The organism is Litorivivens lipolytica, from assembly GCF_014191715.1.
Taxonomy (GTDB): domain Bacteria; phylum Pseudomonadota; class Gammaproteobacteria; order Pseudomonadales; family Spongiibacteraceae; genus Litorivivens; species Litorivivens lipolytica.
Genome location: NZ_JACHWY010000003.1, coordinates 628,864 through 686,534, shown reverse-complemented (window position 1 = coordinate 686,534; position 57,671 = coordinate 628,864). Strand labels below are relative to the sequence as shown.

Here is a 57,671-nt window from a genome sequence, read left to right as displayed (position 1 = left end):
TGGCAGATGGGGTTTTGCGCCATGCGCTCATCCCAGGCTTTCAGCTCAGCATGGCCTTCAAACAGATCCCACTTCAGCACGGAGCCCGCACCAAGCTTGGCTACACCCAACGAATAGCGCAGCACAATGTCGGCCAGAGTCTGCTGCTCGCCCAACAAAAACGGTGAGTAGCTCGCCAGCGTATCGACGGCACGTAAGCCTTTGGTCATCACCTCGCGCACCTCTTTCTGCACGCCTTCACTGACTGGCGCTCCCGCCAATAGGGCCGGCAATAAACGGCGACCGGAGAGTTCGATATAGAGCTCGGAAACCTTCACCAGTTCGCGCACCTTGGCCTGCTCCCAAGCGCCTTCAGGCAACAGCGGTTTTTGCGGGAAGGTCGATTCAAGGTAATCGAGAATAACCGTGGTTTCGCAGAGAAAGCCCTGCTCGGTTTCGATGCAAGGCACCTTGCCCATGGGACTCTTGGCGAGATACTCGGCGCTCTGATCGGGGAACACGGTGATCTCTTCAAATTCCACGCCCTTTTCCAGCAGCGCGTGTTTGACCATATTGAAGTAATTGCTGACAGCAAAACCGTAGAGCTTGAGCATGGTAGTTCCCCCAGTGTGAGAAATGATTGAGCTTACGTCAGTCGCCAGAACATGGCGAGGCAGCGGAATGCAGATCGGGCTGGCATGGATGCACAAACCGCCGACTCCAGCGGCGCATCCCGTCATTGCGCACCCAAAGCGCTTCACCGGGCATGCCAAGAGCTTCTGTCACTGCGAGTCGCAAAATCGACGCGGCAATCGCTGGATGCAGGGCGCCACTTTCAGGAGATTGCTTCGTGCCTCGCAATGACGAAGTTCGCACGCGCAATGACGAAAAACGGCTACGCGATGACGACAAGTTACAGCCCCAGTATGACCTCAATCTCCACCTTCGCACCCTTCGGCAAGGCCGCCACCTGCACACAAGCACGGGCGGGGTAGGGCTCGGCAAAGTAACGCGTCATCACTTCATTCACCGACACAAAATCATTCAGATCGGTCAGGGAGATATTCACCTTCAGGGCATTATCGAGGGTGCCGCCGGCTTCAGCCGCCACGGCACTTAGATTTTTAAAAACCTGCTCTGCCTGTTCGGCGGCGGATTCGCCCACCATAGTCATGGTTTTCGGGTCGAGAGGGATTTGGCCGGACAGAAAAACGATATCACCGTATTTCACGGCTTGAGAATAGGGGCCGATAACTTGTGGCGCCTGATCGGTGGAAACAATAGATTTCTTGGACATGGAAACTCCGATAAATCAGCAAACTGAAAACGCGCATGGTATAGCAAAGTGCGACGGCTGGCTCGGCTTGACCTTTGCAGGCGGCTTCTCCGCACTCGCCTCACAATAATGACAGTCTAAAAACTAAAAACCTATCTGCCTTACTCGTCATTGCGCGTGCGAACTTCGTCATTGCGAGGCACGAAGCAATCTCCTGAAAGTGGCACCCTGCATCCAGCGATTGCCGCGTCGCGCTGAATGGTGAGGATATTTCTGATCAGTTCAATCCGGTCGACAACAGTTTTGGCGAGGCCTTGAGCCTGCCGTTGGCGGAAGGGGAAAATACGCTGGAATTGCAGGGCCAATTGGTCAGCGAGGACTGTGCGTCCGAAGGCGCGCTGACCCAACGCATCCGACTGCTGACTGCCAGCCGCTGATCAGTGACGCACCCGGGTCACTCTCAGGGTGGCCGGGATATGGCGGATCCGGCGCATGATATTGGCCAGATGAACCCGCGATTTCACCCCGATCAACAAGTGCACGGTCGTAATCTTTGAGGTGTCGTCCTCAACACTGATTTTCTCAATGCTGGCATCGGCGCCGTTCACCCGAGTCGCCAGTACCGCAATAATGCCGCGCTGCTTGCTCAACTCGACTTTAATCTCAACGGTAAAGTCATTTTCCGTGTCATCGGCCCAGGACAGGGGCACCACCTTCTCGGGCTTGCTGCGCAGCTCAATACTGTTGTGGCAGGTATCCGTGTGCACCACCACGCCCTTCTCTGAACTGAGCAGGCCAATAATCGGGTCGCCCGGAATCGGATAACAGCACTTGGCAAAGTTGACCAGAAAACCTTCGGTGCCGTTGATTACCATGGAGTGCTGCACCAGCGGTGCTTCCTGCTCCGGCTCGGCCGCCTTAGCACCACTCAGTAGTTGTCGGGCCGTCAGATAGGCTACCCGGTTGCCAAGACCTATCTCTTCAAGAATATTTTCAAACTTCTCACTGTCCGTCTGCTCCACCAGCTCATCGCGCTGGGCTTCCGGAATATCCTTGAGATGGCTGCCAAGCCCGGCGAGCGCCTTTTCCAACATGCGCTGCCCCAGCTCCACGGCCTCGGCCCGGCGCTGGTGCTTGAGAAAGTGACGAATGGTAGAACGCGCCTTGGCGGTCACCACAAAGTTGAGCCAGTTCGGATTGGGCTGGGCGCCCTGCGCGGTGATGACCTCAACGGTCTGACCGCTCTGCAGCACTTCAGACAAGGGGGCGAGACGCCGGTTAATACGGCAGGCCACACAGCTGTTGCCTACGTCCGAATGCACCGAATAGGCGAAATCCACCGCCGTGGCGCCGGCGGGCAATTCCAGAATCTCACCCTTGGGGGTAAACACGTAGATCTCGTCGGGAAAGAGATCGATTTTGACGTTCTCGATAAACTCCAGCGAGTTCCCCGCGCGCTGCTGCATTTCCAACAGGCCCTGTACCCACTGCCGGGCTCGAGCGTGACTGCTGCCCGACGTAGTCTCGCTGTCGGTTTTATACAGCCAGTGGGCGGCAATGCCGTTGTTGGCCATCTCTTCCATTTCTTCGGTGCGAATCTGTACCTCGATGGGTACACCGTTCAGACCGAACAGGCCGGTATGCAAGGACTGATAACCATTGGCCTTGGGAATGGCGATGTAATCCTTGAACTGCCCCGGCACCGGTTTGAACAGGCTGTGCACGCAGCCGAGCACCCGGTAGCAGTTGTCCACCGAGTCCACCACGATGCGGAAGGCGTAGAGATCCATGATCTCGTTGAAGGATTTTTTCTTGCTGCGCATCTTCTGATAGATGCTGTAGAGGTGCTTCTCGCGCCCCATCACACGGGCGCTGATGCCCTCTTCGGCGAGATAGTTTTCGATGCTTTCGCGAATATTCTCAACGATCTCCCGGCGATCCCCCCGCACCTGTTTTACCGCGCGTTTGATCCGCTCAGCGCGCATCGGGTGCATGGCGGTGAAACCGAGATCTTCAAATTCCAGGCGAATATTGTGCATACCCAGCCGCTGGGCGATGGGGGCGTAGATTTCCAGTGTCTCGCGGGCGATGCGGCGGCGTTTCTCCGGCTGCAGCACACCCAAGGTACGCATGTTGTGCAGGCGGTCCGCCAGCTTGACCAGGATCACGCGGATATCCTTGGCCATGGCCAGCGCCATTTTCTGGAAGTTCTCGGCCTGCTGCTCGGCCCGCGACTGAAACTCAATCCGGGTCAGCTTGGAAACGCCGTCAACCAATTCGGCCACGGTGGAGCCAAACTGGTTACCGAGGGTTTTCTTGGAGATCGCGGTGTCTTCAATCACGTCATGCAGCATGGCTGCCATCAGGCTCTGATGGTCCATATGCATTTCGGCAAGAATGGTGGCTACAGCAAGGGGGTGGGTAACGTAGGGCTCGCCGCTGCGGCGGCGCTGCCCTTCGTGGGCCTGTTCGGCGTAATAGTAGGCGCGCTGAACAAGGTTCACCTGCTCAGGCGACAGGTAATCCGCAAGAATAGTGGCTAGCGCGCCAATGGATCGTTCCGGTGGCTGACCGTTTTGGGCATGGAATATAGAGTACTGAAGCATTCCTCCCCTCAACAATCCACTCAGCCGATAGGATGGCTGTCCATTTCGCTGAGATCCAGCTCCGGCTCTTCACGCTCGATCTCGGCCGCCATCACCTCTTCTTTAGTGATCTTCTGCTCGGCCAGTTCACGCAGCGCCAATACGGTGGGCTTGTCGCCGTCTTCACTTACCAGCGGGTCTTTGCCGCCGGTGGCGATTGCGCGGGCGCGCTTGCTGGCAATCATCACCAGTTCAAAGCGGTTATCAACGTGCTCGAGGCAATCTTCAACAGTAATACGGGCCATGCGTAAATTCCTGAAAAACGGTTTTCTGAGAGTGCGTTGCGCCCTGCACTTCTACCAGACTCTAGTAAAAGCCAAGACCCCCGCCGAGCGCAAGTGTCAGCGGGCGGGCGAGTGTATCAAAATTGATCAGAGCGCGACAGTAGATCGGCCAACAAAGCCTGGTATTTCAATTGCTGGGAGGGCAGGCTGAGGCGCTGGCTGCGGATAATCGCCTGCAGATCGGCCAGCGCCACCTCAAAGTCATCGTTGATGACCAGATATTCTGCCTCGGCAAAGTGCGACATCTCATCCACCGCCGCCTGCATGCGGCGGGCAATCGTGTCTTCGTCGTCCTGACCACGACCGCGCAGGCGCTGCTGCAGAGTCTCGCTCGAGGGCGGCAGGATAAAAATGGAGCGCGTCGCGGGCATAATCCGGCGCACCTGCGCCGCGCCTTGCCAATCAATCTCCAGAATCACGTCAATGCCTTGCGCCAGCTGCTGGTTTACCCAAGCCTGGGAGGTGCCGTAGTAATTGTCGAACACCTGCGCGTGCTCAAGAAAGGACGCCTCCCCCAGCATCGACTGAAACTCTTCGACGCTGACAAAGTGATAGTCCACACCATCCACCTCGCCGGGGCGCTGTTTGCGGGTGGTGTGCGACACCGACACACAGATATTATCGGTGCGCTCCAGCAGGGCGTGAACCAGACTGGTTTTGCCGGCGCCGGAGGGCGCGGAGATGGTATAGAGGATGCCTTGGGATGCCATGTTCTTTTATGAATTCCGATTGAGCAGATAATGATAGCAGTTTCAGCGACGTACTTTTGATAGTGGTTTGCCGCTATCTTCGGTGAAAGTAGCGACGGTTTGTCGAGCCTCATTGTCCGATGCCTGCGCTGAGGATTCACTCAGAAAGGCACTGACTAGCTGGGGATGGGCAAGCACTAGCCCCGGCTTCAAACTGAAAGGTTTGAATACTCGCGTCAGTACCGCTTGCGTCGGGCTACCCGAATCACGCTCTATGTCAGACAAGGTTCGGCGACTGACGCCAACCAGCTCTGCATACTCCGTCTGATTAAAGCCCAGAACCTGCTTGCGCAGGGTGCGCAGCAGTTCCCCCTGCGTGCGCTCGCCTACAAGATGCTCGCGATACAGTGTAAGCAGGAGCGACTGTCGCTCCTGTGCGCTCAGTTTCAAATCAACGCCCAATTTATAGCAACTCCCAACGCTGCAGTTTCTGCTCTAGATAGCCAAAGCCAATCGACGGGAATTCCAGAATCCGCTCCGGTACGCCCCGCTCTTGAAGCCGCCCCTTCAAGCCGCGCAGTTTCTTGGCCATGTCGCGCAGTTCATTCATGAGCTTATCTGCGGGGCATAATGCGTCCAACTGTTGGGCAATCAAATCCCAGCGAAATTCGCCGCCTTCTTCGTAGGGAGCTCCCCAGCGCGTGCTTCGAATCACACCGTCCGGATCGGCCTTCATTGGCGCAAAATCGTAGATTGGCGCCAAGCGAATACCTTGCGCGGATTTCAGGAAAGCCGTATTGCGACCATGGTTGTCGGAATTACCGAACACGATATTCAAAAGATCACGCCGTACCCACTCACAAACAAAAGCCTGCTGATCAAACGATTCATCCAGTGCCGCAAGCCGCTCGCAGAGGTGCTCGAGCGCGTAAAAATGATTGAGGCTACTACTTGCCGGTTTTTCAAGAACCGAATAAACAGACTCCAGACCGAAACGCCGCCAGTGATCACCGCACCATTGCACGTCGAAGCGTGGTAACCAAAGCGATGGGTAGCGCTCGCCTTCTTCCAAGCGCATGCCTGCCGTATCAATCGTATTGACTCCGAGCGCTTCCAGCTCGGCGTAAAAATGAAACTCGGCTCGGAGAATATCGCAGTCATCCGCGCTGCGGCGGCCCCGCGGAAACTTCACCAGATAAAAGGTATCAGGGAGGTGGTGTTGATCCTGGAAGGTATCAATCCAGATCTCCCCCTCAGAGGAGCATCGCAGCAAGAGTTTGGGCGCCTCACCACCCGCGCCGGTTGCCCCGCCGCTGATGGCGCCCATCTGCTGGGCGTACTCGAGAAAATCCGTGTTGCGCTCAACCACATCTTCAACCGTGAATCGAAGCGTCGCCAAGGTTGAGCTTGGCACCGGTTCAGGGACAGACTCTTTAATACGCAGGTTGCCAACGGGCGCAATGGTTCCTTTTTCCAAGAGCAGCAATTCCTGCTCGGCGCGTCCGGCACCTTCAAGCCCGAGATGCGACAACCAAAATCGCCGAGCAGCCCCCATCGGCACAATGTCATCAAGAAATCGAAAGCCCGCTGCCGCTTCGTGCTCAACCATGAGTTGCACCGGAAGGTTGAGGCTACAGGCATGCTCGTCCCAGCTATCCAGCCAACTCAGAGCGTAATCAAGGTCGTAGCCCAAGCGCGACAGCCCCTGCAAACCCTGCGAGGGCTCAAGAATGGAAAAGGTGGCAGCATCCTGCCACTGGCCATCGACGAAGATCTGAAGGGTTAGTGGTCTCATAGAAACCAAGAGTGAGCGGTATTTCGCTCAAAAACAAGAGACAGAAAGCTTTATGAGCGTATTTTTGCTCAAAAATAAAGAAAATACGACAATCTGAGCAAAATATCATTCAATATTCTGGATCTGCTCGCGCATCTGCTCGATCAGCACTTTCAACTCCACCGCTGCCTGGGTGCTATCGGCCACCACCGCTTTTGAGGAGAGGGTATTGGCCTCGCGATTCAGCTCCTGCATCAGAAAATCGAGCTTGCGGCCGCAAGCGCCACCCTTGCTCAGAATGCGCTGGACCTCTTGCACGTGGGTATCGAGGCGATCCAGCTCTTCGGCCACATCGATTTTCTGCGCGAGCAGCGCGACTTCAGCTTCCAGGCGTTCCTCATTGAGCTGAACATTAAGACTTTCAAGACGCTGGGTCAGCTTGTCGCGCTGGGCCTGCACCAGTTGCGGCATTTCGCCTCTCAAAGTAGCAGTGATTTCGCTGATCTGGGCCAGGCGCTGCTCAATCATGACTTTCAGCTCGGCGCCCTCGCGTTCGCGACCCGCCTGCAGTTCTTTAAGCGCCTTGCCGAACAGTTGCTGCAGCGCTTGTTGTACCTCGTCGGCATCGGGCTGGGATTCACCCACCACACCGGGCCACTGCAGCACCCGCAGCGGATCGATAGGGGCACTCGAGGGCATCTTCGCCTGAATGGCTGCGGCTGCGGCAATCACCTGTTCTGCCAATGCCTGATTCACCTTCAGGCTTTCATTCGCTTGAGTCTGCATCTGCAGCCGCAGAGTCACTTCCACCTTGCCGCGCGAGAGCGCATTGCGCAGGCTGTCGCGAAGCGCCGGCTCCAAATGGCGCCACAATTCCGGCAATTTAAAGGTGAGATCGAGGTAGCGCTGGTTTACCGAACGGATTTCCCAAGAGGCGGTGCCCCAGGGCATTTCAGCGCGCTGATGGGCGAAGGCGGTCATGCTGCGAACAGGCAAGAGATGTCTCCGGCTGTGGTCAATGGGCCAACATTGTAACCCGTCCTTTCTCGGTGGAAAGTGGGGGATTACCATCACGGCCGGCAAAAATGCCGAAGCCGAGCTGGTATACTCCCCGGCCTCAATTGTGAATCAACTGCCAGGAGCAATTCATGTCTCGACCGAGCGGCCGCCAACCCGATCAATTGCGTGAAGTTATTATCACCCGCCGATTTACCTGCCACGCCGAAGGCTCGGTGCTGATAGAAATGGGCAACACCAAAGTGATCTGCACCGCCAGCGTAGACAATTCCGTACCGCCCTTTTTGCGCGGAAAGGGTCAGGGCTGGGTCACCGCCGAATACGGCATGCTGCCCCGCTCTACTGGCTCACGCATGAGCCGCGAAGCCGCTCGCGGCAAACAGAGCGGCCGAACTCAGGAAATTCAACGCCTGATTGGCCGCTCCCTGCGCGCCGCCGTGGATATGAACAAACTCGGCGAGAACACCATTCAAATAGACTGCGATGTCATTCAGGCCGATGGTGGCACTCGCACCGCATCGATCACCGGCGCCTATATCGCATTGGCCGACGCGATCGCCAGCATGCTCAAAGCCGGCACCATTAAAGAAAACCCCATCGTTCAGCAAATCGCCGCGATCAGTGTGGGCGTGTTTGAAGGCACCCCGGTGCTGGATCTGGATTACCCGGAAGACTCCAAAGCCGAAACCGACATGAATGTGGTGATGGGTTCGAACGGCGGCTTTATTGAGGTTCAGGGCACCGCTGAAGCGGCGCCGTTTGCGCGAACCGAGCTAAATGCCATGCTGGATCTGGCGGAAAAAGGGATTGGGGAATTGTTTGAGGAGCAGAGTAAGGCGTTGACGGTGGAGGTTTAAAACCTCTCCGTCATTGTGTTGCCCCCCCACTTGTCATTGCGAGGAGCAAAGCGACGCGGCAATCTCGTAATGCAAGGTGCCATGCTAAGGAGATTGCTTCGTACCTCGCAATGACAAGGGACGGGAAGCGTCATTGCGCACCCAAAGCGCTTCGCGGAGCTCTGTCATTGCGAGGAGCAACGCGACGCGGCAACCTCGTGATGCAGCGTACCACTATCGGGAGATTGCTTCACTACGTTCGCAATGACGAACAGTCCTCGCAATGACAAGAGTGCAACACTCAAGCCAGCATCGAGGCCTTAAGCTTCTTCATCGCATTTTGCTCAAGCTGACGAATCCGCTCTGCCGAAACACCATAACGCGCGGCCAGTTCATGCAGGGTTTCCTTGGAATCTTCATTTAACCAGCGGGCCTGCAGAATATCGCGACTGCGCTCATCCAGCTCACCCATGGCCACAGCCAGTCTTTCGTGGGTATCGCTTTCCCAGTCGGCAGATTCCAGCAACTGGGCCGGGTTGGCGCTGTGGTCTTCCAGGTACTGCACCGGCGCGGGCGAGGGGGAGTCGTCATCCACATCCACGTCAAAGCCCACATCCACTGCGGCCAAACGGCTTTCCATCTGGCGCACGTCTTTCACTTCGACGCCAAGATCTTTGGCAACGGCGGTGGCTTCATCATTGTTCAGCCAGGCCAGCTTTTTCTTGGCACCGCGCAGATTGAAGAACAGCTTACGTTGAGCTTTGGTGGTGGCGACTTTGACAATGCGCCAATTGCGCAGAATAAATTCGTGAATTTCGGCTTTGATCCAGTGCACCGCAAAGGACACCAGACGAACGCCTTTAGAGGGGTCGAAACGCTTAACGGCCTTCATCAGGCCCACATTGCCTTCCTGAATCAGGTCAGCCTGGGGCAGGCCATAACCGCTGTAGCTGCGGGCGATGTGCACCACAAAACGCAGGTGCGACATAACCAGCTCGCGAGCGGCTTCAAGATTTTGGTTGTAAAACAGGTCTTCCGCCAGCGCGCGCTCGCGCTCGGCGCTCAGCACCGGGATACTGCCAACCGACTGAATATACGCAGAAAGATCGCTACCCGGCACCAATTGGTGAATTGGCTGCAGTTGGGTTGCCATGTGCGCAGGTCCTCCAAAAAAGCGGTTAAAGCCCGAAACGGCCCTGAAGTTTAGCACTCGCGGAGTTAGAGTGCCAATAGCTAGAAAAGTTCAAAATGCGAGCTGTGGATAAACCGAAATTATCCTTAACTTTCAGTTAGCTAGCGCCACTTAGCGCGGCTCAATCCCGCTTAAATGCCGCCCCACCACCAGAAAGGCGCCCATCCAGCCCAATAAACCACTGGTGATCCAGAGCATCACCGTATTGCCAAAGCCCAACCCAATGAGCGAGTACTCACTTTCATAGAGCCCGGCCAGCGTGGAAACCGGCCCAGCCAAAATCAGCAGGCTGGCCTGCAGAATCACCCAGGCGGTAAGGCCGCCGCCAAGGCCGTACCAGAAACCGGTATAGAGAAAGGGGCGCCGCACAAAGGCATTGGTTCCGCCCACTAGCTTGACTACCACAATCTCATCGCGACGGGCTTCGATAGCCAGTTTGATGGTATTCCCAATCACCAGCAGCACGCCGAGCATCAAGAGAAAAGCCAAGGCCAGCGTGATGCGCTTCCCAATCTCCATCATGGCGTGCAGGCGCTGCACCCATTCCAGATCCAGCTTGGCCTGTGCCACTTCAGGTTTGGCGACCAATAACTCCAGCAGTTGCCGACTGGTTTCCGCCATCTGCTCACTCGCTTTTGGGGTGACCAGCACCACCGCCGGCAGCGGATTGCGACTCAGGGAATTGAGCACATCCCCATAGCCAGACATAACCCGAAACTCGTCCAAGGCTTCGCGGGACGAGCGATACTCCACCGCCTCGACACCCGCCTGACTTTTCAGGCTATTGGCAAAGCGCTGGGCATCGGCATCACTCAGCTTTTGATCCAGAAAAAGAGAAATTTTCGCAGTGCCATCCCAACCCCGGCCCAGTTGTTCAATATTGGCCAGCGCCACCAGCATCACCACAGGAAGCGCCAGCGCAATGCCGATCACCAGCACCGTCATGGCAGAGGATGCCGGCTCTTTTACCAACCGGCGCAGGGTCTGCCCTGCCACTAGCCGCTGATTGGCCCAATAACCCTGCCATTTCTCGCGCAGGCCAATAGGTTTAACGCTGGCACCCGTGCCGGGGGTTTTGGGTTCAGAAGGCTTGGATTTAACCGGTCGACGGGCGGCGTTGGCACTCATAAGGTAGACACCCCGCCATGCAAAATCTGACCTTCCTGCAGCGACATCACCCGGTAAGGCATGCGCGCAATCAATGATAGATCGTGGGTCGCTATCAATACCGTTACGCCCACCTGATTGAACTGTTCGAACAGATGCATAATCTCCGCAGAAAGTTGCGGATCAAGGTTACCGGTGGGCTCATCGGCCAGCAGGAGCTTGGGCTTATTAACCACCGCCCGGGCAATACCCACCCGCTGCTGCTCACCACCGGAGAGCGTCACCGGGCTCTTCTTTTCTTTATCCAGCAGGCCCACCTTATCCAGCGCCGCCCGCACCCGCCGCCCCACATCGCGCGGCTGAAAACCGGCGATAATCAGCGGCAGAGCCACGTTATCGAAGACAGTGCGATCAAATAGTAGCTGGTGATTTTGAAACACCACCCCGACTTCTCGGCGGTGCTGAGGGATCTTGCGCGACGACAGGCGATTTAGGTTTTTGCCATCCACAAACACCTGCCCGGAGGTAGGCCGCTCCATCATCATAATAAGCTTGAGTAGGGTGCTCTTACCCGCGCCGCTGTGGCCGGTGAGAAACACCATTTCGTTGTGATCCACCTGAAAACTCAGGTGATTCAGCGCCGAATGGCCGCCGGGGTAGCGCTTGCTGACATCGTCGAACTGGATCATGGAACAGCACAGTAATTATCGTTGGGGGCATTGTATAGCACCATCATCGCGAACGCAGCGCGTGGCACCGTCATTGCGAGCAACACGAAGCCATCTCGTTAAGCCCGCTGCCAACTCAAAGAGATCGCCACGTCGCTATGCTCCTCGCGATGACGACACTCTTCCGTCATTGCGAGCAACGCGAAGCAATCTCGTTAAGCCCCCTGCCAACTCAAAGAGATCGCCACGTCGCTGCGCGACTCGCGATGACGACACTCCCGTCATTCCATCCCCACCGCCCGTCATTGCGAGCAAAGCGAAGCAATCTCCCCCTGCCTACTCCGACCTCCGAGCAAACAACGCTTCCACAAATTCATCGGCCCGGAAGGGGCGCAGATCACCAATCCCCTCACCAATCCCGATAAAGCGAATGGGAATACCCAACTGCTGGCTAATGGCAAAGATAATGCCACCCTTGGCTGTACCGTCGAGCTTGGTGAGCGCAATACCACTCACACCCACCGCTTCCTGAAAATGCTTGGCCTGGGCCAGGGCGTTCTGCCCTGTGCCCGCATCCAGCACCAGCATCACCTCATGGGGCGCGGACTCGTCAATTTTCTTCATTACCCGAACAACCTTTTTGAGCTCTTCCATCAGGTTGTCTTTGTTGTGCAGGCGCCCGGCGGTATCGGCAATCAACACATCCACCTCACGGCTCTTGGCGGCCTGCAGGGCGTCATAAATCACCGAAGCCGAATCCGCCCCGGTATGCTGGGCCACCACAGGCACATTGTTACGCTCGCCCCACACCTGCAGCTGCTCCACCGCCGCCGCCCGGAAGGTATCCCCCGCCGCCAGCATCACGGATTTGCCCAGCACCTGCAGCTGCTTGGCCAGCTTGCCGATGGTGGTGGTTTTACCCACACCATTCACACCCACCATCAGAATCACATAAGGCTTATGCTCTTCGGCGATCACCAGCTCATTCTGTGAGGGTGCCAGCAGGTTGGTCAGCTCCGCCTGCAAGGCCTGATACAGGGCCTCGGAATCCGCCAACTGGTTGCGCTTAACCGCATCGGTGATGTTGTCGATAATGGTCTGGGTGGCCTCAATGCCGATATCCGCCATCAACAGCTGGGTTTCAATCTCTTCAAGCAGATCATCATCAATGGTCTTCTGACCCAGAATCAGATTACCCAGGCCCTGACCAATATTGCTGCCCGTTTGCTGCAAGCCCCGAGTAAGCCGCTCAAACAGACGCATTTTCTGCTCTTCAGTGAGCTCAACATGCTGCCACGGCGCCAGCTCGGCGTCTTCAATAAAGCCCTCAGCCGCCGCCAGATCTTCGCCGGCGCCGGTAAGGCCGTCTTTTAAACGGGAAAAGAAGGAGGGTTTCTGTTCGGAATCGCTCAAGGGGCTAAGATCCTGCCGGTTGAAAAGCGGGCATTCTATCACTTGCTGGCGGTGACAACCTATGCAATACCCTCAAGCCATCATCCACCCCGTCATGCGCCCACCCCACCCCGTCATTGCGAGCACAGCGAAGCAATCTCCCTGCCCACACTCCCAACTCCCTAGCCACGCACCACCCGCCGCAATGCCTTAATCCGCTCAAGCACCAAGGCTTTAGGCGCACTCACCGACAAAGCATTCATACACCTGTCCAGCCACCCGGAGCGATCAACCATTTTGTCGATCGCCTTATTCAGATCCTTCTCGATGGATTGCCCATAAGCCGCGCTCGCCTTCGTATAAGCCCTCGCCAATTCATGTCGAGAAGCGTTCAACATGGCAAGATCAATAATATCTCGGCTTAACACACCGTCATCCGCCCAGCGATCAGAGTTCGCAAGCAGCTTACTCGCAGCCAAATCACTCCCCGACAGAACTGGCACACCACAAATACCAGCATCCGCAGGATCAAAATCTATTCTCGCCTCGCGGACCAACTCCAGCTTTATGGCAACCTCGCCAGCTAATACACGGCAGCGCACCCCGTACTGATCCGCGCGCAGATCACGCTCCAACGCTATTGGCTGCACACCCTCTCGAGTAATCGGCGCCAGAGAACCTGCACTCCTGAGGCTACTGCGCAACTCCCCATAGCACCGTGCATCCGACACCAGAAAATCAATATCAACAGACTCACGAAACTCATCGCGCATTAAAACGATGGCGGTTCCGCCACCAAAGAAACATTGCATCTCGCGCAGCACATCACCGTCCAGCGAGAGCAAAATCTGGGCGATTCTCTGATGGTGCTCACGCCGAAACATTGAAATCACCAAATACGGCCTGCAGGGCATCTATGAGAGCCTGCTCCTCCGGAATAATCGACTCAGCATCCACATGCCGCCAATTGCGCTCATAAATAGAAAACACCTCAGCAGGGCTCAGCTGCTCCGTAGGCTGAATCTGCCAAGCCAGCTTCTGCAGCTGCGGATAGTTACTCACCAGAATAGTGAGCGGCAAAACAGGCTCCGCCTGAGATTCACGCTCACCCGCGCTCAACACCAGATCCAGCGCGTCACAGACCGCAAGGTAGGCCCCCAGAGTAACTGAAGGCTCCCCTTTCTCAACTCGAAAGACCGTCACCCGAGAAACTCCCGCCGCCTCAGCAAGCGTTGTAACCTTAACGCCGTGCAAAAGCCGCCGCTCACGCACAGCCTGACCTATCGACCGAGCGACAACAGCGGACCTGTCATTAATAGGCGGAGCCTTTGCGGGCATACAACCTCCATATTTGTTTCTCATTATAGACTTAAATTCCGCTTAATCAATAATGAGAAACATAAGCTTTCCGTCATTGCGAACGCAGTGAAGCAATCTCCACTCCCCGTCATTGCGCCCACCGCACCCCGTCATTGCGAGGCGCGCAGCAACGAAGCAATCTCCCCCCATCACACCCCCGTAACATTCCACCCCCATGCTCCCCACCTGCACAGGCCACCCAAACTTGGCCCAATACCTGCAGGAGTAGCTAATACAACTCGGTTAGGCACTCCAAGAGCGCTAGCACCGCACCAAATTAGACCAAATGGGGGAAATTCCGACTATTTTCAGGGCCGACAGCTTGGTTTTTGAGCAATTTTGGCTCAGAATCAATGGTCTTGCCGAACGCTCAAAACCAAAATTTAACTATTGACTCTCGCAGGTATTAAGCTAGCAAGTCACTCTCGGACAACCAAAGATAATGTGACGCAGCACACGGCCGCAGCCGTTGGGGTAATAAATTTGAACTCGCAACACTCACTTCTAATTTCGGGGGAACAAACCGCGACAGGTTTTATTCGCCAACACCACTCCATGTTAGTTGCCGCACACCAGCTGGCTGATGTATCACTGGTTTGGGGCCTGCTCGCCACCCTTATCTACGTTTCTCCTATCGACTGGACTGTTCCATATCAAATTGCAGCCTTTGCCAGCTCCGTACTGCTGCATATCGTCGCCAACAAGTACGGGCTATATCACTCATGGCGCGGGCAGTCGCTGTTCACTGAAGCCAAAACCGTTTTTACGGCATGGATTGTCGTACTCGGCACACTCTTGACTACCGCCTTTCTCTTCAGCGCTGGCGATCACTACGACAACATTGTGGTGGTCTCTTGGGCCATCGCTGTTCCTACTGCCATAAGCTTTTATCGTGTATCTGCGCGCATTTTATTACGGCAATTCCGCCTCATCGGCATCAACACTCGCACTATTGCCATTGTAGGCGCCAAAGAGCCTGGCGTAAGCCTTGCTCGAAGTGTACTTAACAGCCCATGGATGGGGCTCAATATTGAAGGATTTTATGACGACCGCGTAGACACAGGAACCCATCCTCTTCAATTCAAAGACGACAGCGAGGAAGCAAAGGCTTTAAAAGTGCTGGGCTCCACGAGAGAGCTGATCTCTCAAGCGCGCGCTGCCGCCTTTGACGACATCTACATCGCCTTGCCCATGAAGGAAGAAGAAACTATCAAAGCCTTAGTGGACGAACTCACGAACTCTCCCTGCTGCGTTCATATAGTGCCGGATATTTTTACATTTAACATGCTTAACGCCCGCAGCAGGGAAATTGGCGGACTGCCTGTCGTGAGTGTGTACAACTCACCTTTTGACTCTTTTGATGCTTTTATCAAGCGAGCAGAAGACCTGATTCTTGGCAGCACAATCTTGGTAGCAATCGTTATTCCAATGCTCTTTATAGCCGCGGCAGTAAAGCTCAGCTCGCCCGGCCCAGTCATATTCAAACAGCGCCGCTATGGCATTAACGGCGAAGAGATTGAAGTGTGGAAGTTTCGCTCAATGACCTGCTGTGACAATGGTGATGTAGTGGTTCAAGCCCAAAAGAACGACGAAAGAGTTACTAAGGTTGGAGCTTTCCTGCGAAAAACCTCGCTGGATGAACTACCCCAATTTATCAATGTACTGCAAGGCACCATGAGCATTGTTGGTCCAAGACCGCATGCCGTTGCTCATAATGAGCTGTATAGAGACCAAATCACGGGCTATATGCAACGCCACCTAGTAAAACCCGGAATAACAGGGTGGGCTCAGATTAATGGGTGGAGAGGAGAGACCGACAATCTTTACAAGATGGAAAAGCGCCTTGAGTTTGACATTTATTATATTACCAATTGGTCACTAGGCTTAGACTTAAAAGTAATAGTCCTCACCTTGGTTAAAGGATTTCATAACAAAGGAGCATACTAAAACAAAATTATGGAAGTAAACGCATAACGGGATATCAGCCTCCATGATCTAAATGTTTTATAGACCCAGCAGCGAAAGATAATTAGCTAGCGCTCAAACCCTCAGAACAAACCATATAAAAACACAGCAAACAAAGGCCGCACCATTGATCTCTGGTATTGCAATTTATCTTCTATTTTTTTTTGCTGCCGCGACAGTACTACTAACTGATTCTTTATATGCACACAGCTCAATTAGCAGCGTTGTTTTTTTTATAGCCTGCACGTTTATCGCTGGAACCGCAATCGCCCACAAAAACGCAAGGCAAGCATTTATCGTCCAACTTTTCGTCCTTTATTGGATGACATTTGCCTCGATGCCTCTGGCAAGCGCATCGCAAAGCTTTGTATTTGTTATAATTAGCAGCGGACTAGAAGATATATTCCTCGCGGCCACGCTTACTGCGGCGTCACTAAATAAGGGATTTTGGAAAGCTGCATCAGCTGAGTATTCTGCGATATTTCTAATTTTGGTGTTTTTGATTTATTTTGTTCGCGCTGGGGTTAGCATTGCTGCAATCGCGTCATTTAGAGAAATTTTTGTGCTAGTAGCCTTCTATCTCATAGGCAGAGCATTTTACTCATACAGCATCAACTCGGATTATGCGGCAAAAGTTATCACTGGCTTCATGTTAAGCCTAGCAATATTTGGAATTATAGAGAGGCTGTTTTGGAATTCACTATGGGGTTTATGGGGAGCAACAGACTACTTCCTAATTAAATTTCAAAATGCAAATTTTGCATTTTCGCTTAGAGATGAGCTGCCGCAGCATTGGTTTACCTACACCGGACAAGGGTTTACTCGAAGGTTAGTTTCAACTGTCGGCGACGCTACTGCTGCTGCCAGGGCAATGTCCGTTGGATTTATTTTGTCCATAATATATTTCGGGCCTAGAAAAAGTTGGAGCCTCCTATCATCTATTCTGCTTGCAATCGCAATCTTTCTAACTATTGGCCGCGGAGGCATGGTCTTAGCTGGCTTCGGGGTAGCTTTCTGGCTTATGCTAAAACATAAACTTCTTGGTTATATAGCCCTCTCTTTCTTAGCAATGGCGTTTATTCTCGCCAGTACGAGTGGGTCTCACTCTAGCAATTTTGAGCGTCACATGACCGGATTAACAAGAGGGCTTGAGTCCATACCTGCCAAGCCACTTGGCCACGGTCTAGGAACATCTGGCACTATGGCGATAATATACTCTTCAGGCCATAATGACGAAAGGGTTGAGGAAAGCTTAGTAGGCTCAATCGCCTTCCAAACTGGAGTCTTTGGACTATCAGCCTATTTTATTTTCTTTGGCTCGCTAATTAAACGTATTATACAAGTGGAACCTGTCGACACAAAAACAGCCAAGATGCGGATGGCATGCCTAGCTATGCTAAGCGGCATTCTATTCACTTCTTTTTTCGCGAGCTCAGCAATATCTCCCGTAGCCGCCGCCCCTGGATTGCTCCTAGCAGGCGTACTAATTTCTGAACACAACCTCCAAAAAACATACGCCACCTGAAAAAGAGTCGATACAGTCGACACCCCAATCCCTACTTATTTGAAGAAACCAGTCCACCTAAGATATATAGGCACCCCTAAATGGAAAAACTACAACAACGCTGCCAGAACTTTCTTAAATGGCTTTTTCAGCTTAACAAAATATGACTCCGGCAAGTTCTTAAAATAGACCTTCGAAGTATTAAGTGCGCACAAAGAACAAGCCTCCAGAGGAAGTAAAGCGGCATAAGGGTTTTCCCTCGAAAATGCTATAAAATAATAATTTTGAAGAACACGGGAAAATTATTTTGATGATCCGAGTATTACGAACTCAATTGAAAGACGGGAATACCATTGAGAAAATGTGACTTTTTCATAGTCGGCGCACCGAAATGCGGGACTACATCATTAGCAAAATATTTGGACTCACACCCCCAAATATGCATGAGTCGCCCAAAAGAGACTAACTACTTTAGCTATCAGTATATAGTCGCTCAAAACCTCTATTATGAGAAGCCATCGATAGTCACTGCCGAACAATACCAACAGGCTTTCTCTCATGCCACATGTAATTCTGTGCTTGGTGAAGGCAGCGTATCTTATTTATATTATGAAGGCGTAGCGCAACGCATTTATGCACACAACCCGAACGCAAAAATTATAATAAGTTTGCGAAACCCGGTTGACCGCGCTTTTTCTCACTACCTTATGGATAAACGCATTGGGCATATCTCTGCCACGATAGAGGAAGTATTCACAAAACCAGACATCTTTACAAAACACTACCAGCAGTACTTTCTTTTGGGCAGATATTATGAACAGATCAAGCGCTACATCGACACCTTCAGCGCAAATCAAGTAATGGTGATATGGGATCATCAGTTAAGAAATGACCACAAAAATACATTGGAGTTAATATGTGAATTTCTTGAGGTAGCCTCAAATGAAAATTTATACTCAGGAAAAGTGCATAACCAATATAAATCACCCAAAAATTCACTGATAGCCAAATTGTATGAATCTCAGTCCGCAAGAAATGCTGCTCGACTTCTTCCTGCCAAGACTCAAAGCTTCTTGAAGAAATCATTGTTCTCCTCGCAAGATAAGCCTTCCCTGTCAAATGATTTCCGAGCCAGGGTCGAGAACTACTATCAAAAAGACTTAGAAAAGCTTTCCCTACTTCTTTCGGATAAGCACCCTCTGACTTGGATTCACTCCCAGTGCGAATAGCTTTAATTGAGCCCGTTGGCGGGCACGGCGGCATGAACTACTACGACTGGTCACTTTCAAAGGGCCTTGAAAACGCTGGCGTTTCCGTGAGCTGGTTTACTTGTGATGCCACCTCGGAACTTAGCGAACGAAATATACTTGTATATAAAAATTTTAAGAATATCTACGGGTCCTCACCAAAGGCTCTACGAATTTATCGGTTTATTTCCGGCCTACTGGCGTCGCTATACCAAGCGAGAAAACAGAAAGTCTTTGCCGTACATTATCATTTTTTTGGCATTGGGCTTATGGAAGCGCTAATGGTTTCCCTAGCCAAACTGTTGCGCCATAAAATATGCATAACTCTTCATGATATAGAGAGTTTCTCCTATAAAGGAAGGCCTGCGTATTCAGCATTTTGCTTAAAAAAAATATCCAAAATTATTGTTCATAATAAATTCATGCACGATGAATTATTACGCTTTGCTTCGAAATTAAGAATAGCCATACCTGACATTCACGTAGTACAGCACGGCAACTACTTAGGCTCCGCCATATCTCTGTGTAAAACCGACGCCAAAGTCAAGCTTGGATTAGAACCAAACCAACCGGTCATTTTATTTTTTGGGCAAATAAAAGCTGTGAAAGGTTTAGACATATTGATAAAAGCATTCAAGGACGTTATCAACATCATTCCAAACGCAAAATTGGTTATTGCCGGAAAAGTCTGGAAAGATGATTTTTCTAAGTACGAAAATCTGATTCGAGATTACGGCATCATTGGAAATGTTTACCTAAACATCAACTATGTACCGGATGCTGAAGCTCATACTTATTACTCAGCAGCTGATGTTGTTGTATTGCCATACCGCAAGATCTATCAAAGCGGGGTTCTACTAATGTCGATGTCATATGGAGCCCCCCCCATTGCCTCTGATCTTGCGCCCATGGCAGAGATTATTACTGACGGTCAAAATGGATTTACCTTTAAGTCAGAAAGCCCTGACTCCCTTGCGGAAACCATAGTTAGATCACTTTCCGATCCAAACGCACTGAAATATATTTCCGCAAACGCCAAGAGCTTTGTGGCAGAGAATTTTGACTGGAACGTTATCGGAGAAAAAACTCGAAAAGTTTATCAGGAGATGACGTGAAAGAATTAATCATTCTTGGCATTAGAGGTCTACCCGCCCAACACGGCGGCTTTGAAACCTTCGCAGAACATCTTTGCAAGTATCTAATTGAACGAAACTGGGAAGTCATAGTTTATTGCCAAGAAGAAGGTGCCGGACCAATCTATGAAAGCGAATGGCAGAGAGCTCGCCGTATTCATATTCCGGTTAAAGGTAATAGGGCCTTTTCTACTATTGTTTTTGATCTTCGCTCTACCATTCATTCACTACGACATCGCGGCGTTTATCTAACGCTAGGCTACAACACAGCACTATTTAATGTACTGCACAGACTTTTCCGTAAGACCAACGTTATAAACATGGATGGCATAGAGTGGAAAAGACAAAAATGGGGCGCTGCAGCCAAAGTATGGTTTTGGATGAATGAGCGATTTGGCTGCTGGCTTGGCAACCAGTTAATAGCCGACCACCCAAAAATCGAGGATCACCTTGCGACCCGCGTCAGCCGGAAAAAAATTACTATGATTCCGTACGGCGGCGCTCAGGTCTCTACTGCTAGCGATGAAGCACTAACTAACTATTCGTTATCTCCTGAGGAGTATGCGATTGTCGTCGCACGCGCGGAACCTGAAAATTCCATTCTGGATATCGTACAAGGGTTCTCGACCAGTCGTCGCGGGAGAAAACTGGTTATTCTCGGCAACTACGACCGCTCCAACCCCTATCAGAATAAGGTAATGAAGGCTGCATCCAATGAGGTTATTTTTCTTGGCGCCATCTATGATACCGAAATTGTTAGTGCACTACGATTTCATGCGCGTGTTTATGTCCATGGCCATCAAGTTGGCGGCACAAACCCCTCGCTAGTTGAGGCACTTGGAGCGGGAAACGCAATAATAGCTCACGATAACCCTTTTAATCGCTGGGTAGCGAAAGATGGTGCGATCTACGCATCAGATGCGGCTGCGTTTTCCAAAGCATTCACTCAAATATTTGAAGATGACGAACTTTATCTGTCGCTAAAGCGCAATACTAGCTCAAACTTTCAGCATAATTTTAAATGGGGTGCTATTCTTGAAGATTACGAAAATCTGTTGGCAGAAATTTATCCTGACAATTAGTCATAGTTTTACGCGTTAGTCGCGGTACTGAGACCTATTGCAAGCCTCTATCCGTGCCACAGTATTTTAAAAATGGCCCCCGAACAACTTAAGCGGTTATACGTAGAAAAATTCGTTACGATAAAGGCAAATAGTAGACTGATCATACTCTGCCAAGCACTCGAGTTTTCCAGCCTGACAAACCACCGCAGAATGCCCCGAGGCAGTTTTTAAAGGCATCGTAAAAGCTTATACGAATAACTTCTGGTTGAAAATGCGGTAATTACAAGCACATGATCTCGATATATACAGAAGCTATAAGACTGTTTAAAGGCAGGCGGCTGCTACTTGATACGAAGCTTTTGTATTTGTACGAGCAAGCATCTTATTCACTTAGTAATTTTGTTTTTTTGTTTATGGTGGCAAGAAATCTTGGCGCAGAGGAGTTTGGTCGATTTTCTACGCTATATCTAATAATGATGCTTTTTGTAGCGCTTGAGACGTCGTTTATCCTCCAGTTTTATACAGTTAAAGCCGCAGTTAAAAAAAATATCATAGCTAGAACGCTGGTGCCGGGATTGCTCTTTTTTTTACCGTTGTGCTTGTTTACTGCATGTTATGTCTCTATTGATAGTGGGTATCTATTTTCAATATTATTTATTTTTCTTCTCATCTTTCGTTTTTTTAATGAATTTAATAGAAGAGTTTGCGTTATTTCCGGCGACATTGGAAAGCAGATCAGCATTAATTTTATCTCTTTGTTTGGATTAGTGTTATGCGTTTCTCTGACAGGAGTCACAAATTACTATTATGCGATTTATTTACTGGTGGCTGCGTATGGACTTACGACACTTTCTTATTTTCTAATTAATAACCAAAAATTTGAAGTCATATGGGACTGGAGTTATCAAATACACTCGCTTCGAATGATGTTTTCCGCAAACGGGTGGATGATTATAGTCGCGATTTTCGCTTATTTATCTGCTCAGTTTCTGCCTGTTATTTTGTCTGAGGTCGTATCACCAAAAGATGCTGGCTACTTAATGGCTCTATTGAGCTATTTGGGCCTTTCCCAAGTTATATTGCAGGCATTAAATATATATTACTTAAAAAAGTCAGCAGGGTTATTCGTCAAGATTAGCCGGCATGAAGGATGCTCCATAGCCAATAGCATAGGAAACAAAATGGCGATGACCATGATGGTAGCATTATTTCCGCTGGTGTTATTTTCAGAAAATTTCATCAGCCTACTATATGGCAGTGATTTTGAGATAAGCTTAAGTTCCGTCGTATTTGTTTATTTATATTTTGTTGTAATGTCAAAGTATCAGGGCTTCGCGAACTATCATAAGGTCTACATGAAAACGATATTGATTTTTTATTCAAGTTTATCTGCAATGATTGTTGTTTACTCTGCAGGCTTTAGTGTGTTTATGGATTTTGGGTATGAAGGAGCTTCTGCGCTTATTCTTATTGGCGCAATAACCAGCTACCTTGTATTGAAAGGATTAACCCTTATCGACTTGAAAAAGGTGAGAGCGTGAATAGCGTCAAAAGAATATATATAAGCGAGATCACAGCAGAATTGCCATATTACCCAATAAAATATGAAGGCAAATATATTAAAGACGAGGATCATTATTTTTCGATACACGCAAAAAGATATCTACATACTTATAACTTATTGTCAGACGTAATTAACAAGGGTGATTGTGTTCTTGATATCGGGGGTGAACCAGGACACATTACAAACATGATACGAAGAGACTTTTCTGAGTACGTCCATGTAGCAGGTCTTTGGCAGAACGCGTTAATCGATTCCAGATTTAAAGAATTGTCCATAAAAGCCTTCAACTGTGATATCGACAATGAATCTTTACCATTTAATGATGATTCATACGACGTTGTTACATTTTTCGAAGTAGTTGAACATATGGTAAATGTCCCACAGGTTCTCAGAGAAATACATAGGATTTTAAAACCTGGAGGCAGAGTGATACTGTCTACGCCTAACGCTGCAAAATTGAAAAACAGGATTAGAGCTGTATTTGGAAAAGGAATAGGCTGGCCGAATGTGAACCGGAATGAGAACGAAAGCGGACAAGGTTTTTTTGATCTGCCTTTTTATGCTAGACATTATAAGGAATACACGGCTAAAGAGCTTGACTATCTACTCGCTAACGCGGGCTTTCAGAGCGCTAAATTCATCTATAAAAATTCGTACGCAAAATCATATACACGAGCACTAAGTAAATTTAATTCAAGGTTTTCGGATACCATATTTTATCTTGGAACGAAAGCGTGACTTATCTGATTGAAGAAGTGAACTATAAATTGTAGTAATTCAGACTTGATCTGACAGCTACTGGTTTTTCGGAAGGTGCCTGTCAGGTCAGGTTCAATTTACGAACTTTTCCTTCCAGATTCTTTTGCCATCGTGACCTTTCCTCCAATTTTAGAACTGTAATCCCCCCAATTTAAACGGCAGTTATTCGTAGAAACTTTTACGCTGCTTTTGACCTTTTGACCTTTCCCCCAATTTTAGAACCATGACCACGATGAGATTTCCAGTTAACCTAACGGGATGGAGATCTCAGAATGAAGAAGCGATACAGCGACGAGCAAATCATCAAGGCCATCAAAGAGCATGAGGCCGGAGCCAAGGTTGAAGACATCTGTCGTAACCTGGGTATTTCAAACGGCACTTTCTATTACTGGCGCAGCAAGTTCGCCGGCATGGAAGTCAACGAAGCCAAGCGATTACGTGAACTGGAAAGCGAGAACAGCAAACTCAAGAAGCTATTGGCGGATAAGCTCCTTGAAGTTGAAGCAATGAAGGATGTGCTGTCAAAAAAGTGGTGAAGCCCGCTGGTCGCAAGCAGGCAGCCAAGCACATGATCGTAGAACATCGCATCAGTGAACGAGCCGCCTGTCGGTTAGCGGGCATCAGCCGAACGGCGTATCGCTATCAGGCCAGACCAAGCAACGACGGGGCTCTGAGAGCCAGGCTAAAGGAATTAGCTGTTGAGCAGTCTGCTTATGGCTATCTGTTGTTGCATGGCCTTCTTAAGGCGGAAGGACTGGTGGTTAATAGGAAGCGTACGTACCGGATTTACACCGAAGAAGGCCTTCAGGTACGCACCAAGAAGCGGAAGAAGCTACAGCGCCCAAGGCTGCCAATGGAGGTGCCTCTGGGTGTTGATCAGCGCTGGTCGATGGACTTTGTGTCAGACCAGTTGAGTAATGGACGACGCTTCCGAGTGCTCAATGTCGTTGATGACTATTCCCGCGAGATGGTTGGGCAGCTGGTTTCCGTGTCGATTAGTGGACGGCAAGTTGCTCGCTTTCTTGGCCAGTTAATCGAGGCTCGCGGTAAACCGAATACGATTATCTGCGACAACGGCACCGAATTTACCAGTAAGGCGATGTTCTTCTGGAGCCAGGAATCAGGCGTGAAACTTGGATTCATACAGCCTGGAAAACCTACGCAGAATGCTTTTGTAGAAAGCCTGAATGGAAAGTTCAGAAACGAGTGTTTAAACCGTCATTGGTTCCGGTCAATGGAGGAAGCCAGAGTCGAGATCGATCAGTGGCGGCACCACTACAACCACGTTCGAGCACACAGTTCTCTGGACTATCTGCCACCTGTTGCATTTGCAAACCAGGCAGCATAACTTTTGGAAAATCTCATCAGAGCTGTGGTACTAACTCTGGGGAAAGGTCATTTGGATATGTTGCCCAGTTCGTCCGCCAAATTGATCAGGCCTACCTTGTGTTTAACAATCTTGTCGTTAGTATGGAGCATGAGGGTTACCTCTGGTTTCGGTTGATTTCAGGTCTAGTCACCTTCAATCAAAACCGGTAACCCTCACTTTTTCAACGTGAAGTGTCAGATTGGGTCTGAACTAATACATATAAATCTGTAGAATTGATTTCCCCGAGAACACTAGACATCGACTTGACTTTTCCCCATAGCCTCAAAGGACTTGCGCAACAGCGCAGCTGCAAGGGCAAGAAATGCCCCTACCATTGTAGCTATAATGCATATCAGTAATCTCTGGGGTCGGCTTTCTTCCTCAGGTATCACGGGAGGATCTACCACTTTGAACGTATATTCATCTCTGACCTGAGCAAGCATCATAGTCTGCGTTTGCTGCTCGACCAAGGCGTACAAGACTTGTTGCATTTCTGCGACGACGGTTTTTCCGATTTGAGTATTTAGATAGTCAATACTCTTTTGCGCATCGTTGATATCATTTCTTCTCATATGGTTGTTGAGGTCTTCCACCAACCAAGTGGCCCATAATTTAGCGTCCTGTGGCGACATTAGCTCAACGCTGACAGTCACAATACCCGTGGAAGCGTCTTTGGTCACATTCATCACTTCTTCCATAAAGACTTCGTACAACTCCCAATCACTCGGCGAAGGCTGTTTCGGCGGGCGTACGTTTCTCACCCATTGCCTTGTGCTGGAGTTGTAAATTTCTTGATCAATAACCCATTCTCTGAGTTCGGCATTCCAACCCTTGGCAGCCAATAACGGAACTTCAAGCTCATGCCTGCGAATAAATCCCGTGATAAAAGCACGGGATTTAAGCACTTCCAAAGCCAGCGTGGTTTTGTCCGCCCCCCCCTCCCCCAAGTTAATGCCAGCCAAGCTCGCTAATCCACCGAATTGACCCGCCAACTTCGCTAAATCACTCCCTCCAGCGGCGTCGGCTGGAGCCAGCACAGCTTTTGAGGTGTAGTAATTGGGCAACATTAACGCGACCACAAGTGCGACAACAGCAAACGCCCCAGTGATAGCAGCAATCAGCCACCTGCTCTCCCACAGGGTTTTCGCCAATTCAGTTAGGTCAATTTCATCGTCACCGTAAAAGGGCGCAGGGTGGGCTCCGGGCGTATACCCACGCTGACTGGGGCGCAGCTCGGCGTCTTGCGGCGAATTCTCATGCATAGGAATTCCGTTTTTCAGCTTAGTCTCGGATAACATCGTAGGCGATACCAAGTTGATAGAGTATCTGGGTTACGGATCCAAATAAACTCAACTTGTCTGTGTATTGGGCATCGATCGGAACGACCACTGTGTCTCCCTCTCGAATTTCTGCACCAAACCAACTATTTTTTGGCACGGCCACTTCACCATTGGCTCGAATAACATAAACGCGATCATTATCTGCTCTTTCGCGCATACCGCCAGCTTTGGCAATATAATCCTTGTAGGAAAGGCCTTTTTCAAATACGTGACTGGAGGGGTACTGCACCTCACCCACGATCGTTACCGTATCGCTATGAACAGGAATATAAAGCTCATCTCCGTTCTCTAGGCGTACGTTATTTGCACTTTCCGAAGCAAGGGCTGATGGCAAGTCAATAACCAATCGTCCTAAAGCTTCCACTTCACTTAATTGGTCAACAGCTCGTATTGCTTCTACCGGAGACACACTTAAACCCGATGTTGGTGTGCTCTTTTGAAGAGCCATACTGGCGACTTCCTGTTTTAGGCTCTCTCGAAGCCTCTGAAGCTCTTTAGCCTCTTTTTCTTTTAGGCTCTTTCTGGAAAGCACAGCGCCTTCTGGAAAGGCGTACTCGGTCAGCCCGCCTGCGCGTTCTATAACATCCTTTATCGTCTCTCCACGCTGGACAGCATATGATCCAGGAAAAAGCACTTCGCCAGCTATCTTAACGGTTAGATCATTTCGCCAATCGGGGTGCTGAAAAACACTCACTCTATCGCGAGGCTGAAGCTTTGCCTCTATCAGCTCCTGATCCGTAAGCTTTAAATTGGTGTGAACCAACCTCAACCGACCTTGGTCTCGAGATAATCGCGTCAGTTCAACTTGCTGACGATAGGTGCTCTCCATTGTGCCACCCGCGATCGCGAGCAGCGTTTTGGCATCTAGCTTCTCACTGTAGGGGTAGATGCCCGGGTATTTAACTTCACCCCGGATCTCAACAATCTGCTGGAACTCATCGTATTTGGACTGGAGGCGTAGCTTTGTTAAGAGCGGAGCAAGCAATGACTTACGCTCTTCGTTAATTAGCATGAGCGCCTCATCTTCGAGATCTTCCAGGCGAGTTGAGGCTTCTTCCTCTAGTTCATCTGCGCTTCGGTTAAATACCAAACCCGGGTTATAACGTGCGCGCAGCCCACAATGCTCTCGCTTCAGCGCGAGCTTTTCTTTCTCTAGCTGAGAGTATTCCTGCTGACGTAAAAGCTCTTGAGCTACATCCAGATAATTCTCTTTTGCGCCTTCATCTGCGACTTGCGAAATTGTCAGCGACTCTTCATGTTGCGCCTTTATTTTTTGCAATACGTTTTCGATTGACTGCGCATCTACTTCCCGTTGCTCGCTTCCGTAAATTTCATCAGCGGAGCAACGTAAAAAGCCAATGCCCGGGAATACAATCAGCTCATCGTTTTCCTGTAACAGGTAATTGTCATTGTGGGCTGGGTTATCTAACACTACCTGCAATGGAAGGTAGCGAGCGGTGGTATATCCTGCTTTATCGGTACTGACTAAAAGCGCCAGGTTTTTATCTGCATCATCGCGCAGCACATTGGTTTGCAGGAGATCAGAAACTCGCATACCTGCAACAAAGCCATGCCGACCGGCATCTGTGAATGCACCTGACAGGGTAATAGCACTGGCGTAGGATTTTGCCTTTTGCTGCACAAACACGGCATCTCCGGCCAGCATCTTGAATGCTGCCTCAGAGCGATTACTTACGTTGCGACTAAATACTTTCAGGCCTTGGTCAGTTGCGCGCTTAATGGTGACGTTACTTTTCAGTGCGCTGGATTTTAGGCCTCCAGCGATGCGCAAAATATCGCCCAAGCTTGTGCCATTATTGATTTCATAAATCGCTTCACGAACCACTTCGCCTTCTACGCTTACGCGATTCCCTGCGGGGCGTATAAATACCGCATCACCCGACTGCAATCGAATGTCACTGCTCTTATCACCTCGCAGCAACAGGTCGTAGAGGTCAACGCGTTGAACCACCTCCGTTCCACGACGCACTTCAATCTGGCGCAGCGAGCCTGTTTCAGCAACGCCGCCAGCGGCAATCAGAGCCTGGGTTACGGTTGCGAGTGAAGACAAATTGTAGGCGCCGGGTTTATTGGCGTCGCCCAGCACATAAATTTGCATTAGCCGCAGCTCGCCCATTGCGATGGCGGATTCAGCACCAATAATCTGTCTTTTGATGCGCAGGCGCAGATCTTCTCGCACCTGCTGAAAACTCTTGCCCGCTACTGAAATGGGGCCGAGTTTTGGCATATTGATATAGCCATCGCGGCCTACGACGAGAAAATGCTGCTCGTTCTCTTTTCCGTAAAGCTGAATACTGATTTCGTCGCCCGGGCCAACCACATAGTCACTGGGTACTGGCAGATCGGCTATCGGCGTAAACGAGGTTGTTTGCCCCGCAAAGACGTTGTAGCCAAATAGCGGCAAGCCTTCTTCGGCGTCATCTTCCGGCTGATACTTTATGCGCTGACCTTGCTCAATACGCTGAATGGTTTGTGGCAGCTCTTCCGTTTTCTGTTCGCTGCCACCTACCTGAGTAAGGCTCACGCCATACTGTTTGGCCAAGCGCTGCTTTTCTGCGGCGCTCATGGAGCTGAAGCTGGCAATCTGCTCCGGGCTAATACCTTGAGCGAAGGTGCCTGCAGATACGCTTAGTGCAAGCAGAAACGGGATGAGTCGATTAGCTATTTTGAATATGGTCATCGGTTTTTAATTTTTGAAATTTAAGTGTAGCGATGCTTGGAGTATCGCACGGCTAAGTAAAAAGTGTTTGAGGCCTATCATCACCATGCGTATTCCATGGAGACGGACACAACATCGTCACCCGCATCCACACCTCTCAGCCTTAGGTCACCGCTGTAATGCTCGTATCCTAATGATGCGCGCCAGCTGGGAGCACGGTAGGTATAGTTCAATATTGCAGCGTAATCATGGCTCTCGCCAACAGCGACCGCATTGCCATTGGTGTAAACCTGACTGCCTGCCTGATCCGTATTGAGATCGAACTGCGACAGTCTAATTCGAACATCTTGCCGGGAATCAAGCAGCCAGTTGAGCGCAAGGTGCTGGGCTCGGGAATCGTTGTCTACGCCAGCCCCTAAAGGCCTGTTTCGGTAGCGATAGCCACTCTTATAGATACCGTGCTCATAGGCATAATTAAAGCGGGCAGTGCCGCTCATCCGATTGGCCGCCGTGTCGCTGCTCTCAAAGATAATACGTAGCGAAGAATCACCTACCGGGATAACGGTATCAATACCGGCGGTATAAATATATCGAGACGGCACACCGCCGGCCTCATCTTCACCGATAAACTCGCCATAGAACCCTATCGGAATTGCCGTATTAATCGATACCCGAAAGTCCAAGCCACCCAGCTGGTTACCCGGCTCGTTCTCCTCGCTGATTCCACTGCTGCCGCGATTGTCTTTACCCAACAAAAGATCTTTAAAACTGGAGAAATCCTGCGGCCGGTCGCCGCCGCCCCACTGCGCCGTGCGCGACAAGCCCAGTTCCAACCAGCGCAGCGGGCGAAAGCTGAATCGCGCGCCCAGTAGCTTGGCATCGGGTATAACGCGGTCGCTTTCCAGCTTTCCGGCAAAGGCTGTGAACTGCCAGGGCCCGATCCACCGCAACCAATCCCATTCAAAGGGCTCCGAGCTGTTGCGCTGGAGGCTGATACCCGGCACGGGGCGGGCACTGTTGGAGAGAATCAATCCGGACTCCCAGCCAGGGCCCCACCAGCGATCGATTGCACCCACGGTAAAAGCCCAATTGCCCAACAGCCCAGTGAGATAACTGCCGTCGTAGTGGGTGTGCTCGCCATCCAGCGGGTCGCCAATGTTATTCACCTGCAGTTTGCCCGCCCAGCGCTCGCCCATTACCTCACCGGCGAGATAGCCCTGCACCTCATCTCGGCGAGTGTCACCAAAACCACGGATTGGGTTCATCTGCTCAGCATAGGAGTAGCCAAGCGAAAGGTTAGAAACGCTTTCTTTATCAAAGACTTGCTGAATATATTCAACGGAGCGACGCTGCGATGGGCTAAGTGGCTTGCTTTTTACCCGGTTGACCTCGGAGATCACCCCACTCCACATCAGTGGCCATGTGTTTACCGGCACGCGAATCAGCGCGGCATCTGCCAGTACGTGTATATGGTGTCGTAGCCGAGCATCGTCGGGGGTGATCCAAGGAGCAGCATGCAGCGAGCCCGCTAGCAAGAACGCAGCTACGCCCGCTAGCCAGGAGGGTTGAAGTGTGATGTAACGCAACAAAACGGAGGCCCCAAAAACGCCCCCAATTGCTGGAACTGGAGGCAAATACTTTATTCTCTGGCCACCGATTATAGGGTTGCTATGGCTAAAATGCAGTGTTTTGGCGGAATTTCTTCTGCGGGCGGCACTACGTTACAGTTTGGGCGATGGTGTGGATGCGGGTGGGGTTCGGGAGATTGCTTCGCGTTGCTCGCAATGACGACACTTTTCGGCTCGGCCGTCATCGCGAGGAGCGCAGCGACGTGGCGATCTTTTGGCTTTGGCGGGGGCGGCATGAGATTGCTTCGTCGCTTCGCTCCTCGCAATGACAGTCAGCGCTTTGGGTGCGCAATGACGGAGGGAAGAGCTCCCTCAGTCCTCCGCATCCTTGTACTTAACCCGCGTACACCCCAAACACCGGATAAAGGTATTCGCTGCCGGCTGCACCATCAGGGTATCGGCGGCTTGCCCTACGTTGCCACCCAGCGTGGAAAACGGCAGGCTGACGACGAAGAAGGCGGTGCCGATTACGGTAAACGCCAGCATCACGGGGCGCACGATCACGGTATCTGCAACCATGGCCAGCGCGGTAGGTTCTTCTTTAACGGCATCGGCCAGTGATAGCTGCGGCATCACCAGCGCGATGGACAGGCAAAGTGCATTGAGCCAGCGGATGATTCCTTGGCGAGGCTTCATGGGCATTCCTCCCTTTTCTTATTCGCCGCGCGCTTTTTAAGGTGGGCAACGGCACTTGGGTAGACTTGAAGCCATGATAGCGCGATGATTTGAAGCTGTCTTCAGCTAAATCGAGAAATGGCTTGCATATCACAGCATTAGGGCGAATTGTTGGCGCAGACGCCAAAGCCGTTTTCCGCCGCCTGCAGCAGTTCAACCAGCAGCGGCTGGAACGTGCTCGCTCGCTGTTGGGCCCGCGCCAGCAACTGTTTCTCGACTTTCTGCCCCTACTGTTGCACAGCAATCACCCCTCCCTGCCCGGCTACCAAAGCCTGAACTGCCCCGCCGGCATCGTGCACTTCAAGCCCGGCAAGGAGATGGTGGAGCGGGTTAAACGCCATTTAAGCCCCAGTTTTAGGCTGCCCGGCTCCACCTCGCAGCCCGCCCTGGAGGCCATTTACCTGATGGGCTCGCTGGGCAGTATTGCCCATGCGCCAAGTTCGGATATTGATGTGTGGGTTTGCCACCGGCCCGAGCTGAACTCCAAGGAGCGGCTGGACCTGCGCGCCAAGTGCGACGCGCTGAGCGCCTATGTGGCCTCAGCCTTGGGGCTGGAAATGCATATTTTCCTGATGTGCGCCGAAGAGTTTCGGGCGGGTGAGCGCAAGGCCCTGACAGGAGAGGATTGCGGCAGCACCCAGCATTTTCTGTTACTGGATGAGTTTTACCGCAGCGCTATTCGGTTAGCGGGCAAATACCCCTTGTGGTGGCTGATTGATCCGGATGCCCATGATTATGGCGAGGCCGTTAGCCATCTCCAGCATCGCCAAAAGCGGCTTGCAGACCAGCTGTTAGACCTTGGCAACGTGCACGCTATTCCCGAAGGGGAATATGTGGGCGCCGGCATTTGGCAGCTGTTCAAGGCCATTCGCGCGCCCCACAAGAGCTTGATCAAGCTCTTATTGATTGAAGCCTATGCCCGCCAACACGACCGCTTGCGTCCACTCTCCGAAGATATTCGGCGGGGCATTCACAGCGGCGCCCTGCAGCAGTGCCTCGACCCCTATTTGCTGATTTATCAACGCCTTGAAAGCTACCTCACCGAGCGCCATGAGCCCGAGCGGCTCGATTTGCTGCGCCGTGCGCTCTATTTCAAGACCGAATTACGCCTCAGCCAGCAGCGCGATGAGCTGAGCTGGCGCGAGCAGGAAATGCGCCATCTGATCAAACAGTGGGGCTGGGGCCGGGAGCAACTGCAAAACCTCGATTTGCGCGATACCTGGCCGATTCACCGGGTGCGCTCTGAACACCAAGCTCTGGTGCGCGAACTCACCGGCAGCTACCGTTTTCTGCAGGGCTTTGCGGCTGAGTATAAGGCCGACCAGTTGATCAGCTCACGGGAAATGAGCGTTCTCGGGCGCAAGCTCTTTGCCGCCTTTGAGCGGCAGCCGGATAAAATTGATCGGGTCGATGGCGATCTGCAGCCGGCACTCGCGGAAAACACGCTGAGCTTTTGCTATTTCGGCAAAGCCGACCCGGACACACCTAATTGGGCCGTGATTGAGGGCCGCGTTTCCCTGTCGCACTGGCATCAAACCAAAGCGCTGCGCGAGGGCGAAAGTCTGTCTGCCTTAATCTGCTGGTGTCTATGCAATGGCTTGATTAACAGCGACACCCGCTTTCATCTGGCTTCCGATCACCCAGAACACCATCGCGGCAAGCTGGAGCCACTGATCAGCACCTTGAAGGCGCAATTACCCGACCACAATTACGCCGCCGAGGCCGAAGAACACCGCCGCTTTGAGCGCGCCCGGCGAGTAGAATCCATCACCTGCTTTGTAGGCAATGCCAGCCAGCAGGGCCACCTCGATCTGCCGATTGTGCGCCATATCGACGTAGTTAGTGTCACCAGTTGGGGGGAGGTATTCTGCAAGGCCCACACCGGTGACCATGCGGTTGCCGAGGCGCTGCATCAGATTGCCGACAGCGTTATCAGCCAGACCGAAGAACTGAAACTGAACGCACGCCCCTTTTCCACGTCGGCAGAGTACTGCACCCAGCGCTTTGTGAGCGATCTGAGCGCCTTGCTCGAGTTCTTCCAGCGAGATAGCGGCGATGGCGACCGCTATATTTACGAGTCTGGCCGCACCTACTACCACTTCCAACGCAAGGCCGAGTCACTACAGCTGAGTCGGTCGGGTAGTTTTACGGAACTGGCACTACTGCTGGGAAAAAGCACCCACAAGGCAAGCAGAATCGGAGTCTGTAATCGCAACCCTCGGCTGAGTGCCCTCTGCCAGGTCGCTAGTTTGCAGAAAGCAGGCGAATTGCAGGTGGTGTTTCAACGCCGGGAAGAGGCTGCCGATATTTACCTGCTCGACGGTCACGGCGCAATTCACTACCAACCCCTGCTCTGCCATGACCGCGACATTATGCTCACTCACCTCACCTATTTTTTGCGCCCCATCCGCCAGCATTATCTAGGCGCGGCACCGGTGCGCTGGCACAACCTGAGTGAGCAACGGGGTAAGTGGCAGCTTGAGCCCTTTAAACCAGAGAATAAATCAGACCGCCTGAGGATTAGCGTGAAGATGCTGGGTTATCAGGGCGAGGGGCAACGCTTTGATGTACAGATTAATCAGAAAACGCTGCACTTCGCCCAGTACGGGGAAGACATTCTGAAACACGCCGCGCGCTATATCCGCGAGCTACTGCCGCATGATGATGCACTGCGCTTCTGCTACCTCAGCCGAATCGAACACAGCAGCCCGCTCAATGGCACACCGGCCATAAGCGAGCATCTGGCCAACGAGCTGAGGCTGAAGGCGCAGATTGAGGAGGGGATCAATTCGGCATTATTGGTGGGTGTGGACTGACTACTGCTTTGTTTCGTCATCGCGAGGTGGCGGTATCATTGAGTTGGCAGCGGACTGGACGAGATTGCTTCGCTGGGCTCGCAATGACGGTGGGTACACGGTGGTATTACCGTCATCGCGAGGAGCGCAGCGACGTGGCGATCTCAGCCTTCAACCCACGATGTTCTCGTACAAATCACGCCACTCAGGATTTACTTCCTCAATCAATTTCACCTTGCGTATGCGCGACCCTGCTTTGAGCTGTTTCTCACGAAGTATGGCCGATTCCATTGATTCATGGGTTTCGAACCAAACTAATTTGCTCAGGTTATAGCGCGCAGTAAATCCACCCACAACTTTCTGTTTATGCTGCCATATACGCTGCACCAGAGATGAAGTGACTCCAATGTAAAGTGTGCCTTGGCGGCGATTGGTAACGATGTAAACACACGGCGATTTGGGCATTTGGTACACCTCCTTGTGTACGGTTTTTTCAGGGTAGTTCGTTGTTGGAGCGTGCGGAAGGAGATTGCTTCGCGGCGCTCGCAATGACGTTTGCTATGCGGCCGAGCAACCGTCATCACGAGGAGCGCAGCGACGTGGTGATCTCGTCACGCTGGCGGCGGACTGGTCGAGATTGCTTCACGTGGCTCGCAATGACGGTGGGGGGTGTTGAGGGTGGAACCGTCATCGCGTACCCAAAGCGCTTCGCGGGGCATGCTAAGGAGCGAAGCGACGCAGCGATCTCATCCAATCTTCTTCTGTAAGCGTATCGCCTGCTTGCTTTTTCGCAGGCGAATATTCAGCAGCTCTACCGTCACCGAGAAGGCCATTGCGAAGTAGATGTAACCCTTCGGCACATGCACATCAAAGCCTTCCACAATCAGCGTGACGCCGATCAGAATAAGAAAGGCCAGCGCCAGCATTTTGATGGTGGGGTTAGCGTCGACAAAGTCGGCGATGGATTTGGATGCCAGCAGCATCACCAGTACGGAAACCACCACTGCGATTACCATGATGGAAATGTGGTCCACCATGCCCACTGCGGTAATGACGGAATCCAGCGAGAATACGATATCCAGCAGGCAGATCTGGAACAGCACTGAGCCGAAGGTTGCTGCCGCCGGATTTGCACCGGATTCCTCATGGTCGATTTCAAAGCTGTTGTGAATTTCGTGAGTAGATTTGAGCAACAGAAACAGGCCGCCGCCGATCAGAATCATATCGCGCCCGGAGAAGCCTTCGCCGAACACGGTAAACAATTCTTTCGTCAGCCCCATCACCCAGGTCAACGCAAAAAGCAGAGCCAGCCGCGACAGCATGGCCAAGCCAATACCGATGCGCCGTGCCTTGTCGCGCTGGTGCACGGGCAGGCGCGCCACCAGAATGGAAATGAAGATGATGTTGTCTATGCCCAGTACAATTTCCAGGGCGATCAAAGTCGACAGAGCCACCCAGGCTTCCGGGCTGCCGATCCATTCCATAACAGCTCCCCACAGCAAATACGTGAAACAATAGTGGCTCAGGCACCAACAGCCGCACAAATTGCGCGATATTATTCAGGCCGTCAACTGCCAAACAAGCGACTTAAGTCGCAACGCCGCCACGCAGAGGGGTGCGCGATCGCAAACATTTTCGATACAATGTTTTCTTTTTGCGCTCGCCCCTGTCGGGTGAGCCACAACCGGTTACAGCGATGACAACGGACGCCCCCAGCAAGCTCGGTAAACAGGCCCAGAAAACCCTTATTGCCCGCGAAAAGATTTTGAACGCGGTGATCTCTCTGATTAACGAGGGTGGCTTTGGCGCGGCCAGTTCCAGCAAGATTTCCCGCCGCTCAGGTTTGACCTGGGGCGCGGTGCAGCATCACTTTGGCTCGAAGGAAGATATTCTGGCGGCCATTCTCGATCAGTCGCACCAGCGCTTTACCGAAATGCTGGACAGCGACGCCAGCACCGAGGGCTCACTGAAAAAGCGGGTAGACGAGTTTGTGGACCGCATGTGGCAGCACTACCAAAGCGATCTCTACGTTGCCACTCTCGAGATCCTGCTGGCCAGCCGCAAGAATCCGCTGACCGCTCCAGACTCCAAAATCAAACAGCAGTCCAGTAGCCACGCCCACACCATGCAGGCCTGGTTCGGCGACTGCCAACTGAGTGACGATGCACTACTGGAAGCTCTGATTTACACCCATACCTTTCTGACCGGGCTGATGATAGAGCAGGTGTTTGAAGGCGAAATCGCCAATGAGGCCGCCCACCTCGAGCGCATCAAACGCAGCATGTTGTTGATGCTGCGCGGCAAGCGGCTACTGAACTGAGCCGCGTCAGGCGCGGCTTGGGAAATAGACTTTGAAGTTGGAGCCTTCGCCTTCGCGGCTATCGACTTCGATGCTGCCGCCGTATTTCTCGACGATTTTCTTACAGATCGCCAGCCCGATGCCTCGGCTCTCGCTGCCATCACCTTCCGCAAAGCGGAAGATACGCTCGTGATCGGACTCCGGAATCCCCGCACCATTATCGCGCACATGAAAGCCTAACAAGCTCCGATCCGCTGGCCGCAGGGGGCCAACTTCTATCACGGGATTGCGCCCTTCAGCGCTGAATTTAATGGCATTGCTCAACAGATTCAGCAGAATCTGATGCAGGTGGTAACGCTCCACCGGCAGCTTCGGCAGGGCGTTGCGGATAATGGAAATATCACGCTGGCGCATCTGGATGCCCAGATCGCTGACCACTTCCTCAAGCACGCCGTCGGCGTCGACATCCTCGGCGGGCACCGACACGGACTCAACGCGCGCATAGGACAGCAGTGAATCCACCAGTTCGCCCATCCGCTCGCTGGTTTCCGCGATATCCAGCGCACTGCGCTTCAATTCAGCTTCGTGATCCGGGCCAAGTTTGCTGCCCAGCAGACGCGCCTGAGCGCGGATTTTCTTCAGCGGCTCTCGCAGGTCGTGGGCGGTGATATTGGCGTATTCATTCAGTTCGCGGTTACTCGCCTCCAGCGCCTTATTGTTCACCTCCAGCAGCCGCTTGGCGTTTTCCAGCTCTGCGGTGCGCTCGTGCACCTGCTGCTCCAAACGGTTGGACAGCTGCTCCAGTTCACGGGCTTGCTGGGCATTGCGGTTCGCTTCCTGGCTCAGCTTTTCATTCAACCCCTGCAGCACCCGGTTGCTGGGTATGGCCAGAGCCTTGGGAATCAGCGGCCAAACCAGAATCGCGGTACCGATGGAGGCCGCGGCGGTAATGGCCTTGATGGTGCCGCTGAACCAATAGGCGCCGTACCAGACGTTGTAGATATTCACCAGATGGGTAGTACCGCAGGCAAAAATGAAAATGGCGAACAGCACGAACATGTAGTTAAAGCTGAGATCGTCGCGCCGACGCACCAGGTAGACCAAGGCCAGTGGAATCGTGAAATACGCCAGCACAATGATGGCATCGGTCACCACATGCAGGGATACCAGCCGGTCGTCCCAGAGGTAGCAGTGGCCGTGCGGCGGCATCTTGTTGCCGAAGAAGTTATCGAAGAAGTTGCCCATGGCGGCTCCGGTAAAAAGGTTTTTAGCTCAATGTCTTAGTGTAGTTCAAGATACCTGCCCTGCTCGCCAGAGCGTGCGGAAAAATTTCACACGCATTGACATCGACACCGCGCGAGCAATAACATTTCAAAAGAAATGTTTTAGAGAAGAATAATATGACCCCGCGCGGCTACTGGTTCTCCCACAACCCCGACAAGGCGTGGGCGGAGAAGTTTTTCCTCGCCTATATTCCGGTGTTTTTCGCCTACAACGCCCTGATGCAGCAAACCGGCTGGCTGGACGCCGGCAACTTCTGGCATATCACCCAGAACCTGATCATGTGGTTCCCCTTTTGCGTGATCGTACCGTGGGTACTGCGCCGCAATAGCGGCGTGCCGTGGCAGCAGAGCTACTGGTTTAAGCTCAATGTGTACATGGCGGTATTTATCTTCTTCTGTACCTATTTTCACACCGAGTATTTTTTCGACGTACTGGGGCTGCGCTACCGTTTTAACGATGTGAGCCTGCATTTTGATTCGGTACTGGTGGGCCCCGACGAGGCCACGGCACTGGCCCAGCACAAGAAAGTACCGCCGGGTATGTATTTGAACTCCATTGCTTTTTTTATTGTGTATCACACCGCCGCCGTGGTGGTGATGCGCCGTATTCGCAGCATGACCGGAGGCTGGGGAAAATCGGGGCGCACACTGGCGTGGATGGTCATTGTCGCCACCACCGCCCTGTTTTTTGCCTGGGCGGAAACTTACTTTTACATCACCGACGATGCGGCTGCGAACGTCTGGTATGTGGATCTGGAGCGCATGTTGAAGTGGGGCTCCATCTACTACGCCATGTACTTTATCGTCAGCTTCCCCAATGTATTTCGGCTGGATGAAGAGAGCGCAGACTGGAGCCTGTCACGCACCGTGCTAGAGGCCTGCGCAGTGAGTGCCATCAGCCTGCTTCTGCTGGATTTGTGGGCTCTGATTTTGGGGCCGGTGGTAACCGCATGAGGAGAATGCCGTGAAAGTTCTGGTTACTGGCGGCACTGGCTTAGTAGGCGCCCACAGTATTTCTGCCCTGCTGCAAAATGGGCACACCGTGCGCGCTTTTATGCGAGATGCCGCCAAGCTGGAACGGGTTCTCACGCCACTCGGTGTAGCGGTTGGTCAATGCGAGATCGCCAAGGGCGAGCTGGGTGACGCCAGCGCCCTGCGCAACGCCCTAGAGGGGTGCGATGCGGTGCTGCACACCGCCGGGTTGTTTTCCAATCGCCAGGAAGACAAGGCGCTCATGGAGCGCACCAACATTGATGGCACTCGCGCGGTTCTCAGCCTGGCCTCAGAACTCGGGCTCGACCCGATTGTGCATGTGTCCAGCATTCTGGCGCTGTTCCCGCCGCCCGGCGCCATTCAAACCGCCGCTGATCCCGTACGCTCACCCAGCTCGGTTTACGCCGCCACCAAGGCCCGCGCCGAAGCCATTGCGCGCGAGTTTCAGGACTGCGGCGCGCCAGTAGTCTGTGTGTACCCGGGTGCGGTACAGGGCCCTCATGACCCGACGTTCAGCGACGGCCCCCAATTGATTGCCCGCTACCTGAAGTCCGGTTCGGTACTCGTGACGCAAGGAGGCTTGGTCTATACCGACGTGCGCGATCTGGCAAAGGCCCTTAGCTGCACCTTTGAAGCTGGCCATGGGCCGCGGCGTTATATGTTCGGTGGGAACTATGTATCGCACGAGGAGCTCCACGAGCTGCTCGAAAAACTGACCGGGCGCAGGCTAAAAGCCCAACGCATACCGGGCTGGCTACTGCGGTGGATGGGGCGTATCGGCGAGGTAATCGCCGGGCTCAGAGGTAAAACGTCACCACTCACCTATGAGGCCGCCAGTGTGCTGACAACCAGCGTACCCAGTGATGACTCAGCAGCGCTCAGGGAGTTTCAACTGGAAACGGTGGATGCGGAAACGTCTTTTCGGGATCTACTACTGTGGATGCATGAAACGGGCAGACTGCGGGATGAGCATGTGGGGGTTTTGGCTGAAGTGCCGCGATGATCCCCGCACATCGTAATTGCGAGCAACGCGAAGCAATCTCATACAGTCTGCTGCGGGCTTGACGAGATCACCACGTCGCTAGCGCTCCTCGTGATGACGGTTTTCTGCGACACACCCCGTCATTGCGAGCGATGCGAAGCAATCTCTAACGCTTAAGCTAGGTCGCCGCTGCCGCAGGGTTATCCAGATAGGCGCAGACGTTGGTGATCGCCTGCATGAAATCCTTGAAGTTTTCCGGCTTGGTAATGTAGTCGGTACAACCCTGCTCGTAGGACTCGTTGATATCTTTTTCACGCGATGAGGTGGTTAACATTACCACCGGCACGTCGGTGTATTCGGGCTTGGAACGCAGCAGTTTCAGGGCCTGCTTGCCATCCAGCCGGCGCATGTTGATATCCAGCAAAATCAGGTCGGGCTCGGGGTAGCTCACCACATCCTTAAAGGGGATTTTGCGCTCCACGTAATCCACCAGCTCTTCACCATCGATCAGTTCCACGAGCTTTATATCGCGCCGGGTACGCTCAAAGGCACGGCGAATTACCAGTCGGTCTCCGCTGGAATCATCGACAATCAATACAGTTCGAGTTTCCATGTGGCTGGCTCTGGCCTCTTGATCTTGTTCCGTTGCCGGTATTTGCACCTGCTCGCCTCCTCGGCCACTGACTACTGCCCGGCCGCTGCAAGGCGGTATTTCAGTGCCGGACTTCATGACTACACCCTACTACCGAGGGGGCGCTTTTGCTCTACGTAAATACCACTAGCCGGTGAAGTGTGTCACGTAATGCGGGCCCAGAACAGGCCCGCGAAGGCCGGAATCAGGCCGCGCAGATCGCGAGGCCGTGGTTGTGAGGCTCAACCAGACAGCGGTGGAGGCTCTGAATCGCCTTGTTGTAATCATCTTCATTGATTACAAACTGCATGTCTACCTGCCGCATGGACTGATGCATGGCCAGCACACTGATATTGCTCTCGGCCAGTGCCGATACGGTCTTCGCCAGCATGCCCGGGACCTGCATGTCGCTGCCAATCGCTGAGACAATTGCCACCTTGCGGTAGGTCAGTTCAGCTTTCGGGTAGGCGGACTCCAGCTCACGGATAATCCGCTTCACGGTTTTCAGGTTGGTGCCCAGATACATGGTGATGGTGTTGGCGTTCAGGTCCTTGGTGATGATCTTGGCCTTCAGCTTTTTCACCAGCGCCAGAAAGCCCTGATCATAGCTGTGCACGTCACCCACCATTTCCTGGTCAAACAGCTCAACCGCATACACCACCTGCTTGCCGGCGATAATTTCCACGCAGGGCGAATCACTCACGTAGTCACGGGTGATCAGCGTACCGCTGTGCTCGGGCTCAAAGGTGTTTTTTACCCGCAGCGGGATGTCATTCTGACGCAGGCCCTTAGCGGCACGGGGGTGAATGGCTTCCATACCGAGGTTGGCCAGCTGGTCCGCCACGTCGTAATTGGTACGGCCAATCGGCACCACTTTTTCCTCATCGACCACGCGCGGGTCGGCGCTGCTCAGGTGGTATTCCTTGTGGATTACCGCCTCGCGGGCTTTGGTGATTACCGCAATGCGGCTAAAGGTCATTTCACTGTAGCCCCGGTCAAAGGTGGCCATCAGACCTTCCTCGCAGTGCGCGTAGCCGGTGACGATGGCCAGTTCCTTGCTCAGGTCGACGTCGTTAAACGCTTCCTGAATATGCTCGTCCAGCGGCAGCGCGCTGTCGGCGCGCCAACCACTCAAATCGACCATACGCGCGGCGATACCGTCGCGCTGCAGCAGATGGGTCATATTCCAGGCACTGTGGGCTTCGCCGAGGCTAGCCAGCATTTCACGCACGGTCAGGAGCTGACCTTCCAGCTCAAAGTGGCCGTGCTGACACAGACGGTCGAGATCGTTCAGGCAGCGCTCGGCTTCACTGATGCGCTCTTCGATATAGGCGTTAGCCTGTTGCAGCAGCGCGCCGCTCTCAAACAGCGTCTCGTTGATCGCGAGCATGGCTTCACGAACCTCTGCCAGCGCCTCGCGCCATTCGCCTTCATTTTCAGAACCTGCAAATAGGGCGTAGACACCCGGCTTGCCGCCCTTTTTGGCTTCCAGCAGTTTGTCGGTCATGCCGCCGTAGGCCGACACAACAAACACGCGGTTATACAATTCATCAGCCTCGCGCTGACCGACAATCACATTGTCTCTGACGGCAGCGTACTGACTCATGGATGTACCGCCGATTTTTTCAACGGTATGTGACATAACGTCCCCCTGTTTGCGTTGGGTATGGCTACTCATGGTTTCGGTGATGCCTTACTCCACTGTCTCCGCTTCCAGCGGATACACGCCGTTTTCATCGTGGACTTCCTTGCCATTCAGGGCCGGGTTGAACACGCAGGCAAACACAATGTCTTCGCCTTCGTCGGCGCGCAGCAAGTGCTTGTCGTGCTTGTCCAGAATGTAGATGGTGCCCGGCTCGATACGATGAATCTTACCGTCGTCGCAGGTTTCCACCTCACCGCTGCCAGAGATGCAGTACACCGACTCCAGATGGTTCTGGTAGTGGATCGGCGTTTCGGTACCGGCAAAAATGCGGGTGATGTGGAAAGAAAACCCCATGTTGTCATTCTTGAGCAACATGCGGGTGCTTTCCCAATTGTCGGAGCGCACGTGGCGATCGCTGTTAATGCAGTCCTGCAGTGTTCTTACAATCATTGTGTTTCCTTGAATCTGGTGTTCCGTGTTCTGTTGGCTTTGCTGTGTCGGGTTGAGATTGCTTCGTCGCGATGCTCCTCGCAATGACGAGGGCTAATTAAACACATCCGTCATCGCGAGAAGCCTGCACTGCCCCGTCATCGCGAGGAGCGCAGCGACGCGGCGATCTCCCGCCGCAATCGCAATCCTGACCTTACGACGCCTTCTGATACCGCTTGGTCATAATATCCTTCACGCTCTGCTCGATAATATCGAGGGCTTTGTTCAGCTCGTCCTTGGTGATAGTTAGCGGACACAGGCATTTCACAACCTGGTCGTAGGCACCTGAGGTCTCAATCACAAGACCCAGCTCGAAGCAGCGGGTGATTACCAGCTTGGCCAGATCACCGTCTTTACAGCTCAGGCCCTGCATCATGCCGCGACCTTTCGGCTGCATATTTGCGGGGCCGGCCATGTTGGCAATCTCCTGGAAACGCTTTTTCAACAGCGCCGCTTTTTCCTGCACTTCGTTCTGGAACTTGTCGTCGCTCCAGAAGTGACGGATGGCCTTGGTTGCGGTCACAAAGGCATGGTTGTTACCACGGAAGGTACCGTTGTGCTCACCCGGCTCCCAGATGTCCAGCTCGGGGCGCATCATCACCAGCGCGAAGGGCAGACCAAAACCACTCAGTGATTTCGACAGGGTTACGATGTCCGGCTTGATACCCGCCGGCTCAAAGCTGAAGAAGGTACCAGTACGGCCACAACCTGCCTGAATATCATCCACAATCAGCAGCATGTCGTGCTTCTTACACAGCTTCTCGATGCCCTGCAGCCAATCAAAGCTGGCCGCGTTCAAGCCACCCTCACCCTGTACGGTTTCCAGCAGCACAGCGGCCGGCTGGTCGACGCCGCTTGAGGGGTCTTCGATCAGCTGATCGATCATGGCAATGGTGTCCACATCGTTGCCGAAGTAGTTTGAATACGGCATGTGGGTTACGTCGGGCAGTGATACGCCGCCGCTACCACCACGGTGGTGACGGTTACCGGTGGCCGCCAGCGCGCCCAGTGAACAACCGTGGAAGCCGTTGGTAAAGGCGAGAATCTCACTGCGACCTTTTACCTTACGGGCAATCTTCATGGCCGCCTCTACGGCGTTGGTGCCGGTGGGGCCAGTAAATTGCAGCACGTATTCCAGATCGCGCGGCTTCAGGATGCACTGGTCAAAGGCTTCCAGCAGCTCCTGCTTGGCGCGGGTGTGCATGTCCAGACCGTGGGCGATGCCATCGGCCTGCAGATAGTCGATCAGCGCTTCCTTCAATACGGGGTTGTTGTGGCCGTAGTTGAGGGTACCGGCGCCGGCCAGAAAGTCGATGTATTCACGGCCTTCGGTGTCATACAGCTTGGCGCCCTGAGCTTTGTCAAAAGTCACCGGGAAAGAACGGGCATAGCTCTGCACTTCGGATTCTAGTTGGTCAAAAATAGTCATAGTTGCGTCCTCAGTCAGTTTCTCAATTCGTTAATGCTTACTACGATTCATTAAATTCGGTTTTCGAGAGGCCTACTTAAAGGGCCCCAGCCGCGCCAGATGCTCACTGTCATGCTGGCCGCCAAAGTGTGCGTCGCGCTCAAACAGCGGGCCGCAATCTTCACATTCGGCGTTACGCTTCCGGGCAAAGCTGCGGAACATGCCCCAGGAGGCGCCGTTATCGGGCGTTACCGTGGTTTCCATCCACTTAACGCCGGTGCGATCCACCAGTTCACCCAACATGCGGCCACCCAAGCCCTGACCACGCATGGACGAATCCACGGCTACCTGCCAAACGAACAGGGTGTCGGGCTTGTTCGGGGGGATATAACCGGAGATGAAACCCACCAGCTCGCCTTCGTATTCCACCGCCACGGCGGTGTCGGCAAAGTGCGAGCACTGCAAAAGGTTGCAGTAGAGCGAGTTCGGATCCAGCGGCGGACAGTTCGCCACCAGCTGATGAAGTGCTGCGCCGTCAGTCGCCTGAGGCACTCGGAAGCTCAACGCCTCCTGCACAATGTCTTTAGAGGCTTGAGATTGTTTGCTAGTCAAAATATTTAGGACTCACTATATCTACTGCGTACAAAAACCGGGCAAAACCACCTAAGTCTTTGTTTATACGCGTCTAACATCAGATATTTCGCGAGCCCTTCCCTTAATAATCAATTGAGTACGAAGCATTCTAACGAATATTCCCCGAAGTTATCAAGGAATAAACCTTAGTACTCTAAGGAAATATTCCCTAAAATATGGGGCTTGGGGTCACAATCGTTTAAACTTCTGCGGCTCCGATCACGGAAATCGACTCCGCACAACCTTACGGACACTAAGCATTCATGGACCATATTCAGGACGTTCTGGTCGCCCTGCGACGCGTTATTCGCGCCACCGACCTGCAGTCAAAACACCTGGTGAAGACCGCCTCTCTCACCGCCCCCCAACTTATGGTCATGCAGACTTTACGCGATCGCGGCGCCATTCCCGTTGGCGCATTGGCAGATGAGGTGAGCCTGAGCCAGGCAACGGTCACCAGCATTATCGATCGACTGGAAAAGAAGCAGTACGTCGGGCGGGAGCGCTCAAAGCAGGACAAGCGCAAGGTGTTGGCCTTTATTACTGACGAAGGCCTCGACAAGCTGAAGACGGCGCCCACGCTGCTGCAGGAGAGCTTTGTTCGACAGTTCAGTTATTTGCAGGAATGGGAGCAGACCATGATCATCAGCGCGCTACAGCGGGTGGCGCAGATGATGGACGCCCAGCATATCGATGCGTCACCCTTTCTGGATGTGGGCGCTCTGGATCGCCAGACCGAGCAGCGTACGCCGCTGCCTTATGACGATAAGTGATGTGACTTTTCCCGTCATTGCGAACGCAGTGAAGCAATCTCATTCAGCGCACTGCCAATCCAACGAGATTGCCGCGTCGCTGCGTTCCTCGCAATGACAGGAAAAACCCCCGTCTGCCCCGCGAAGTGCTCTGGGCACGCAATGACGGAGGGCGAACAGACAACGCGCTGTTAGTGATAATGACGACAGCAGTTAACTATCCGCTGCGCCAGATCCGCATCATGGCATTCCCGCGCAATATCACTGAGGGCGACCACGCCCACAAACTCCTTGTTGTCGGGATTGTTTAGCACTGCCAGACGCTGCACGCCTTGATCCTGCATGTTTTGCAGTACCGTGGAAATCTCATCACTCTGATAGCAGTAGAGCACCTTGCCACTCATGACCGAGCTGATCGGATCATCCGGTGTTTTGCCGTCGGCAATGCCGCGCAGGGCAATATCGCGGTCTGTGACAACGCCGACCAGTTTTTCTCGCTCACCCACCGGCGTGAATCCGCGATTATGTTCATGCATACGGATCGCGGCCTCGCGAATTGTGGCACTGGCATCAAGGTATTCAGGTTTACTGGTCATGACGTGTTTCACTTGCATGTCACTCTCCTTTTACACTTTTTCTTGCGAAAGGTGTTGCTGGAAATGTCGCCGGCATTTCACCGGCTCTCACTGCTCCAGACAGGGAATAAGCACACAAGTTGCTGTGAAGATTACACAGCTAACGGACAATATCAGGCGCGTTTTGGCGTAAACGCTACGGGCACATGGGTAAAGCCGCGCACGTTCGGATTGTGGGTTCGCTCCAGCCGTGATTCGTCGATCTCATAGTCTGGAATAAGGCGCAGGATTTCCTCCATGCACACCTGAATTTCCAGTCGCGCCAGATTGGCGCCGATGCAGGAGTGGATGCCCTTACCAAAAGCCATATGATCGCGACTGCCACGGGTTATGTCGTAGCTGTCGGCGTTTTCGAACTTTTCTTCATCGCGGCTGGCGGAGATGATACACAGCCCCACGCGTTCGCCTTTTTTCAGAGTTTTCCCGCGAATTTCGACGTCTTTCATCACCTGCCGACCAATCAGCTGAGTGGAGCCGTCAAAGCGCAGGGTCTCCTCCACCGCCTTGCCCATCAATGAGGGATCGTCGAGCAACATCTGCCGTTGATCCTTGTGCTGCCACAGGCGGTAGCACATATTGCCGATCAGCTTGGTGGTGGTTTCGTTGCCGGCAATGGCCAGCAGAATGCCAAACCCGATTACATCCTGATGGGTGAGCTTGCCTTCGCGCTCGGCATCCAGCACCGCACTGAAAATATCATCACCGCCTTTCAATGGCTCCGACAATTCCGTCGCCAACTCATCGAAATATTTCCCGAGATTGAAGTAGGCATTGATATTACGCTCATCCAAACCGAACTGACCGTCTTCCCGGTAAATCAGGTCGTCGGCCCAGCCTCTCACTTTATCCTGATCCTTTTCTGGCACATGGATCATGGTGGAAATCACATCCATCGGCAGCAGGGCCGCAAAATCCTGAGTCAGATCCATGTAACCCTTTTCAAGGTGCGGCGTGAGCAGGCTGACCGCCTTGTCACGAATGTACTGCTCCAGCGCATAAATCCGCTTGGGCAGCATCAGCGACTGAATCAACTGCCGGATGCGGGTGTGATCCGGCGGATCCATGTTGATAAACATCGGATAGCCGGCATTGGCGTCCTGCTGGGCTTCAAGGGCGGGGCCCGCCGTGCTGCTGAAGGTTTCCACATCGCGAAAGGCCTTGTAACAGTCATCCCACTTGGTGAGCAGCCAATAGCCGTGCTCCTCGTTGTAGTACACTGGCGCGTGTTGGCGCATTCTTGCGTAGTAGGGATAGGGGTCGTCGTGGACCTCATGTGCGTAAGGGTCGAAATATACCTCGCCTGCGGGTGCCGACATGACCTGTCCTCGTGTTTGCCTTGATCGATTAGCCAGAGCTTACACACGGACACCACAGTAGTAAATATATGTATTATATTTGATAAATAATTGTTACAATTATTCGACACACTCTGGGAACTGACCTGTGCCCCTAACTGCTGAACAGTTTGCCCCGGTCTGGGAGCGTTACCGCTGTAATTTCATGCGCTACCTGTCGGCTCTGTCGCGTCAGGCCGAGCGCCGCGCCATGGAGCGCCTGCTGGAGCGCGGCCACCCCCGCCTCGCCATGAATTTCGCCGCACCGCTTTCTCTGCTCGCGGCCCGCCCACTGCGCCTGACTGAACTCGCCGATGCGCTGGGCGCCAGCAAACAGCTCTGCCTGCAAAGCCTGAAACCGATTGAGCAGGCCGGGTACATTGAGCGCCAGCCCGACCCCGACGACAAACGCGCCCGACTGGTCACCCTAACAAGCTCTGGCGAAGAATTGATTCAGCACGCCTTCGAAGAAATGCAGGCGATTCAGGACGACTATGAAGCGCGTATCGGGGCTGCGCGAGTGCGAGCCCTGAACGACTGCCTGCGCACCGCCGCTCACGCCATTGATGTGCCCGGCGAAGGCCTGCGCAGCGGTCGCGGCCTACCCTTGCCGGCCCGGCTCAGCCCCCTATCGCGCACCTTGCAGGAGCGGTTGATGACCCTTACCGCGCGCCAGGGCCACAATCTGCAGTACTCTTTTGGACAGGTGCTTGGTGCTGTGGATATCAACGGCACCGCGATTGCGACACTGGCGCAATTAAATGCGGTCACCACACAGGCCATTTCCCGCATCGCCGGGGAGCTGGAAAGCCTCGGCTATATCGAACGCTCCACCAGCGGCAACGACCGGCGCTCGCGGCATATCTTTTTTACCCCGCGCGGGCTGGAGTTGATCCGCGATTCGGTCACCAGCGTGCAGCAACTGGGCGACGAACTCAGCACCACCCTCGGTAAAAAGGGCCTGCTGGAAATGGAAGCTCTCGCCCGCCAGCTCTATGAAGCGCTGGATCTGGAACGAGGCCTACTGCAGAGTTTTGCACCCGGCCCGGACAGCCGTCTGTTCAATGGTGACGCCACGATGGCTCCGTCACCACCCTCGCCCCAAACTCTGCTACTGTTTCTGGCGCAGCAGATTGCGCCGGAGCTGCTCGATCGCAGCGGCGATACAGTGTCACTCCCAAGCCCCCTCTCCTGTTCAGCCGACAGGCTCGGCGCCCTTGACCGCAAACTAACGGCTGAACAACAGCGCACACTGAACCAGCTGCTGTCGCGACTCGCCGAAGCGGAGTGATACACTTCGGCTTAAGGAGAGAACAATAACCTTATGACCCGGATTCACTGGCCCGATATCGTGCTCGATAAACACTGGCTGCAGCAGCTCGAGCAGCAGGCCCTGCGCCGCTTTGTGGAGCCGGTAACCGCCGAGGAAGCCGCCACCTTTGTTTTCAACAAGCTCTCGGAAGACGACTGGGCGCGCTGCAAAACCTTCCGTGGCCAGTCCCAGCCTACGACGTTTCTGTACAGCCTGAGCGCCCGCCTGCTGGAAGAGTTTTCGCGACAACGCTACGGGCGCGCCCGACCGCCCCAATGGCTTCAGCAGCAGGGCGATTTGTGGGTCAGGTTGTGGAAGGCTATCTGCCTCGAACGCCACACCGCCGAGTCGGTAATGAGCCGCATGGAGTATCGCGATGCCGACATCGTTGCCACCATTATTCGCGCCATCAAAGCCCGCCTCCCCTGGTGCGGCGCCAGCAATTTGCCGGTGCCCGAGGAATATCTTAATGACAGCGAAGCCTTCGCCAGCGACAGTCTGGAGGATGCGCTTTCTGCGACTCACCTCGAAGATACCCTCGCCCTGCTGGCCGCAATACTGGAAGATCAGGAGGCCTTTGCCGACATCGACCTCAACCAGATTGAGCAAGCCCGGGCAGCGTTGACCCTGGATGACGAATCACTGCTCATGCTGAAAATGCATTTTCAGGACGGACTCAACTTCGCCAGCATTGCCCGGGCTCTCGGCGTTCCAAATCACCAGCCTGGCCGTCAAATCAAACAGAGTCTGGCAAAGATCAATCAAGCGCTCGAGCGTACTGGACTGCACCTTCGCAGCGCGGCGCAGGTTCTGGAGGAACGTTTGTGAGTAAGGCCGATCGGCACAGCGAAGCGATTTTAGGCATTCATCTCGCCCAGCACGGGCGCAGTGCGAGCGGCTCGCCTCCCAGTGACGAAGAGCTCGCCCTGCTGATGGAAGGCGGCCTAGGCGCACAACGCCGCACCGAAGTCCTGTCCCATCTGGCAGCGCGCCCGGATCGCTATCGGCAATGGCAGACCATGGTGGAAATGGCCGCACAACCCGCCGCCAACCCCTCGCTGCTGGCGATACTCACGCGTGGCCTCAACAACTGGCTGATCGACTGGCGCTACGCCTTTGGCTCAATGGCTGTGATCGGCCTGACCCTGTTTATTTACCAGCAGGTGCATCAACCCTCGCTGGAGAATCTACAGGAAGCAGAAACGGCAGCGACGGCCGACTACGCACAAGAGTTTGCCGCTGCGCCAGCAGCAGACGAAGAACAGACTTTCTTGCAAGAGCGACAGCTACAGGAAGAGAAAAGGCAAGCTCAAAAAGCCGCGCCCAAAAGCCAGCCTGCGATGGCCCTGGTCTGCGCGCCACTCATGCACCCACAGAGCAACGAAGCCGGCCGTCTGTGCAGCGTTGCCGGCAGTGATGGTCGTTCAACGCTGGTGTGGCAGGCGAAGGACGCCTCGGGGCGGCACCTGCTCGGCAATGTGCATGAAAATGTCCTGCAACTAAAAATATCCTCGTCGCAACGCTGGTTCGCCCTGCAAACGGCGCAAGCCATTTATGTTCAGAGCATTGACGATCTTTTTGCCGACAATAGTCAGCGCACCCAGCTGCCGTTTAATTCAGCTACGGCGACCCTCGCTTGGCAAGGCGATATTCTGGTGATTTCGGTGCTGCAGGCACTGGGTGACAGCGACGACGATTTGAAATACCGCTTTGATCCGGCGAGCGGCGAGTTGCAACCCAAGCCCTGATCAGGGCTTGGGTTGAGAAGACTCCGCAGCAGACAATTCCGCGTCTAACTGCCGCGTCACCGTCAGCGGCGTGTGAGTATTGCGTGCCAGCAGATAGTAGGCCAGAGGCACCACAAACAAGGTCAGCACCGTCGCTAGGCTGACACCACTGGCCACCACAATCCCGATCACAAAGCGCGCTTCGGCGCCGGCACCACTGGCAAGAATCAGTGGCACCGCACCCATAATGGTGGTGATCGAAGTCATCAGAATCGGGCGCAAGCGCTGCCCTGACGCTTCAACCAAGGCGTCTTCAAAGGCCTTGCCCTCATCCCGCAACTGGTTGGCAAACTCGACAATCAAAATGCCGTTTTTGGTGGCCAGCCCCACCAGCATAATCAGCGCCACCTGCGAATAAATATTGATGGTTTGCCCGAACAGGCTGAGGCCGATCAGGGCACCGGCAATCGCCAGCGGCACCGTCAGCATAATCACAAAGGGGTGCACAAAACTTTCGAACTGGGCGGCCATCACCAGAAAGACCACCATCAGCGCCAGCGCAAAAATAAAATAGATATCGCCACTGCTGGTTTTCAGTTTCAGGGATTCACCCTTGAAATCAATCACCGCTTCCGGCGCAACTTCGCGCGTGAGCTGCTCCAGATAAGTCAGCGCTTCGCCAAGGGTGTAGTCGCCACCCACCGCTGCGTCGATGGTGATCGCGCGCATACGATTATAACGGTTCAGCGTTGCCGCATCGGCGCGATCTTCCAACGTCACCAGATTCGACAGGGGAATCAGCCGATCGGTGGTACTGGAGCGGACGTAAATGTTGTTCAGATCGCCGGGGGAGCGCTGACCGTCTGGCTCGCCTTCCAGAATTACATCGTATTCTTCACCGTCGCGCATAAAGGTGGTTACCTTGCGCGAACCGAGTAGAGTTTCCAGCGTGCGGTTGATGTCGACTAGCTGCACACCGAGAGACGCTGCACGCTCACGATCAATCGAAACCCGCAACTGGGGTTTGCTTTCGCGATAGTCACTGTCGATACCAATCAAACCCGGGTTGTCAGTCGCCTCACTGACAATTCGGTCGCGCCAGCGCGCCAGTTCATCGTAATCCGCACCGCCAATCACAAACTGCACCGCCTTGTTGGCGTGACCGCCGAGGGCCTGGGGCATGATCGGGAAGACCATCACCCCGCTGATGTCCGAAACCCGTGCGCGGGCGTCCGCCATAATCGCATAGGCATCGCGGCGCCCGGAATCGAAAGGCGTCAGCACAATAATGCCCATCGCCCCACTGAAATCTTCACCGCCCCCGAAACCGCGCGGCGCACGCAACAGCAGGCGCTCGATATCACCACCATCCACCAGCGGCATCAGCTTTTCTTCAATCTCCAATACGCGCTGGGTGGTGTAATCAAAAGATGCCCCTTCCGGGCCGTTGATAATCAGGAAGAACACACCGCGGTCTTCTTTCGGCGCAAATTCCTGCGGGATCTGCTTGAACAGGCCATAACAGGTTGCCAACGCCGCCACCAACACCAGCCCCATAATCAGCGGCGCGTGCAGCGCGCGTTTCAAGCCGTTGTGATAGCGCCGTTGCAGTGCGCTAAAAATCCGGTCGCCCGCCTTACTGATACGGTGACGACCGTTGTCGGCTTTCAGCAGTTTGGCGCAAATCACCGGCGAAAGCGTCAGCGCCACCAGACTGGAAAAGCCCACCGCCGCCGCCATGGCCACCGCGAACTCGCCGAACAATCGGCCCACATCATCCTGCAGAAAGGTGATGGGCACGAACACGGCAATCAACACCAGCGTGGTGGCCACCACTGCAAAACCCACCTGCCGTGCGCCGCGATAGGCAGCCACCAGAGGGCTTTCGCCTTCGCTCATGCGGCGGTGAATATTTTCCAGTACAACAATACCGTCATCCACCACCATGCCGATGGCGAGTACCAACGCCAGCAGGGTTAGCAAGTTGATACTGTAGCCAAGGCCGTAGAGCACCGAGAAAGTCGCGATCAGTGACACGGGTACGGTGACCGCCGGCACCATCATCGCCCGCCAATCCCCAAGGAATAACAGGATCACCAGAATCACCAAGCCGGCGGCAATAAACAAGGTGCTGTAGACTTCAGAAATAGCGCTTTCCACAAACACCGAACTGTCGAAACTCTGCTTGATGTCCATGCCTTCGGGCAGCGTCGCTTTAATGCGGTCGCGGAGTTTTTTTGCTTCGCGGGTGACCGCCAGCGTGTTTGCGGTGCTCTGTTTAATTACCCCGAGGCCGACCATATTCACGCCGTTGCCGCGGAACATCCTTCGCCATTCAGCGGCGCCCAACTCAACGCGCGCAACGTCTTGCAAGCGAATCAGATAACCGTCTCCACCTCGGCCGATTACCAGTTTGCGGAAGTCTTCTTCGGTGCGGTAGTTGCGATCCAGCTTGACGATAAAATCGCGGTCGAGGGATTTCACCGTACCCGCCGGCAGTTCCACATTCTCACTGCGCAACGCGTTTTCAATATCGGTCGCGGTGAGGCCACGCGCGGCCATCGCCTTGCGATCGAGCCAGATACGCATGGCGTATTCCAGCCCGCCACTAACCCGCACTCGTGCCACACCGTCGATGGTGGAAAAGCGATCCACCAGATAGCGCTCGGCGTAGTCGGTAAGCTGCAAGGTATCCATGGATTCGGAGACAAGGTTGAGCCACATAATGACTCGCTCGTCTGCGTCGCTTTTTTGCACCTCGGGCGGGTCCGCCTCTTCCGGCAGGTTTCCCATCACCCCCGAGACCCGGTCGCGTACATCGTTGGCCGCGGAATCAATATCGCGATTGATATCAAATTCAATACTGATGGCGGAGGTGCCGTCGGCGCTGGATGAGGAAATGGTTTTAATGCCTTCGATACCGGCGATGCTGTCTTCAATCAGCTGGGTAACGCGCGATTCCACCACTGCTGCGGAGGCGCCGGTGTAGTTGGTGCGAATCGATACCACCGGCGGATCGATATCCGGGTATTCGCGCAGAGCCAAACGCTCAAAAGAAACTAAACCGAAAGCCACCAGCAAGAGGCTGATAACTACTGCAAACACAGGCCGCTTAACGGCGGTATCGGACAGCAGCATCTCAGCTAGCCTCGCCGGCGGCGACTTTTTCCAGTTCCGGCGCGGTGACTTTCAGGCCCTCGCGCAGACGCGGAAAGTTGGCGCGCACAATTGTCTCACCGGCGGTGATGCCGCTAATCACTTCCACCCAGCCGGGTTGGCGACTGCCAAGCTGCAGAATGCGGCGCTGAAGAGTGTTGTCGTCGGCGACCACCCACACACTGTGTTGTTTTTCGCGGGTGACAATAGCCGCTTCCGGAATCAGCAGTGCCGTGCGCGGATTGCGCAGCAGCTCTATAGTCATCAGCATGCCCGGCTTAAGCCGGCCATCGCTGTTATCAAATTCGGCGCGGGCGCGGATGGAGCGGTCGGTGGTATTGACGCGACTGTCGATGACCGTCACCTTGCCGCTGAAAGGCTCATCATAGGACGCGGTTTTTGCGCGCAATTCCAGCCCCGTTTTCAGGGTGCCGAGCAAGGCAGCCGGCACGCTGAATTCCAGTTTCATGGGGTCGACATCGTCGAGAGTGGTAATGGCGGTGCCGGGCGTAAGCAATGCACCGGGGCTGACCAGTCTGAGACCCAGCACACCGGCGAAAGGCGCGGTGATGCGACGATCCGCGATACGGGCTTCCAGCTCATCAATTTTAAAGCGGGCTTTCTGCAATGCCGTGCGGCGTGTATCGAGTTCGGTCTGCGCCGCCGACATGGTTTTAACCAGCCCTTCCAGACGGCGCACTTCCCGCTGCTGCTCGGCCAAATCAGCTTTAGCCGCCGCCAGCTGGGCCTGTTCTTCGGCCTGCTCCAGCGTGACCAGCAACTGGCCTTTTTCCACTTGCTGACCTTCTTTGAAGTGAATGGCTTCGATGGTATCGGAGGCATTGGCGGTAATAGTGACGGATTCGTTGCCGCGCAGGCTGCCGAGGGCTTCGACGCGATCAGAAAATTCGCGCGCCTCAACCGTGTAGACGCTGACCGAAACCACCGGCGCGGACATCCCTTGCGATTTAGACGGTTCCTGCGATTGCCACCACAAACCGCCCGCCAATGCGGCGACCAGTAGCAAGCCGAATACGTACTTCATGAATTACCCCGGAGATGGTTTGTTCTGGTTTAGCAGGGGGTGTCATGCCTCGACACTCCTGTCATTGCGAGTGCTTTTCGCGAAGCAATCTCTTTCTGCTCACTGCCAACCCCACCAGATTGCCGCGTCGCTGCGCTTCTTAGCATGCCCCGCGAAGCGCTTTGGGTACGCAATGACAGGTGCGCTGTAGGAACCCGTCATTGCGAGCGCTTTTCGCGAAGCAATCTCCGACCGATGGCAGCGTACCACCTACTCAACCTTCGACGGCACAACCGAGAATTAGTTTCGCTCTGCCAGAACCTTTAAACCACGCGCCGCCGCAGCTTTCACCTGTGCAGGCGCGGTGCCGCCGACGTGGTCACGGGCATTCACCGAGCCTTCAAGCGTCAGTACGTCAAACACGTCCTGCTCGATGGTATCGCTGAATTGTTTCAGCTCGTCGAGGGTCATTTCCGACAGGTCTTTTTTGCTCTCAATACCGTAGGCTACCGACTTGCCGACGATTTCGTGGGCATCGCGGAAAGGTACGCCCTTGCGCACCAGATAATCCGCCAGATCAGTGGCGGTGGAGAAACCGCGCATGGCGGCTTCGCGCATCACGTCGGCGTTAGCCGTAATGGCAGGCACCATATCGGCGTAGGATTTCAGGCAATCGCGCAGAGTGTCGATGGTATCGAACAGAGGCTCTTTGTCTTCCTGATTGTCCTTGTTGTAGGCCAGCGGCTGGGACTTCATCAGCGTCAACAAACTGATCAGGTGACCGTTTACGCGACCGGTTTTGCCGCGCACCAGTTCCGGCACGTCCGGGTTTTTCTTCTGCGGCATGATGCTGGAGCCGGTGCAGAAACGGTCGGGCAGATTGATGAAGTTGAATTGGGCCGAGGTCCACAACACCAGCTCTTCGCTGAAGCGCGACAGGTGGGTCATGATCAGCGCGGCGGCGGCGGTAAATTCGATGGCGAAGTCGCGATCGCTTACGGAATCCAGCGAGTTTTCAGTCGGGCCTTCGAAACCCAACAGTTGCGCGGTCATTTCGCGATCAATTGGGTAGGTGGTACCGGCCAGCGCCGCAGCGCCCAGTGGCGAGCGGTTTACCCGCTTGCGGCAATCCATCAGCCGCTCGTAGTCGCGGCCCAGCATCGCATTCCAGGCTAACAGGTGATGACCGAAGGTCACCGGCTGGGCGGTTTGCAGATGGGTAAAGCCAGGCATGATAGTGTCGGCTTCGCGCGCCGCCAGTTCGCACAGGCCCTGTTGCAGACGGGTCAGTTCAGCGGCAATGCTGTCGATCTCATCGCGCAAATACAAACGGATATCGGTCGCCACCTGATCGTTGCGCGAGCGACCGGTGTGCAGTTTTTTGCCGGTAATACCGATGCGCTCGGTCAGGCGCGCTTCGATATTCATGTGCACGTCTTCCAGACTCACCGACCAGTTGAATTCACCGCGCTCGATCTCGCCGCGAATGGCTTCCAGACCTTCACTGATCTGGGTGTATTCCTCGTCGGTCAGCACGCCGACCTTGGCCAGCATCTGGGCGTGGGCCAGCGAGCCGTTGATGTCGTGGTGGTAGAGGCGCTGATCAAAACCCACGGACGCGGTAAAGCGCTCCACAAATTGATCGGTGGGCTCGGAAAAACGTCCGCCCCAGGGCTTGATATCGGAGGAAGTCGTGTCATTCATAAAATAAGTTGCGCCGATGTAGTGGGAGCCCTGCCGGGCCTGTGCTGATGTAAGGCGCGCAGTATACCAAAGCCCCCCACGCTCTGCCGCCTTCATCAAAGCGTCACACTCCAGCGCCATACTCCGCAGCCAGCTGCAACAAGGAATAAGATTATGACGACCATGGAGACTGCGTCCCCCCGCGCCCAGCTAGTCGAAGGGCTCTGGCAACTGAAACAGCTGTGTGAAGAACAGGACAAACAGGGCCTCGGCCAGCTTCACTTCAATACCCTGCTGAAAGACCCGGATTACCGGCTCGAATTTATCCGCCGCGCCACCGGCAGTCGCCACCCGAAAATCCGCGAGATGGCCAAGGAACTGCTCGGCGCCGACCGTCACGACGTGCTGATCTCTCGCGACAATACGGTGGCGACGCGGCGCAGCCTGAATGCGGATGCGCAAGCCAGCCAGCATCAACCCCACCAGAGCCAACAGGGCTTTGTCGGCGTGGACAAGCCCTCCCAGCGACAAGTGCTGATTCCAAGCGTTTTAACCCTGCTGTTTATCATCGCCGCTGCCACAACCTGGCTGCTGCGGGATTCATTGGGTTTAAGCAGTTCGCGGGTATTGGTGAGTGGTTCGCTGTTTGGCGAGCAGCGCTGGACCGCCGACAAGCAATGGATTCTGGAAGACATCGTTTACCTCGAGGCCGGCGGCCGGCTGGTCATTGACCCGGGCACGCAGGTACTGGGCAAGAATGGTTCGGCCCTCGTGATAACCCGCGACGCCACCCTCCACGCCCGCGGCACTCAGGCAGAGCCCATCGTATTCACCAGCGCCAATCCCGTTGGTGCGCGCAAAGCCGGTGACTGGGGCGGGCTGGTGATGCTCGGCAACGCGCCGGTGAATGTGGCCGACGCCCGCATTGAAGGCGTGCCCGCCAATGACTCGCGCGCGGCCTTCGGCGGCAATGATCCGGCCGCCAACTGCGGCGTGCTCGAATATGCCCGCATCGAATTTGCCGGTTTTGAGGCCTACGCCAACAATGAGCTGAACGGCCTGACTCTGGGTGGCTGCGGCAGCAACAGCATTGTGCGCCATGTGCAGGTTCATCAGGCGCTGGATGACGGGGTTGAAGTCTTTGGCGGCAACGTCGATCTGAAACACATTCTGATCACCGGCGCCGGCGACGATTCACTGGACTGGGACTTGGGCTGGCGGGGCCGGGTGCAGTTTCTGGTGGTACAGCAATACCCCGGCGTCGGCGACAACGCCTTCGAGGGCGACAACAACGGCGATAACCACAGCGCAACGCCGCGTTCCGAGCCGGTGTTTCACAACGTGACCCTGATCAGTTCCGGTGACGCCGAGAAATACCAACGCGCCATGACCCTGCGCGAGGGTACCGGCGGCCACTTCAACAACATGCTGATACAGGGCTTTTCCGGTGAGCTTATCGACCTGCGTGATCTGGAGACTGTGCGCGGCATCGGCCAGACCCTGACCTTCTCCGGTCTGCTGGTGGAAAATATCGGCGCCGACGGCAAAGCCTATTTTGCCAACGAAAGCAGCACCGACAAGGACGACGACAGCGGCTTCAGCGAAGCCCGCTATTTCGCCTCGCTCGAGGATGTGCACTTGGGCACCAATGTCGGCCTGACCAGCAGCGCCGCCCGTCGCGATACCCCGGACTACATTCCCCTGCTGCGCAGCCTCGCGCAGGAGCCCAAGTTGAACAGCCCGG

At 54.0% G+C, this 57,671-nt stretch carries 49 protein-coding genes and 1 pseudogene (2 of these 50 only partly in view); 19 read left to right on the top strand and 31 right to left on the bottom strand.

Annotated features, from left to right (window positions below):
• On the bottom strand, positions 1 to 719 hold the 5' portion of the coding sequence (locus FHR99_RS15360; RefSeq protein ID WP_246386974.1) for a glutathione S-transferase family protein. The gene continues 64 nt to the left of window position 1, outside the view; only the first 719 of its 783 coding nucleotides appear in the window; it begins with the start codon at positions 717 to 719; the stop codon falls past the left edge of the window.
• A gap of 173 nt (positions 720 to 892) precedes the next feature.
• Positions 893 to 1,276 (bottom strand): RidA family protein, encoded by a 384-nt coding sequence (locus FHR99_RS15355; protein WP_183411585.1) that lies wholly within the window; start codon positions 1,274 to 1,276, stop codon positions 893 to 895.
• A gap of 293 nt (positions 1,277 to 1,569) precedes the next feature.
• Here FHR99_RS15355 and FHR99_RS16515 point away from each other — a divergent pair, with 293 nt between their 5' ends.
• On the top strand, positions 1,570 to 1,692 hold the full coding sequence (locus tag FHR99_RS16515; RefSeq protein ID WP_281388667.1) for a hypothetical protein: 123 nt from the start codon (positions 1,570 to 1,572) through the stop codon (positions 1,690 to 1,692).
• On the opposite strand, the gene spoT is transcribed toward FHR99_RS16515, so the two are convergent.
• From spoT to FHR99_RS15325, 6 genes and pseudogenes are all read right to left on the bottom strand, one after another.
• Positions 1,693 to 3,861, bottom strand: coding sequence for a bifunctional GTP diphosphokinase/guanosine-3',5'-bis pyrophosphate 3'-pyrophosphohydrolase (gene spoT, locus FHR99_RS15350; protein WP_183411584.1), 2,169 nt, complete (start codon positions 3,859 to 3,861; stop codon positions 1,693 to 1,695).
• A 20-nt stretch (positions 3,862 to 3,881) separates the two neighbouring features.
• Positions 3,882 to 4,145, bottom strand: coding sequence for a DNA-directed RNA polymerase subunit omega (rpoZ, locus tag FHR99_RS15345; protein ID WP_183411583.1), 264 nt, complete (start codon positions 4,143 to 4,145; stop codon positions 3,882 to 3,884).
• A 116-nt stretch (positions 4,146 to 4,261) separates the two neighbouring features.
• A complete protein-coding gene (gmk, locus tag FHR99_RS15340) occupies positions 4,262 to 4,894 on the bottom strand; it encodes a guanylate kinase (RefSeq protein WP_183411582.1) in 633 nt (210 codons plus the stop codon).
• Between the two features lie 141 nt (positions 4,895 to 5,035).
• Positions 5,036 to 5,335, bottom strand: a pseudogene (locus tag FHR99_RS15335) (helix-turn-helix domain-containing protein); the annotation flags it as partial.
• 1 nt (position 5,336) lies between these two features.
• Entirely contained in the window at positions 5,337 to 6,668 is a 1,332-nt protein-coding gene (locus FHR99_RS15330) for a type II toxin-antitoxin system HipA family toxin (RefSeq protein ID WP_183411580.1), read from the bottom strand.
• A 105-nt stretch (positions 6,669 to 6,773) separates the two neighbouring features.
• Complete coding sequence (locus tag FHR99_RS15325) at positions 6,774 to 7,643, bottom strand: YicC/YloC family endoribonuclease (RefSeq protein ID WP_343067631.1); 870 nt, start codon at positions 7,641 to 7,643, stop codon at positions 6,774 to 6,776.
• 152 nt (positions 7,644 to 7,795) lie between these two features.
• Between FHR99_RS15325 and rph the strand changes: the two genes are divergently transcribed.
• Positions 7,796 to 8,521 carry a ribonuclease PH gene (gene rph, locus FHR99_RS15320; RefSeq protein WP_183411579.1) on the top strand — a complete coding sequence of 242 codons (726 nt, stop codon included), beginning with the start codon at positions 7,796 to 7,798 and terminating at the stop codon, positions 8,519 to 8,521.
• 280 nt (positions 8,522 to 8,801) lie between these two features.
• On the opposite strand, the gene rpoH is transcribed toward rph, so the two are convergent.
• From rpoH to FHR99_RS15290, 6 genes are all read right to left on the bottom strand, one after another.
• Positions 8,802 to 9,653, bottom strand: a complete 852-nt coding sequence (gene rpoH / locus FHR99_RS15315; RefSeq protein ID WP_183411578.1) for an RNA polymerase sigma factor RpoH — start codon at positions 9,651 to 9,653, stop codon at positions 8,802 to 8,804.
• A 150-nt stretch (positions 9,654 to 9,803) separates the two neighbouring features.
• Positions 9,804 to 10,820 carry a permease-like cell division protein FtsX gene (gene ftsX, locus FHR99_RS15310; RefSeq protein WP_183411577.1) on the bottom strand — a complete coding sequence of 339 codons (1,017 nt, stop codon included), beginning with the start codon at positions 10,818 to 10,820 and terminating at the stop codon, positions 9,804 to 9,806.
• Positions 10,817 to 11,488, bottom strand: a complete 672-nt coding sequence (gene ftsE / locus FHR99_RS15305) for a cell division ATP-binding protein FtsE (RefSeq protein WP_183411576.1) — start codon at positions 11,486 to 11,488, stop codon at positions 10,817 to 10,819. The genes ftsX and ftsE overlap by 4 nt, the downstream gene beginning before the upstream one ends.
• A 315-nt stretch (positions 11,489 to 11,803) precedes the next feature.
• Entirely contained in the window at positions 11,804 to 12,943 is a 1,140-nt protein-coding gene (gene ftsY / locus FHR99_RS15300; RefSeq protein ID WP_425488639.1) for a signal recognition particle-docking protein FtsY, read from the bottom strand.
• Positions 12,944 to 13,041: 98 nt separating this feature from the next.
• Complete coding sequence (locus FHR99_RS15295) at positions 13,042 to 13,704, bottom strand: nucleotidyl transferase AbiEii/AbiGii toxin family protein (protein WP_246386968.1); 663 nt, start codon at positions 13,702 to 13,704, stop codon at positions 13,042 to 13,044.
• Positions 13,705 to 13,729: 25 nt separating this feature from the next.
• A complete protein-coding gene (locus FHR99_RS15290; RefSeq protein WP_183411574.1) occupies positions 13,730 to 14,197 on the bottom strand; it encodes a helix-turn-helix domain-containing protein in 468 nt (155 codons plus the stop codon).
• Between the two features lie 576 nt (positions 14,198 to 14,773).
• Between FHR99_RS15290 and FHR99_RS15285 the strand changes: the two genes are divergently transcribed.
• The 8 genes from FHR99_RS15285 to FHR99_RS15250 all read left to right on the top strand — a co-directional run bounded on the left by FHR99_RS15285 (position 14,774) and on the right by FHR99_RS15250 (position 24,802).
• Positions 14,774 to 16,165, top strand: coding sequence for an undecaprenyl-phosphate glucose phosphotransferase (locus FHR99_RS15285; RefSeq protein WP_183411573.1), 1,392 nt, complete (start codon positions 14,774 to 14,776; stop codon positions 16,163 to 16,165).
• 145 nt (positions 16,166 to 16,310) lie between these two features.
• Positions 16,311 to 17,708, top strand: coding sequence for a hypothetical protein (locus FHR99_RS15280; RefSeq protein WP_183411572.1), 1,398 nt, complete (start codon positions 16,311 to 16,313; stop codon positions 17,706 to 17,708).
• Positions 17,709 to 18,040: 332 nt separating this feature from the next.
• Entirely contained in the window at positions 18,041 to 18,916 is an 876-nt protein-coding gene (locus FHR99_RS15275) for a sulfotransferase family protein (protein WP_183411571.1), read from the top strand.
• Positions 18,917 to 18,948: 32 nt separating this feature from the next.
• A complete protein-coding gene (locus FHR99_RS15270; RefSeq protein ID WP_183411570.1) occupies positions 18,949 to 20,049 on the top strand; it encodes a glycosyltransferase family 4 protein in 1,101 nt (366 codons plus the stop codon).
• Positions 20,046 to 21,149 (top strand): DUF1972 domain-containing protein, encoded by a 1,104-nt coding sequence (locus tag FHR99_RS15265; RefSeq protein ID WP_183411569.1) that lies wholly within the window; start codon positions 20,046 to 20,048, stop codon positions 21,147 to 21,149. Before FHR99_RS15270 ends, FHR99_RS15265 begins: the two co-directional genes overlap by 4 nt.
• A gap of 272 nt (positions 21,150 to 21,421) precedes the next feature.
• Positions 21,422 to 22,672, top strand: a complete 1,251-nt coding sequence (locus FHR99_RS15260; RefSeq protein WP_183411568.1) for a polysaccharide biosynthesis protein — start codon at positions 21,422 to 21,424, stop codon at positions 22,670 to 22,672.
• Positions 22,669 to 23,433: a methyltransferase domain-containing protein gene (locus FHR99_RS15255; protein ID WP_183411567.1), complete on the top strand. Its 765-nt coding sequence runs from the start codon at positions 22,669 to 22,671 to the stop codon at positions 23,431 to 23,433. Before FHR99_RS15260 ends, FHR99_RS15255 begins: the two co-directional genes overlap by 4 nt.
• A 293-nt stretch (positions 23,434 to 23,726) precedes the next feature.
• Positions 23,727 to 24,802 (top strand): IS3 family transposase gene (locus FHR99_RS15250; protein WP_183411566.1). Its coding sequence is split into 2 segments (ribosomal slippage): positions 23,727 to 23,976 and positions 23,976 to 24,802, totalling 1,077 coding nucleotides; the frame shifts between segments, so codons are not numbered across the junction.
• 272 nt (positions 24,803 to 25,074) lie between these two features.
• Here the strand turns inward: FHR99_RS15250 and FHR99_RS15245 are convergent.
• The 4 genes from FHR99_RS15245 to FHR99_RS15230 form a co-directional block, all read right to left on the bottom strand.
• Complete coding sequence (locus FHR99_RS15245) at positions 25,075 to 26,085, bottom strand: Wzz/FepE/Etk N-terminal domain-containing protein (protein ID WP_183411565.1); 1,011 nt, start codon at positions 26,083 to 26,085, stop codon at positions 25,075 to 25,077.
• Between the two features lie 19 nt (positions 26,086 to 26,104).
• Positions 26,105 to 28,864 carry a polysaccharide biosynthesis/export family protein gene (locus FHR99_RS15240; RefSeq protein ID WP_183411564.1) on the bottom strand — a complete coding sequence of 920 codons (2,760 nt, stop codon included), beginning with the start codon at positions 28,862 to 28,864 and terminating at the stop codon, positions 26,105 to 26,107.
• 80 nt (positions 28,865 to 28,944) lie between these two features.
• Positions 28,945 to 30,279, bottom strand: a complete 1,335-nt coding sequence (locus FHR99_RS15235; RefSeq protein WP_183411563.1) for a capsule assembly Wzi family protein — start codon at positions 30,277 to 30,279, stop codon at positions 28,945 to 28,947.
• Between the two features lie 504 nt (positions 30,280 to 30,783).
• The gene (locus FHR99_RS15230; protein ID WP_183411562.1) at positions 30,784 to 31,107 is read right to left on the bottom strand and encodes a hypothetical protein; all 324 of its coding nucleotides are present in this window, start codon (positions 31,105 to 31,107) and stop codon (positions 30,784 to 30,786) included.
• A 122-nt stretch (positions 31,108 to 31,229) separates the two neighbouring features.
• Between FHR99_RS15230 and FHR99_RS15225 the strand changes: the two genes are divergently transcribed.
• Positions 31,230 to 33,962 (top strand): class I adenylate cyclase, encoded by a 2,733-nt coding sequence (locus tag FHR99_RS15225; RefSeq protein ID WP_183411561.1) that lies wholly within the window; start codon positions 31,230 to 31,232, stop codon positions 33,960 to 33,962.
• Positions 33,963 to 34,112: 150 nt separating this feature from the next.
• On the opposite strand, the gene FHR99_RS15220 is transcribed toward FHR99_RS15225, so the two are convergent.
• Both FHR99_RS15220 and FHR99_RS15215 read right to left on the bottom strand, forming a co-directional pair.
• On the bottom strand, positions 34,113 to 34,406 hold the full coding sequence (locus tag FHR99_RS15220) for a GIY-YIG nuclease family protein (RefSeq protein WP_183411560.1): 294 nt from the start codon (positions 34,404 to 34,406) through the stop codon (positions 34,113 to 34,115).
• Positions 34,407 to 34,687: 281 nt separating this feature from the next.
• Entirely contained in the window at positions 34,688 to 35,425 is a 738-nt protein-coding gene (locus FHR99_RS15215; protein WP_183411559.1) for a TerC family protein, read from the bottom strand.
• 212 nt (positions 35,426 to 35,637) lie between these two features.
• On the opposite strand from FHR99_RS15215, the gene FHR99_RS15210 reads away from it, so the two are divergent.
• Positions 35,638 to 36,261, top strand: a complete 624-nt coding sequence (locus tag FHR99_RS15210; protein WP_183411558.1) for a TetR/AcrR family transcriptional regulator — start codon at positions 35,638 to 35,640, stop codon at positions 36,259 to 36,261.
• A 6-nt stretch (positions 36,262 to 36,267) separates the two neighbouring features.
• Here the strand turns inward: FHR99_RS15210 and FHR99_RS15205 are convergent, their stop codons facing one another.
• On the bottom strand, positions 36,268 to 37,485 hold the full coding sequence (locus FHR99_RS15205) for a sensor histidine kinase (protein WP_183411557.1): 1,218 nt from the start codon (positions 37,483 to 37,485) through the stop codon (positions 36,268 to 36,270).
• A 155-nt stretch (positions 37,486 to 37,640) separates the two neighbouring features.
• Here FHR99_RS15205 and FHR99_RS15200 point away from each other — a divergent pair, with 155 nt between their 5' ends.
• Complete coding sequence (locus tag FHR99_RS15200) at positions 37,641 to 38,477, top strand: hypothetical protein (RefSeq protein WP_183411556.1); 837 nt, start codon at positions 37,641 to 37,643, stop codon at positions 38,475 to 38,477.
• A gap of 10 nt (positions 38,478 to 38,487) precedes the next feature.
• The gene (locus tag FHR99_RS15195) at positions 38,488 to 39,519 is read left to right on the top strand and encodes an NAD-dependent epimerase/dehydratase family protein (protein ID WP_183411555.1); all 1,032 of its coding nucleotides are present in this window, start codon (positions 38,488 to 38,490) and stop codon (positions 39,517 to 39,519) included.
• Positions 39,520 to 39,676: 157 nt separating this feature from the next.
• On the opposite strand, the gene FHR99_RS15190 is transcribed toward FHR99_RS15195, so the two are convergent.
• The 5 genes from FHR99_RS15190 to ectA all read right to left on the bottom strand — a co-directional run bounded on the left by FHR99_RS15190 (position 39,677) and on the right by ectA (position 44,283).
• Positions 39,677 to 40,111, bottom strand: coding sequence for a response regulator (locus tag FHR99_RS15190; protein WP_183411554.1), 435 nt, complete (start codon positions 40,109 to 40,111; stop codon positions 39,677 to 39,679).
• A gap of 223 nt (positions 40,112 to 40,334) precedes the next feature.
• The gene (locus tag FHR99_RS15185; protein WP_183411553.1) at positions 40,335 to 41,771 is read right to left on the bottom strand and encodes an aspartate kinase; all 1,437 of its coding nucleotides are present in this window, start codon (positions 41,769 to 41,771) and stop codon (positions 40,335 to 40,337) included.
• A 51-nt stretch (positions 41,772 to 41,822) separates the two neighbouring features.
• Positions 41,823 to 42,224, bottom strand: coding sequence for an ectoine synthase (locus tag FHR99_RS15180; RefSeq protein ID WP_183411552.1), 402 nt, complete (start codon positions 42,222 to 42,224; stop codon positions 41,823 to 41,825).
• A gap of 193 nt (positions 42,225 to 42,417) precedes the next feature.
• A complete protein-coding gene (gene ectB, locus FHR99_RS15175; RefSeq protein WP_183411551.1) occupies positions 42,418 to 43,692 on the bottom strand; it encodes a diaminobutyrate--2-oxoglutarate transaminase in 1,275 nt (424 codons plus the stop codon).
• A 72-nt stretch (positions 43,693 to 43,764) separates the two neighbouring features.
• Complete coding sequence (ectA, locus tag FHR99_RS15170; RefSeq protein ID WP_425488633.1) at positions 43,765 to 44,283, bottom strand: diaminobutyrate acetyltransferase; 519 nt, start codon at positions 44,281 to 44,283, stop codon at positions 43,765 to 43,767.
• Between the two features lie 284 nt (positions 44,284 to 44,567).
• On the opposite strand from ectA, the gene FHR99_RS15165 reads away from it, so the two are divergent.
• Positions 44,568 to 45,077 (top strand): MarR family winged helix-turn-helix transcriptional regulator, encoded by a 510-nt coding sequence (locus tag FHR99_RS15165; RefSeq protein ID WP_183411550.1) that lies wholly within the window; start codon positions 44,568 to 44,570, stop codon positions 45,075 to 45,077.
• A gap of 170 nt (positions 45,078 to 45,247) precedes the next feature.
• Here the strand turns inward: FHR99_RS15165 and FHR99_RS15160 are convergent, their stop codons facing one another.
• Positions 45,248 to 45,670: a CBS domain-containing protein gene (locus FHR99_RS15160; protein ID WP_183411549.1), complete on the bottom strand. Its 423-nt coding sequence runs from the start codon at positions 45,668 to 45,670 to the stop codon at positions 45,248 to 45,250.
• Positions 45,671 to 45,804: 134 nt separating this feature from the next.
• The gene (locus FHR99_RS15155; protein WP_183411548.1) at positions 45,805 to 47,007 is read right to left on the bottom strand and encodes a cytochrome P450; all 1,203 of its coding nucleotides are present in this window, start codon (positions 47,005 to 47,007) and stop codon (positions 45,805 to 45,807) included.
• Positions 47,008 to 47,134: 127 nt separating this feature from the next.
• On the opposite strand from FHR99_RS15155, the gene FHR99_RS15150 reads away from it, so the two are divergent.
• Genes FHR99_RS15150 through FHR99_RS15140 form a run of 3 tightly spaced genes read left to right on the top strand, consistent with a single transcriptional unit; the run spans position 47,135 to position 50,085 of the window.
• On the top strand, positions 47,135 to 48,316 hold the full coding sequence (locus tag FHR99_RS15150) for a MarR family transcriptional regulator (RefSeq protein WP_183411547.1): 1,182 nt from the start codon (positions 47,135 to 47,137) through the stop codon (positions 48,314 to 48,316).
• 33 nt (positions 48,317 to 48,349) lie between these two features.
• Positions 48,350 to 49,165, top strand: coding sequence for a hypothetical protein (locus FHR99_RS15145; protein ID WP_183411546.1), 816 nt, complete (start codon positions 48,350 to 48,352; stop codon positions 49,163 to 49,165).
• Complete coding sequence (locus tag FHR99_RS15140; RefSeq protein ID WP_183411545.1) at positions 49,162 to 50,085, top strand: hypothetical protein; 924 nt, start codon at positions 49,162 to 49,164, stop codon at positions 50,083 to 50,085. The genes FHR99_RS15145 and FHR99_RS15140 overlap by 4 nt, the downstream gene beginning before the upstream one ends.
• Here FHR99_RS15140 and FHR99_RS15135 read toward each other — a convergent pair whose 3' ends face one another.
• The 3 genes from FHR99_RS15135 to argH all read right to left on the bottom strand — a co-directional run bounded on the left by FHR99_RS15135 (position 50,086) and on the right by argH (position 55,948).
• Positions 50,086 to 53,202 carry an efflux RND transporter permease subunit gene (locus FHR99_RS15135; RefSeq protein ID WP_183411544.1) on the bottom strand — a complete coding sequence of 1,039 codons (3,117 nt, stop codon included), beginning with the start codon at positions 53,200 to 53,202 and terminating at the stop codon, positions 50,086 to 50,088.
• A gap of 1 nt (position 53,203) precedes the next feature.
• Entirely contained in the window at positions 53,204 to 54,265 is a 1,062-nt protein-coding gene (locus FHR99_RS15130) for an efflux RND transporter periplasmic adaptor subunit (protein WP_183411543.1), read from the bottom strand.
• Positions 54,266 to 54,544: 279 nt separating this feature from the next.
• Entirely contained in the window at positions 54,545 to 55,948 is a 1,404-nt protein-coding gene (gene argH / locus FHR99_RS15125; protein ID WP_183411542.1) for an argininosuccinate lyase, read from the bottom strand.
• A gap of 153 nt (positions 55,949 to 56,101) precedes the next feature.
• On the opposite strand from argH, the gene FHR99_RS15120 reads away from it, so the two are divergent.
• Positions 56,102 to 57,671 carry the 5' portion of a hypothetical protein gene (locus FHR99_RS15120; protein WP_246386965.1) on the top strand. Its footprint extends 101 nt past the window's final position, so 1,570 of the gene's 1,671 nt are visible here — the first part of the coding sequence; its start codon is at positions 56,102 to 56,104; its stop codon lies off the right edge, out of view.

What these genes read in the sequence shown, in the direction of transcription:
- FHR99_RS15130 (WP_183411543.1), bottom strand. Translation starts at nt 54,265, where the DNA reads ATGAAGTACGTATTCGGCTTGCTACTGGTCGCCGCATTGGCGGGCGGT.
- rpoZ (WP_183411583.1), bottom strand. Translation starts at nt 4,145, where the DNA reads ATGGCCCGTATTACTGTTGAAGATTGCCTCGAGCACGTTGATAACCGC.
- FHR99_RS15180 (WP_183411552.1), bottom strand. Translation starts at nt 42,224, where the DNA reads ATGATTGTAAGAACACTGCAGGACTGCATTAACAGCGATCGCCACGTG.
- FHR99_RS15185 (WP_183411553.1), bottom strand. Translation starts at nt 41,771, where the DNA reads ATGTCACATACCGTTGAAAAAATCGGCGGTACATCCATGAGTCAGTAC.
- FHR99_RS15330 (WP_183411580.1), bottom strand. Translation starts at nt 6,668, where the DNA reads ATGAGACCACTAACCCTTCAGATCTTCGTCGATGGCCAGTGGCAGGAT.
- FHR99_RS15165 (WP_183411550.1), top strand. Translation starts at nt 44,568, where the DNA reads ATGGACCATATTCAGGACGTTCTGGTCGCCCTGCGACGCGTTATTCGC.
- FHR99_RS15220 (WP_183411560.1), bottom strand. Translation starts at nt 34,406, where the DNA reads ATGCCCAAATCGCCGTGTGTTTACATCGTTACCAATCGCCGCCAAGGC.
- FHR99_RS15290 (WP_183411574.1), bottom strand. Translation starts at nt 14,197, where the DNA reads ATGCCCGCAAAGGCTCCGCCTATTAATGACAGGTCCGCTGTTGTCGCT.
- ectB (WP_183411551.1), bottom strand. Translation starts at nt 43,692, where the DNA reads ATGACTATTTTTGACCAACTAGAATCCGAAGTGCAGAGCTATGCCCGT.
- rph (WP_183411579.1), top strand. Translation starts at nt 7,796, where the DNA reads ATGTCTCGACCGAGCGGCCGCCAACCCGATCAATTGCGTGAAGTTATT.
- FHR99_RS15200 (WP_183411556.1), top strand. Translation starts at nt 37,641, where the DNA reads ATGACCCCGCGCGGCTACTGGTTCTCCCACAACCCCGACAAGGCGTGG.
- FHR99_RS15270 (WP_183411570.1), top strand. Translation starts at nt 18,949, where the DNA reads ATGAACTACTACGACTGGTCACTTTCAAAGGGCCTTGAAAACGCTGGC.
- FHR99_RS15145 (WP_183411546.1), top strand. Translation starts at nt 48,350, where the DNA reads ATGACCCGGATTCACTGGCCCGATATCGTGCTCGATAAACACTGGCTG.
- ftsE (WP_183411576.1), bottom strand. Translation starts at nt 11,488, where the DNA reads ATGATCCAGTTCGACGATGTCAGCAAGCGCTACCCCGGCGGCCATTCG.
- spoT (WP_183411584.1), bottom strand. Translation starts at nt 3,861, where the DNA reads ATGCTTCAGTACTCTATATTCCATGCCCAAAACGGTCAGCCACCGGAA.
- FHR99_RS15210 (WP_183411558.1), top strand. Translation starts at nt 35,638, where the DNA reads ATGACAACGGACGCCCCCAGCAAGCTCGGTAAACAGGCCCAGAAAACC.
- FHR99_RS15190 (WP_183411554.1), bottom strand. Translation starts at nt 40,111, where the DNA reads ATGGAAACTCGAACTGTATTGATTGTCGATGATTCCAGCGGAGACCGA.
- ftsX (WP_183411577.1), bottom strand. Translation starts at nt 10,820, where the DNA reads ATGAGTGCCAACGCCGCCCGTCGACCGGTTAAATCCAAGCCTTCTGAA.
- FHR99_RS15230 (WP_183411562.1), bottom strand. Translation starts at nt 31,107, where the DNA reads ATGAAGCCTCGCCAAGGAATCATCCGCTGGCTCAATGCACTTTGCCTG.
- argH (WP_183411542.1), bottom strand. Translation starts at nt 55,948, where the DNA reads ATGAATGACACGACTTCCTCCGATATCAAGCCCTGGGGCGGACGTTTT.
- rpoH (WP_183411578.1), bottom strand. Translation starts at nt 9,653, where the DNA reads ATGGCAACCCAACTGCAGCCAATTCACCAATTGGTGCCGGGTAGCGAT.
- FHR99_RS15135 (WP_183411544.1), bottom strand. Translation starts at nt 53,202, where the DNA reads ATGCTGCTGTCCGATACCGCCGTTAAGCGGCCTGTGTTTGCAGTAGTT.
- FHR99_RS15240 (WP_183411564.1), bottom strand. Translation starts at nt 28,864, where the DNA reads ATGACCATATTCAAAATAGCTAATCGACTCATCCCGTTTCTGCTTGCA.
- FHR99_RS15215 (WP_183411559.1), bottom strand. Translation starts at nt 35,425, where the DNA reads ATGGAATGGATCGGCAGCCCGGAAGCCTGGGTGGCTCTGTCGACTTTG.
- FHR99_RS15260 (WP_183411568.1), top strand. Translation starts at nt 21,422, where the DNA reads ATGATCTCGATATATACAGAAGCTATAAGACTGTTTAAAGGCAGGCGG.
- FHR99_RS15355 (WP_183411585.1), bottom strand. Translation starts at nt 1,276, where the DNA reads ATGTCCAAGAAATCTATTGTTTCCACCGATCAGGCGCCACAAGTTATC.
- gmk (WP_183411582.1), bottom strand. Translation starts at nt 4,894, where the DNA reads ATGGCATCCCAAGGCATCCTCTATACCATCTCCGCGCCCTCCGGCGCC.
- FHR99_RS15205 (WP_183411557.1), bottom strand. Translation starts at nt 37,485, where the DNA reads ATGGGCAACTTCTTCGATAACTTCTTCGGCAACAAGATGCCGCCGCAC.
- FHR99_RS15245 (WP_183411565.1), bottom strand. Translation starts at nt 26,085, where the DNA reads ATGCATGAGAATTCGCCGCAAGACGCCGAGCTGCGCCCCAGTCAGCGT.
- FHR99_RS15285 (WP_183411573.1), top strand. Translation starts at nt 14,774, where the DNA reads ATGTTAGTTGCCGCACACCAGCTGGCTGATGTATCACTGGTTTGGGGC.
- FHR99_RS15160 (WP_183411549.1), bottom strand. Translation starts at nt 45,670, where the DNA reads ATGCAAGTGAAACACGTCATGACCAGTAAACCTGAATACCTTGATGCC.
- FHR99_RS15155 (WP_183411548.1), bottom strand. Translation starts at nt 47,007, where the DNA reads ATGTCGGCACCCGCAGGCGAGGTATATTTCGACCCTTACGCACATGAG.